The following is a 55,657-nucleotide window of genomic DNA, read 5'->3' on the forward strand; positions in this document are numbered from 1 at the left end:
ACGCCTTTGTGACGTATGACCCTGATAACGCAGAAATTTATAAGGCGAATGCCGAAGCCTACAAACAAGAACTGGTTGCCGCTATTGCACCCTTGCGGGACGCCATTCTTGCGGTGCCGGAAAGTGAACGTTGGCTTGCAACTTGCGAAGGGGCTTTTAGCTATCTGATCCGGGATTTTGAGATGCAGGAGCTTTACCTCTGGCCGATCAATGCAGATCAGACGGGGACACCTCAGCAGGTGCGCAAGGTGATTGACGGTGTGCGAGAGAACAACATTCGCGCAGTATTTTGCGAAAGCACTGTCTCTAGCGACCCGGCAAAACAGGTGGCCCGTGAGACTGGGGCGGCGTTTGGCGGTGTTCTCTATGTTGACTCTCTGACCGAAGCGGACGGACCCGTGCCTAGTTACCTCGATTTGCTTCGTGTAACCTCTGAAACCATAGTTGCAGGTTTGACTGCGAATTCTGAATAGGACATCCCAATGCTGGCGCCGCTTGATTCAGGTATTTTCGCACAAGGCGTAACGGTCACGTATCGCAATGGACTGACGGCGTTGCGAGACGCCAGTTTTGAGATTCCGACAGGAACGATAACAGCGCTTGTAGGGGTGAATGGGGCTGGAAAGTCAACATTATTCAAGGCGATCATGGGGTTTGTGCCGGTAGCAAAGGGTGAAATCTCGATCCTTGGAATGCCGGTAAAAGAGGCGTTGAAGAAAAACATCGTAGCCTATGTGCCGCAGGCCGAAGAAGTCGACTGGTCTTTCCCGGTACTGGTTGAAGATGTGGTTATGATGGGCCGCTATGGCCACATGAACTTTATGCGGATGACACGTGACGAAGACCGGAGCGCGGTGACAGAGGCCTTGGCCCGAGTTGGAATGAGTGAGTTCCGGCACCGCCAGATTGGCGAACTGTCTGGCGGGCAGCGTAAACGGGTTTTTCTTGCACGCGCTTTGGCGCAAGACGGCAAAGTCATCTTGTTGGATGAACCTTTCACAGGTGTCGATGTGCAGACCGAGGATGCTATCATCGCGCTGTTGCGTGATATGCGTGATGAAGGCCGTGTGATGTTGGTGTCGACCCATAACCTTGGGTCTGTTCCTGAATTTTGTGATCGTACAATTCTGGTGAAAGGCACCGTGCTGGCACACGGCCTAACAGAAGAAACCTTTACACAATCGAATCTTGAGGCCGCTTTTGGCGGTGTGTTGCGTCATTTTGTTCTGGGTGGCAAAGACTTGCATGACGATGACGACAGCCGTCAGGTTACGGTTATTACCGATGATGAACGGCCCTTCGTTGTTTACGACGATAAGCCAGAGGGCGAAAGCTGATGGAAATGCTGCTGGAACCTTTCACCTATGGGTTCATGATCAACGCGATGTGGGTCAGCGCACTTGTGGGTGGGGTTTGTGCATTTCTGTCCGCCTATCTGATGCTCAAGGGATGGTCACTGATCGGGGATGCGCTTAGCCATTCTATCGTGCCCGGTGTTGCTGGGGCTTATATGCTGGGATTACCATTTGCCCTTGGTGCCTTTCTGGCAGGGGGGCTGGCGGCCGGGGCGATGTTATTTCTGAACCAGAGATCCGGGCTTAAGGAAGACGCGATAATTGGTCTGATTTTTACTTCGTTTTTCGGGCTCGGGTTGTTCATGGTCTCTATTTCGCCGACTTCTGTTAACATTCAAACGATCACGCTTGGAAACATCCTGGCGATCACACCGGGTGATACACTGCAATTGGCAGTTATCGGGTTTGTCTCGCTCACAATTCTTCTGTTGAAATGGAAAGACCTAATGGTGGCGTTTTTTGACGAAAACCATGCGCGATCGATTGGGTTGAAACCTGATCTTTTGAAAGTGCTGTTTTTCACGCTCTTGTCGGCGTCTTGTGTTGCTGCTTTGCAAACGGTGGGTGCGTTCCTTGTTATCGCAATGGTGGTGACACCGGGGGCGACAGCCTATTTGCTGACGGATCGCTTTCCGCGACTCTTGATGTTGAGCGTGGCGATTGGATCCATCACAAGTTTTGTAGGAGCTTACGCAAGCTATTTTCTGGATGGCGCGACAGGTGGAATTATCATCTGCCTGCAAACATTGATATTCTTAACTGCCTTTTTTCTGGCACCCAAGCATGGATATCTTGCCGCACGCCGCCGTTCCGCAGATGCATTGGAGGGTGGGGCATGATTGAAGAACTGCTCTTGCCATTTCAATTCGAGTTCATGATCCGCGCCTTTATCATCACCACAATTATCGCGGTGCCGACTGCGCTGTTGTCTTGCTATCTGGTCCTGAAGGGATGGTCCCTGATGGGCGATGCAATTAGCCACGCGGTGTTGCCGGGAGTGGTGCTGGCGTATCTGATTAATATTCCGCTCATCATAGGTGCTTTTGGTGCTGGAATGGTCTGTGCGCTGGCCACCGGTTTCCTGAAGGACAATAGCCGCATCAAACAGGATACAGTCATGGGTGTGGTGTTTTCGGGCATGTTCGGTTTCGGATTGGTTATCTACACAAAAATCGAAACTGATGTGCATCTGGATCATATCCTGTTTGGAAACATGTTGGGCGTAAGCTGGGGCGATATCCTGACAACTGGCCTAATCGCGCTTTTCGTTGCTGTGATCGTAGTACTGAAACGTCGCGATTTCCTGTTGCACGCCTTTGATCCAGCGCAAGCGCAGGCAGCTGGATTGAATGTTAAATTGCTGCACTACGGTTTGCTCGCGATTTTGTCGCTGACAATTGTTGCGACGCTGAAAGCGGTTGGGATTATTCTGGCGATCGGTCTTTTGATTGCACCCGGCGCTATCGCGTTTCTTTTGACGCAGCGGTTCGAGCTTATGCTTGTTTTGGCGGTATTATTAACAATGTTCGCGGGTCTCACGGGGGTTTACTTTAGCTTTTTTATCGGAAGCGCCTCTGCGCCAACGATTGTATTGATCTTGAGCGGTATCTTCATCGTCTGTTTTATTTGGAAAACGCAGGTATCTGCCAGAAGGGTCACTTCTGTCTGACAGGCATTTTGTGCGACCGCTAATTTTCTGTGCTAGGTGCGAAAAATCAGATGATCATTTGACAAACGCATGGCCCACGGGTTCTTTTGATAATGTGCGGCAGCGACCGTTAGAAAGTAATGCATCGCTATGCAAACCAGGCCTATTCATTAGGAAAGTGAGCGAATACATGTTCAAAACAAAAAATTTTTCGAAACCGCAACTGTGCGCTTTTTTCGCCTTTATGTTTATGGGTACGGGCGTCCTTGCACAGGATGCAGGCTTCTGTGGTCAGCCCCTCGCCTTGACGCAGGGCAGCTATTCTATCACGGGGGAAGGTGCAGAGCCGATCAATACGTTGATTGATATCGCGCGAGGTGAACCGGCCTATCTGGAACTTACGATTCAGTCCGATACAGGAATTACGGTGGAAACCGCAGCAGGCGAAGCTGACCCGATTATCATATTGTTCGATGACAGTGGCCGGATGGTGCGCTCTGACGATGATGGTGCAGGAGATTTAAACTCGCGGTTAGGGGCTGCGCTTTCGGCAGGTGTCTATTGTGCTCAGATCAGAACGTTGACTGAAGTTCCCCCTGCGGTTGGGGAACTGCCGCAAGGCTTCTTCACGACGATCCCCGTAACAGTAAGTACCGGAATTGTTGCCGGGGCTGGTGGGTGCCATTCTGCCGAGGGGCTCGTAACGCTGGACTCGACGCTGGCTCCGGGGTTTGAGGCGCAGATTCTTCAAGGTCGTAACCCAGGAAATGACAGCTTTGCGTTCAGTCTTGCAGAGCCGATGGCGCTGAGTATTGGTGTGCGCAGCAGTGATTTTGATACACTGCTAACGTTGGAAGACGGTAACGGTTCAGAACTTGGGTCGGATGATGACAGCGGCGGCGGCACTGACAGCTACCTGGGTTTTCAGGATGTATTGCCTGCCGGGGACTACTGCGTTTCGGTTAGCAGTTACGACACCAGCGGCGGAGATTTCAACCTGACGCTGGAAGAATGGTCTGAAGCGGCTGCTTCACGAGGTGCTGGAAGCGGTGCACCGGCCGATCCGTGCGGCGATCCAAATGCAACAACCGATTTGTCGACAAGCCTTAGCTCAGGTTTTGAAGCACAGAATTTTGCCCAGACCCTGAGCAGTGGGCACAAGTTCTATCGGTTTGAAACAACAGAACCGATTGAACTGCGATTGACAGCACGTAGCAATGATTTCGATACGGTCCTTGGTTTGTACAATGCGGAAGGAGCGGAAGTTTCCACCTCGGATGACGGAGAAGGGCTCGGAACGAACAGCCGCATCCAGCCGGATGTCGCTTTGCCAGCCGGTCAATATTGCTTGGCAGTTAGCCCATTTTCTGGGGAAGGTTCAGGTTCTTATTCTGTCACTATCGAGGAAATGACCGCTGAGGCAATGTTGGCCGAGGCTTATGCACTGGGAGAGCTTTTGCCGCCATCAGGTAGCGGTATTGTTTTCACCGATCTGGGTTTGCTTGATCGGACCCTGCGGAGTGACAACGTGGCCGCTGTGGGTACACAGTGGTTTCTGTTCTCGGTCGAAGAAGAAAGTCTTGTTGTCATAGACGCCGTTTCATTAGGCGACTCGTCGAGGCTCGTAATGTTCGACTATGAAGGCACCGGAATGCAGGTTGCTGAAAGCCTTAGCAATCCGGACGCACCTACAACCCGGATGGTGAAGAAGGTCGGCTCTGGCATCTATGCTATTGCAGTTGTTCGGGACCAGATGTCTGAAGGTCGCGAAGTCTCGCTACTTTCTATTCAGCGATATGTCCGTCCGCCACGCCGGTAGCAATCTGAAGGTGACCTCCAACAAATTAAACTGGGCGACCGCGAGGCCGCCCTTTTTTCTTGGCTGTCGATTGGCAGTGGCTTGCACCCCAACTATCAGAACAGAGTCCTGTCCAGAAAGGCTTTTCCCTAGAAATTCACGGTCACGCCCGGTAAATGCAGCGCTTTCATAAGATCGCGAACTTCCTGACGGGCAGCAACGTTTGAAATATTAAGATGCTCAACCCCAACTTCTTTGAGGTCAAGCAACGTTAATCCGCGTGGAAAAAGTTCCCGGAAAATCACACGTTCTCCGAAACCGGGCGCAATACGAAACCCGATGCGTTTAGACAGATTTTCGAGCGCTTCGCCCATCTTCTTTTTGTTGTGCATTTGCTGCGCCGCAAGTCGGTTACGAACAACGATCCAGTCAATTGGTGGAAGCCCGGCCTGTGCGCGTAGCTGACGCGCATTCCATACCATTTCAGAATAAACAGATGGACCCAGGATTTTGCCCGTTTCAGAGTTCAGCCGGGCAAGCAGGTCAAAATCAATGAAGCTGTCGTTTAACGGTGTGATCAATGTGTCAGCCAGCGAATGTGCAACCTGAGACAGTCGTGTATGAGAACCGGGGCAGTCGATCAGGATAAAATCACTATCGGGCTCCAGCGTCGCCACAGCAGCTGACAAGCGATGATCATAGATGTTTTCGCCGGGTTGTAGCGATGACCGGTCAATTTCTGGCAAATCGTGATAATCGGGAACTGGCAGGTCCAATCCTTGCGAATTTAGAAATGCTTTCCGATTTTCGATATACCGGCCAAATGTTTTCTGTCTGAGATCCAGATCCAGCGCGCCAACCTTGTGACCCATCCGCGCAAGTGCAGTTGCCACGTGCATAGACGTCGTCGACTTACCTGATCCGCCCTTTTCATTCCCGACAACGATGATATGCGCCAAGCCAGATATCCCTTCCCAGCAACGTAAAAAAGCGCGCCCTTATGGACATGCTAACTATATGTTGTGTTTTTCATTATGGGAAGCCACAGCAGTGCACAAGGCGGACTTATGTGGTTTTATTGTGAAATTGCATTTATCTGCCACTTTAGGCCGGGGTATTTTCAGGCACCGGAAGTCATTTTTCGGTTCCGAAACAGAGCGTATTACGATTGGTGTTTGCTGTAGATATGGATCAGAAATAACTGGGCAGAGACCAGCGTATCAGGATTTTACAAAATGTCGCTTTGCCATATTTAGACCAAACTTTGTTTCCATACAGGCAACGGGGACAACGTATCTACGTGATTATGAGAGAATCAAAGACGATCAGATGGCACATTCAGAAGGGCTCTGCATGCCATATTTGGAGTGGACGATATGAAGATCCTGGCAGTTGACGATGATGAAATCGCACTGGAGATTCTGAAGTCGGCACTGGTAAATGCGGACTACACCGATATCACAGTCGCAACCTCTGCAGACGAGGCACTGGCGCTTATCAACAATACGCAGGACCCGTTCGATTGCTACCTGCTCGATATTAGAATGCCAGGAAAAGATGGAATCGAGCTGTGCAAAACCATTCGCAGTTTCGAAGAATATACCAACATTCCGGTACTGATGATCACCGCCTTATCCGAGCAATGCTATATAGATCGTGCGTTTGCCGCCGGAGCGACCGATTACATAACCAAACCGTTTCATGGGTTGGAACTTGGCGCTCGTATTCGGGCGGCAGATGGGTTGAGTCATGTGGTCCATCAGGAACGTGAAGCGCGTTTGAATGCGGAAGCGTTGAAAGAACAGCTGGATGGTCTGCATAGCCTAAGGCTTGATGAAAAATTCGACCTCGAAGAGGTGACCGGAGCGGTTGATATCACCGAGTTGGAAAATCGCCTTCTGAAGTTACCCATGGGTAATTATGCGATGGAGATTGTTGCTTTCAAGATTATCGAAATCGAAACGATCCACCAAACACTTCCATCCAGTGATTTTCGAAGTCTGGTCAACAGCGTTGCCGGTTGCATAACCGATGCGATCAACAGCCCGAATTTGCAAATCTCATATGTCGGAGATGGGATTTTCGTTTGTGTCATTCCAAAATCAGGGCGTAAAAAGTCGAGCAACGTTGCAACAAAAGTAAAGAGCGCCGTCGGTGATCTTGAATTTTCCGATACTGAGGGAAACCCGATCACGATAGATGTCGCGATGGGCAAACCTTCACATGCTAATCTTTGGTCAAGTCAGGAAGCTCCGGTCGGCCTTGAAAACGCAATAAAGCGGGCGAATCTGAATGGAATTGACCAGAAGGCACAGTCAAATCTGGCGTCTTTGAAAAACGGCAAGGAAAAAGGCCCCCGACGTCATAGCAGACCACTTTCGATGATTGTTCCGATCTTCAAGTCTCGTCTGCCGCTGATGCAAGCAAATGGGTTTGAGCGCAGGTAGGTGGTGGCATAACAATCTGACCTACAAGCTGCCCAGCCTACAAATTGTAAGCAAAAAACTTTATGAAAATGCAAAACGCCGCCCCGAGAGGAGCGGCGTTCGCAATAAGAGCAGGTATAGGGTGCTTAGAAACCCAGACCTTCGTATTTCTTTTTGAACTTGGAGACGCGACCGCCAGTGTCCATCAGGCGCGTGCCGCCGCCGGTCCATGCAGGGTGTACTGTAGGATCAATATCCAGCGCCAATTGGTCGCCTTCCTTGCCCCAAGTCGATTTCATTTCCATGACCGTGCCGTCAGTCATTTTGACGTTGATCGTGTGATATTCGGGATGGATGTCTTTTCTCATTCTATCCGTCCTTACGCTTTGGCCGACGCGGGCTTGTAATTTGTTTGTTCAGCGATACGTGCAGATTTACCACGACGTTCACGCAGATAGTAAAGTTTCGCACGACGCACGCGACCGCGGCGAACCACGGTGATGCTATCAATGTTGGTGGAGTGCAGCGGGAAGACCCGTTCAACACCTTCACCAAATGAAATCTTGCGGACAGTGAACGCGCCAGCAATGCCGTTGCCGTTTTTACGGCTGATGCATACGCCTTCGTAGTTCTGGACACGCGTGCGCGAGCCCTCTGTCACTTTAAACCCAACGCGGATAGTGTCACCCGCTTTGAAATCTGGAATGTCTTTGCCAAGCGCTGCAATTTGCTCGGCTTCCAGTTGTGCGATTAGATTCATCGCTATGATCCTTTTTTGCTCGTGGTTTTTCCACGAAGGTTTGCGCGCCCCGATAGCTCTTGGTCTTCAACCGGGTCCCTATCGTGTTCTTCACAATAAGCCCGCCAGAGGTCAGGTCGACGTTCCTTAGTTAGCCTTTCGGCCATAACCTGCCGCCAATCGGTTATCTTCGCGTGATGCCCGGAAAGAAGAATTTCCGGTATCTCACGACCCTCCCAAACGGCTGGTTTCGTGTATTGCGGGTGCTCAAGCAATCCAGCCGCGAACGATTCGTCCTCGGTAGATTCCTGATTCCCAAGCACGCGCGGTATAAGCCGGACTGTCGCATCAATCAAGGCCTGTGCTGCAATCTCTCCGCCTGTCAAGACAAAGTCACCAAGCGAGACTTCCGTGATATCGAAATGTTCGATCACGCGTTCGTCCACGCCTTCAAAACGACCGCAAAGCAAAGTCATTCCTTCGGCCTCTGAAAATTCTTGCGCCATTGCCTGTGTAAAGGGCTTGCCGCGAGGTGAAAGATAAACCACTGGCCATTTTGCGCGGTCCACCGGTGTATCCCGTTCAGCGTGTTTCAACGCCTTTGCAACAACATCGGAACGCAGGACCATCCCGGCACCCCCCCCATAGGGCGGGGCGTCAACATTGCGATGCTTGCCTTCGCCAAATGGTCTAAGGTCAATAGTCTCTAGTCGCCACAGCCCCTCCTGCAACGCTTTTCCGGTAAGAGATGCCCCCAGAACACCGGGAAAAACCTCGGGGAATAACGTGACGATCTTGACGGTCCACGCGTCTTTCAGGTGTGGTTTGTCTTGAATAAGTTCGCGAGGCGTTGCCGTCGCAGATATGGAGAGACGGCCATGAGATTTGGATGGGCTATTACTCATCTCGTGAAACTCCAACATGAATGCCGGTAACAGGAAAAAGATGGGTCATTCCGGATAGATCCCCTCGGGGGGATCCGCGATTATGCGACCCCCAGCCAGATCGACCGTTGGGACAATCTCTTTGGTAAAAGGAAGCAGCACCGTATTTTCCAAGACAGAACCTTCAATTTCCAGCAAATCGCCTGCCCCGTAATTCTGCACATTCTTAACGCGGCCAAGAACGTTGCCTCCGGTATCCAAAACCGTCAGGCCAATTAAATCTGCGTGGTAAAATTCATCGTCCGGTAATTCAGGCAGTTGATCGCGATCAGCAAATAGCCTTATACCGCGCAGTTTCTCCGCCTGCTCCTTGTTGGAAACGCCGTTTATTTTAGCGGAAAACCCATTCTTGACGACATGTGTCAGAGTGACGGAGTACCTTTGAGTTCCGTCTTCCGAAAACAGCGGATCAAAGTCAGCAATTGCCTCTGGATCAGCACAAAAGCTTTTCAAGCGAACCTCACCCTTTACTCCATAAGAACCAGCGATGGCGCCTACGCAAATACGGTCTGACATCGGTTATCCCTTAGCCCTAAGCGCGGAGCGCGCGGTTCTGATGCAAGAGGCTTTAAAGCGCTCTAACGGTCTACGATAGGCAAATGACCGCGTCGGTCTTCCCAACCGGCACGTTCCAACTCTGGTGTTTCCATATCATCTTTGGGCCAGCCGACGCAAAGATACGAAACTAATGCCCAGCCTTCCGGAATATCAATATCACGAGCAAGTTGTTCCGGATCGAGGATTGATACCCAGCCAACACCCAACCCTTCAGCACGTGCAGCCAGCCAGAATTGCGTGATGGCCGCGACAACAGAATAGCGGCGCATTTCTGGCATCGTAGCTGCGCCAAGGCCTGCACCCTTTTCGGTTTGCTCATCGCAGAACACACCGAATTGCTCTGGGGCATCGCGCATTCCACTCAGTTTCAACCCGGCATAAATCTCGGATTTTTCACCTGAGTAACCGTTTAGTGCGTCTTGATTGGCAGATTCGAAATTCGATAGTGCTGCGGCTCGCGCCGCTGCCGATCGAAGCCGAACAACACGCCACGGTTCCGACAAACCGACGGAAGGCGCCAGATTGAAGGTTGCAAGACAACGATCAATCAAAGCACTTTCGACAGAGTCTGTGCGAAAGTGGCGGACATCACGGCGCCACCTCATTAACTGGTCAAGCTCTTGTCGGAACTGATCCGAAAATTGCGCCATGACCCAGCCGGCCCCGCTTATTCAGCAGAGGCTTCTTCAGCCACTTCTTCAACCGGCTCCTCGGCTGGAGCTTCTGCAGGAGCGGCAGCTGCTTCGACAGCAGCGGCAGCTTTTGAAGCTTTTTCTTCAGCGCGCTCAGTGGCTTTTTTACCTGGAACAGCTGATTTAGGGTTGTTGCGGGTCTTCTTCTCCAGAACACCAGCAGCTTCCAGCATACGGGACACACGGTCAGTTGGCTTTGCACCTTCGCCAAGCCAGTATTTTACGCGATCAAGCTCCATTTTTACGCGGTCTTCGCTGTCTTTAGCGAGCAGCGGGTTATAGGTGCCCAGTTTTTCGATAAAACGACCATCGCGTGGCATACGGGTGTCCGTAGCAACGATACGATAGAAGGGGCGTTTTTTGCTGCCACCGCGAGCGAGCCTGATTTTCATAGCCATTGTGAGTTCTCCTTAAGATGATTGAGACGGACTAATTGCCGACTGTTATTCCTGATGTTTTTCGTGGTGATGAATGACTTCGCTAATTATGAAGCTCAAAAACTCTTTAGCGAATTCGGGGTTAAGGTCTGCCTCCAGCGCCATACGCTGAAGACGTTCGATCTGTTTTGCTTCGCGCATCGGGTCAGATGGCGGCAAAGAATGTTGTGCCTTCAGTTTACCGACGGCCTGCGTGTGTTTGAAACGCTCGGCAAGTGTGTAAACCAACACAGCGTCAAGCCGGTCAATGCTTTCACGATGTTCCTTCAGCACCTCTTCGGCGCGGGTTGCATCATCTGTCATTGCTCGCCTCCGGTTTTGGGTGACGGTAGACATGGACGAGGCCCATATGTGGGTTGTCGTAGCTTCCATCCAGTTTCGCGCCAAGCCGTTCCGCGAGCGCAATAGAGCGCGCGTTGTCGGGTACGATGTTGCTTGTGAGGGTCGGCCAGTTCAGCGTGCCGAACGTGTAGTCACGAACATGCGCCGCAGCTTCATAAGCAATTCCCTGACCTTCTGCGTTGGCCACCATGGCCCAGCCCAGTTCAGGCTCGCGCCAGCCTTCGGGGTTCCAAAGGCCAACAAGACCACAGAATGTACCGCTGGATTTTTCCTCAACCGACCAATAGCCGTAGCCGCGCAATTGCCAGTGACCAATAGAAGACGCGAGCCAGCGCCAACTGTCTTCGCGGCCGAGCGGCCCTCCGAACCCAGCACAGCGCGCATCATCGGCATAAAACTCTGCCAACGGCTCAAAATCCTCGGCGCGATGTTCGCGCAGGATCAGGCGTTCTGTTTCAAGTGTGGGGACGGATATTTTCATTTCTTTTTACCAAACCCTGACAAACCGGGGGGCAGAGGGCCGCCGCCAAGACCGGGAAGACCCCCCATTTTCTTAGCTGCGGCTTCCAGTGCTTTGGGGTCCATCGCAGATGGGTCCATATCGCCTGGCATTCCAGGCATCCCGCCGCCTTTGCCAAACATGCTGCCAAGCGCACCCTTCAGCATGCCACGTTTGCCCATTTTGCCCATCTTCTTCATCATGTCAGCCATCTGGCGATGCATTTTCAGAAGCTTGTTCAAATCAGAAACCTCAAGGCCAGCGCCTTTCGCGATGCGTTTTTTGCGACTTGCCTGCAGGATCTGTGGATTGGCACGTTCTTTTTTAGTCATCGACTGGATGAGGGCGACCTGACGTTTCAGAACTTTGTCGTTAAAGCCGGCTTCTTCAACCTGCTTGGCCATTTTGCCCATGCCCGGCATCATACCCATGATGCCTTCCATGCCGCCCATTTTCATCATCTGCTCAAGCTGCGCTTTCAGGTCGTTCATGTTGAACAGACCTTTTTGGAAGCGCTTCATCATGCGCTCAGCTTGTTCGGCCTCAATGGTTTCCTGAGCTTTTTCAACAAGCGAAACGATATCGCCCATACCAAGGATACGGCCAGCAACACGTTCCGGGTGGAACTCTTCGATCGCGTCCAGCTTTTCGCCAAGACCAACGTATTTGATTGGCTTGCCCGTGACAGCGCGCATGGAAAGCGCGGCACCACCACGTCCGTCACCGTCCATCCGGGTCAGGACAACACCGCTGATGCCGACTTTGCCGTCAAATTCTTCGGCAACATTTACCGCGTCCTGGCCAGTCAGACCATCGACGACAAGCAGGGTTTCGCGCGGGTTGGCGACATCGCGAACAGCCTGCACCTCATCCATCAGCACCTGATCGATGTGCAAGCGGCCTGCGGTGTCGAGCATGTAGACGTCATAGCCCGCGAGCGTTGCCTGCTGTTTGGCGCGTTTTGCGATATCAACGGCGGACTGACCCTTGATAATCGGCAGTGTATCCACGCCGATTTGTTTGCCAAGGATTGCAAGCTGTTCTTGTGCCGCCGGACGCTGCGTATCGAGCGAGGCCATCAGAACCCGCTTACCGTTCTTTTCTGAAAGGCGTTTGGCGAGCTTTGCTGTGGTTGTCGTTTTACCAGAGCCCTGCAGGCCAACCATCAGGATGGGCGCGGGCGGGTTGTCTACCTTCAGCTCACCCGGTTCGGTTTCATCACCTGCAAGGACATGCACAAGTTCGTCATGGACGATCTTTACGACCTGCTGGCCGGGCGTCACGGATTTGGTAACAGATTGTCCGGCGGCCTTTTCCTGTACCGCCTTAACAAAGTCACGAGTGACAGACAGCGAAACATCGGCTTCCAGCAGGGCAACGCGGACTTCACGCAATGCAGTTGAGACATCAGAATCGCTCAGGGCGCCTTGTTTGGTAAGGCGGTCAAAAACACCAGAGAGGCGTTCGGACAGATTTTCAAACATCGCGACGGCTCCTTTGCCATTTCAAACCCACCCCTCCAGTTAAGAAGGGACGCTCCAATAACCAACGACACCAGTGGGCGCAACGCGCTGACTGATGGCGATCCCTGCGCAATGCAAAGGGACCGGAAGCTTTAAAAGACTTCCGGAGTTCGAGGTCGTTTAGGCCCGAGACGGGAAAGAGTCAAGCCAACAGGCCCTATCCGCGAGAATGGGCCTGTCAGAATTTTTGCGGTGTGTTTTATGCGGCAAGTTTGCCGATCTCGGTCTTTGCAGCCACGATTGACGCGTCGGCATTCTGAGCCAGCTCGGTCGCACCAACAAATTGCACATCTGTTATGCCCAAAAATCCCAGAACGAACTTAAGGTAAGGTGTGAAGTGGTCATAGTCAGAGCCAATCGCGGTGCCGCCAGAGGCTAATGCGACGATAACACGTTTGTCTTTCAACAAACCTTCGGGGCTGTTTTCACCGTATTTAAAGGTGACACCGACGCGGCTGATCTGGTCAATCCAGGCCTTTAGAGAAGAGGGAAGGCTGAAGTTGTAGACAGCCGAGCCGATGACGATGATGTCAGCGGCTTTTATCTCTGCAACCAGTTCGTCAGAGAATGAAAGCGCTTCGGCTTGCTGTGCTGTACGGTTTTCGGGTGGGGTGAAGGTCGCACCGACCCAGGTTTCAGACAGGTGTGGAATACCTTCCGAAAGATCGCGGGTGATAACGGTGGCACCACCGAACCGGGCGACAATGCTGTCGGTGAGGGAACGGGAAACGGAATCTTCTGTGCGGGCAGAGGCGTCGATGCGTAGAATTGATTGTGACATTTGTGAATTCCTCATGTTGATAGACTGAAATTAAGTATTGCAAAAATGAACACAATGCTGATATTCGAACATAATATGTTGGATATTGCACAGGTAGAGTAATGGAAAACTGGGATGAGATACGAACTGCGTTTCAGGTTGCGCGCATGGGCACAGTTAGTGGCGCAGCCGACGTGCTTGGCGTGCATCATGCCACAGTTATCCGCCATATAGATCATTTGGAAAAGCAGCTGGGAACAAAACTGTTTCAGAGGCACGCGCGCGGATACACAGCGACCGAAGCGGGGCAGGATCTGTTGCAGGTTGCCCAGACGACCGCTGAACAGTTCACGCAGCTTGCCGGACGCATACGCGGCCAGGGAGAGTCAGTAACTGGTAACTTGCTGGTCACTTCGCTTGCGAATATGTCGCCCTTACTTGCACCCGTTCTGGTCGAGTTTCAGCAGGAGCATCCGGATGTGAAGGTGCACTATATGACAGGGGAGCGCGTGTTTCGCCTGGAATATGGCGAGGCACATGTCGCAATCCGCGCTGGTAAAACTCCGGATCAGCCAGACAATGTCGTGCAACCGCTGGTGACGCAATGCATCGCACTTTATGGCGCTAAATCCTACATTGATCGTTATGGTCTGCCCGACAGTGAAGAAAATCTTAAACTGCACAGATTTGTTGCAGGGGAAGAACGTCAGAAACGCGCGCCCTTCTACAAATGGCTGGACGAGCATGTTCCGCCAGAGAATGTCGTCTTTCGCGCAGGGGATTTTCAAAGCATTGAACATGCTGTCTGCGCGGGCGGCGGCCTTGGGTTCCTGTCTGATTTCGCTGCGAGCCAGAACGATGATCTGATTCAGGTATTCCCTCCACGTCCCGAATGGGTTTCACCGCTATGGATCGTGACCCATGTCGACCTGCATCGCACAATGAAGGTACAGGCATTTCTGACCTTCTTGAAAGCGAAGGCGAAAGAGTGGGGAACAATATGAGCCCAACACAGGGCGCCCGGATCGATCGCAGCAAGCTAACATCAGAAATGCGCGGACATTTTGCGATGCTAAGCTTCTCAGCGTTGGTCGCGGGTTCTTTTAGCCTGGGTTCAATGGTTGCGAACGAAGTTGAACCAGCCGCGTTTAATGCGATCAGGTTTCTAATTGCGACAACGCTAATGGGTTTCATTGCCGCAGCGACCGGTGGGCTTACCAGACAGGTTGCACGCGCTCCTTGGCGTTTTGTGATCCTGGGCGGCACGATGGCGTTTTATTTTGTTACCATGTTTGAAGGTTTGAAAACGGCACCGCCCGTTTCGGCGGCTGCTGTTTTTACACTTACACCCCTTATGGCAGCAGGCTTTGGGTATTTGATCCTTCGCCAGATAACGACAGTTCGCATGGCTGGGGCATTAATTCTGGGCGGAATTGGCGCGCTTTGGGTGATATTCAAGGCGGATCTCGCGGCGCTGTGGGCCTTTAACATCGGTGTTGGTGAGGCAATTTTCTTTTGGGGCTGCGTGGCGCATGCGTTTTACCCGTCAATCATGCGTCGGCTAAACCGGGGCGAGCCTGCTTTTGGGTTTACATTTGGAATGATGTTCGCGGCTTTCTGGGTGTTTGTAATCTATGGATGCAATGACATCCTGGAAACTGACTGGTTGGCATTGCCGACAATTGTCTGGACAACGATTGTGTATACGGCCGTTTTTGCAAGTGCCGGATCTTTTGCGTTGCTGCAATACGCGAGCCTGCGCCTGCCATCTGCTAAAGTCATGGCGTATACATATCTGGTGCCAAGCTGGGTTATCCTTTGGGAATTAGCGCTGGGCAACGGTGCGCCACGGGGCCTGGTGCTAGCCGGTGTTGCACTAACCGTTGTTGCTTTGCTTATGCTATTAAAGGACGAACACTGAGTGGCGTGTTTTTTGCGTCTGGCTCAGGCGGTGTCATTATCCAGTTCGCGCTCTAAGAACCGCTCAAACGCATCAAGATTCACGGCTTCGAACTGACCAAAGCTTTGCATCCAGATAGAGGCATCCCTTAAAGCGTCGGGTTCCAGCTTGCACCATTTTACGCGCCCACGCTTTTCCTGGCTGATCAATCCCGACCGCGTAAGAATTGTCAGATGCTTTGAAATTGCCGCAAGTGACATTTCGAAAGGCTCTGCCACGTCAGTGACTGCCATGTCGTCTTCCAGCAACATCGTCAGAATATGGCGGCGCGTGGAGTCAGAAAGCGCTGAAAAAACAATATCAAGTTTGGTGTTCATAGGTCTGAGGTAAATCGGGTATTCAGCAATTGGTCAACCATTTGGTTGAATATGGGCTGGCGGGGTGAGGTGACGCATCTACCCTGCAAAGCGTAGTGAACACTTTGTCGTGGCGAAAATTAAATATAGCTGTTTCAAATACTTAACTCTAAATTTCATGTTGTCGATGTTGCTTGACTCATGCGGCTCCGCTTTCTAGTTTGCGACGACTGACTGAGAGGCCGATTTTATGCCTGATGCACCCGACCCCGAGCGCCTGAAAACGCTTGAAGACCGGATCGAAGGCGCGCGAAAAGCGCAGGAACCAGCCCCTCGGAAGGAAGAGCATTATTCTCAGGCACAACATGCCTGGCGAATGGTGATCGAACTGGTCGCGGGTATTGCGATTGGTTTTGGCATCGGGATCGGGTTGGACACGCTGTTTGGGACCAAACCAATCTTTATGGTGCTTTTTATTTTGCTGGGTTTCGTGGCCGGCGTGAGGACAATGCTTCGCACCGCCAAGGAGATCCAAGAGGAACATGTGGCTGAGCAACAAAATGCAGCCACACGAGACAAGAGGGACTAGACGTGTCAGCAGAAGCAGAGGCAGAAACCGGCGGTTTGGTATTTCACCCGATGGATCAGTTCGTTGTTCAGCCTCTTTTTGGCGACGGACCGGTCATGTGGTACACCCCGACGAACGTGACACTTTGGATGGCTTTGACCGTTCTTTCGATCGTTTTGTTGCTGGTCGTTGGAACACGTCGTCGTGCCATTGTGCCAACGCGCACACAATCAGTCGGCGAAATGGCCTATGGTTTTGTCTACAAGATGGTTGAAGATGTGGCTGGCAAAGATGGCCTGCGCTATTTCCCATATATCATGACACTGTTCATGTTTATCGTGTTTGCGAACTTCCTTGGCCTCTTGCCGATGAGCTTTACGACAACGTCACACATCGCTGTTACTGCGGTTCTGGCGATTGCCGTGTTCCTGACAGTTACCATTCTGGGCTTTGTTAAGCACGGATTTGGGTTTCTAAACATTTTCTGGATCTCTCAGGCACCGTTGGTGCTTCGCCCAATTCTGGCGCTGATCGAGATCATTTCCTACTTTGTGCGCCCTGTTAGCCACTCTATTCGTCTTGCAGGGAACATGATGGCTGGTCACGCGGTGATCAAAGTATTCGCAGGCTTTGCGGCGATTCTTGCGATCTCTCCATTCTCTATCCTGGCGATTACTGCGATTTACGCACTTGAGACCCTGGTGTCCTTTATCCAGGCCTATGTTTTTGCAATTCTGACCTGCGTGTATCTGAAAGATGCGCTGCATCCTCATCACTAAGGTCTTGTGAATAATCACGAATTCTAATGCCAATTCCAACGTAAGGAGTAACGACTATGGAAGGCGATATCGTACAAATGGGTGCCTATGTGGGTGCAGGTCTTGCATGTACCGGCATGGGTGGTGCAGCTGTCGGCGTGGGTCACGTTGTTGGTAACTTCCTGTCGGGTGCCCTGCGCAACCCGTCTGCAGCGGCTGGTCAAACCGCAACAATGTTTATCGGCATCGCGTTCGCAGAAGCACTGGGGATCTTCTCGTTCCTCGTCGCTCTTCTGCTTATGTTCGCCGTTTGATCTTCCGGACCATCCTTACGGCCGGGGGGGCGCATGTTGCCCGCCCGGTGTAATCTAAGGTCTTAGGAGGACGACATGGCTACAGAGGTTGAAGAAACCGCAGGTCACGCTGCCGAATCTGCAGGACATGCTGCAGAGGCTGTTGGCATGCCGCAGCTTGATTTCAGCACGTTTTCGAACCAGATTTTCTGGCTCGTCCTGACGCTGCTGGCCATTTATTTCATTCTGTCGCGTATTGCGCTGCCTCGTATTGCTTCGGTTCTGGCTGAACGCCAGGGCACGATTACAAATGACATCGCTGCAGCCGAAGAGCTAAAGCTGAAAGCTGTGGAAGCGGAAGATGCTTATAACAAAGCACTCGCAGAAGCTCGCGCAGAAGCAAACCGTATCATTGCTGAAACAAAAGCCGAGATTCAGGTTGATCTGGACAAGGCAATTGCAAAGGCAGATGCAGAGATCGGCGTAAAAACTGCAGAAGCAGAAAAAGCAATTTCTGCTATTCGCGAAAGCGCTGCGGATAACGTCAAGGAAGTTGCAAAAGAAGCTGCGAAGGAAATCGTTGCAGTTTTGGGTGGTTCTGCTGACGCGCGCTCGATCACCTCAGCGGTTACCGCACGTTTGAAAGGGGCTTCAAGATGAAAAAGCTGATTTTCCTTTTTACCGCTGCGGCAAGTCCGGCCTTTGCTGCGTCGGGTTCGTTTTTCTCGCTTGGAAACACTAACTTTGTTGTGTCGATCGCGTTCCTGCTTTTTATCGGAGTTTTGATTTACTTCAAAGTTCCGGGGATTGTCAGTGGGCACCTCGACAAACGTGCTGACGGAATAAAATCAGATTTGGATGAGGCCCGTGCTCTTCGTGAAGAAGCGCAAACTATCCTCGCATCTTACGAGCGCAAGCAAGAAGAAGTGAAGGATCAGGCGCAACGCATCATCGAAGCCGCCAAGGTTGAGGCTGCGACCGCTGCAGAGATTGCAAAAGAAGATTTGAAGGCAAGTATTGCGCGCAGGCTAGCGGCTGCTGAAGATCAGATTGTTTCTGCACAGTCGTCTGCGGTTAAAGCAGTTCGCGATCGCGCGGTTGTGGTGGCTGTCGCTGCTGCCGGTGATGTGATTGCCAAGCAAATGAGCGCTGCCGAAGGCAACAAGCTGATCGAAGCGGCAATAGCGGACGTGGACGCGAAACTACACTAGCTGCCACTGCACTTAAAAGAAGCTAGAAACCCGGCCTTCGCGGTCGGGTTTTCCTTTACGCAGGCGCGCTTCTAACGTGCCTGCTCGTGCGCTAGCCGTTGTTGCGCAATCGCCTCGTTTTGATCTGTCTTTTGCTGATCCGACATGCATTGCTCAACATAATTGAGATGCTCTTCTACTGCGACACGGGCACCCGCAGCATCACGCGCCTGCAACGCCTTGTTAATTGCGCGGTGCTGATTCAATAGCGTGTCACGGGTTGTGCGTTGTTTAAACATGACCTGACGATTGTAAAAAACACCTTCGCGCAAAAGCTCAAACATGGATCGCATCATGTGAAGCATGACAACGTTGTGGCTTGCCTCGATAATGGCGAGGTGGAACTCCGCATCAAGTTTTGCTTCTTCCGTCGGATTACGCTTGGTGTGAGCCGCTTCCATTTTCTTAAAAACCGTATCGACGACCAAGAGATCAGTATCCGAGCCAAGCCGCGCAGCACGTTCTGCAGCGAGTCCCTCCATATCGCGCCGAAAATCAATGTAGTCAAAGAGGGCTTCATCATGGCTTGCAAAAAGGGCGACCAGGGCAGGGGAAAAAGCAGACCCAAGGACATTGGCCACATAGATACCAGCGCTAGCCTTGCTGTTCAGAAGTCCGCGATCTTGCAGATCAGCCACTGCTTCACGCAGGCTGGGGCGTGACACGCCAAGCTTTTCGGAAAGTTCACGTTCGCTTGGCAGTCGTTCGCCGGGGCGCAATATCCCGCGCAGGATCAAGAGCTCGATCTGGCGTACGACAGAGCTGGATAGTTTTTCGGATTGAACTTTTTGAAATGGCATTGCGGACCCCTTGAAAGTGGTAAGATCATATGACCAGCAACGGAAGACGACAATGAAAAAGGCCGATCCTTTTAGGAATCGGCCTTTCGAATTGGTTTAACAATGATCAGGCAGTTGGGCGGATCACGATTTCAACACGGCGGTTTTGTGACCGGCCTTCGGACGTCAGATTGGAAGCGACAGGTTGGCTTTCACCTCTGCCGAATGCCCTTACACGATAAGAAGGAACGCCCTGCCCAAGCAGAACTGAAGCCACGGCATTTGCTCGCCGCGATGACAGACCTTGATTGTAACCAGCTTCACCGACATTGTCGGTATGGCCTATTACTTCAACTGTTGTGTCTGGGTAATCGAGCAAATTTCCAGCGAGCGCCCGCAAATCACGTTGTAAATCGGAACGGACATTCGCGCTGTCAGTTGCAAACAAGATGTCCTGTTGCATTGTCACAATTAGTTCGTTGCCAGTGTTAACGATACCAATCTCATCGTTGCCTAAATCGCGGCGCAAATCAGCGGCTTGTTTGTCAAGCTGGCTGCCAATAACGGCACCTACGCCGGCACCAATCGCGCCACCAATAACTGCATTCTTAAAGCGATCATTGCCGCTTTCGCGCGTTCCACCAAGAAGTGCGCCAATACCAGCGCCTATCAAGGCCCCGTTTGCAGTGCGATTTGGGTCTCCGTCTGCGGTTCTGATGCCGCCACCCGTGTCTTCACACCCGGCAAGTGCCAAAGCACCTACAGTTGCGGCTATAAGTGGTAACTTAAATCGAATCATAATCTGCCTCATAAACTCTGAGTACTCTGCGTACACTCACTGCTTAATACATTGGGCGATGTTATCGAATAACAAGCCCTTTTTCTTGGCGATAAACCGCCAACAGGAGGTTTTCAGGCCGATTCCGAGCGTGCAGATTCCCAAGCCAGCATGGCGCGTTTGACCGGCAAGCCCCAATGATACCCCCCAAGCCCGCCGGATTTTCTTAGCGCGCGGTGACAGGGAATAAGCCAACTGACAGGGTTACGGCCAACGGCTGTTCCCACTGCCCGCGCAGCGCGTGGCGCACCAACGGCCTGCGCGATTTCGGAATAAGTTGAGACATGACCTGAAGGGATTGAGAGCAATGCCTCCCAGACTTTGATTTGCAGTGGTGCACCTATAAGGACAAGCCTCGTTTCAGTTCCACCAAGCGCACCGTCAATCCAAGGCTGCAGATATTGTGGGGCCTCTATAAATGTCGCCTTTGGCCATCTCGAGGTCATGTCCTCCATTGCATGTTCGCGCCCGCATTCCGAAGTGAACGCCAGCCCGCAGAGGCCTTTGTCCGTTCCCATGGCAAGCATCTCGCCAAAGGGGCCATCGAACCAACCCCAATATATCGTCAGGCCTGTGCCACGCGCCGCGTAGGTTCCGGGGCTCATCGCTTCCCATTTGATAAACAGGTCATGCAACCGACCACCACCAGAGAGACCTGTCGCATGTGCGGTATCAAGCACTGTGAACCTATCCCGCAGCAAGGTTTTTGCGTGACCAAGCGCAAGATATTGCTGGTAGCGTTTTGGCGAAACACCAACCCAACGGCTGAAAACACGCTGAAAATGCGCTGGGCTCATGTTCATGCGCTTGGCAAGATCATCCAGCGATAGCGGTTGATCCGCGCTGTCGATCTCATCCAGTGCGCGGCGGATGAGGTTAAAATGATAGCTGTCTTCGGTCTGCATCTGGTCGCTCCGTCTTTGGTAAACAGGATAGGTTAGGCAGGGGGCCAATGCGACCCGAAAGCTGCGCCATCGACGGGCTGGACGGCAGGTGCGCGCTTGTGCATACCTCTGGCATGGCAAAGCAATTAGACTATCATACGATATATGAAATATTCACCCGGTTTCGGGACGCGGAACCCGAACCAAAAGGTGAATTGGATCATACCAACGCCTATACGTTGGTGGTTGCGGTCGCGCTAAGCGCCCAAGCGACGGATGTGGGTGTGAACAAAGCGACGAAGGAATTGTTCAAGATCGCGGATACGCCGGAAAAAATGCTGGCGTTGGGGATTGATGGCTTAACCGAGCATATAAAAACCATCGGCCTTTTCCGTCAGAAAGCGAAGAATGTCATCAAGCTCAGCCAGATATTGGTTGATGAATATGATGGTGTTGTGCCGTCTTCCCGCGCAGCATTGATTTCGCTTCCGGGCGTAGGGCGTAAAACCGCGAATGTTGTTTTGAACATGTGGTTCAAGCAGCCAGCACAGGCCGTTGATACACATATTTTCCGTATCGGAAACCGGACCGGTATTGCGCCGGGTAAAGATGTTGACGCGGTTGAGCGCGCTATTGAAGACAACATTCCAGCGGAATTTTTGCAGCACGCTCATCATTGGTTGATTCTGCATGGGCGCTATGTTTGTAAGGCTCGCAAACCCATGTGCGGTAATTGCATTCTGCGTGATCTCTGCCCTTTTGAGGAAAAAAATCTATGACGAAAAAGTATCAGGTTGTCGGCATCGGAAACGCGATTGTCGATGTGCTTACACAGTCTGACGATAACTTTCTGGAAAACATGGGCATCCAGAAAGGCATCATGCAACTGGTGGAGCGTGACCGCGCAGAAACCTTGTACGGAGCAATGAACGGTCGGACGCAAGCACCGGGAGGTTCGGTTGCAAATACGCTTGCCGGGCTTGGAAGTCTTGGGCTGACGACGGCCTTTATGGGGCGTGTGCATGATGATGACCTCGGTAAGTTTTATGCGCGTTCAATGGCTGATGAGGGAACGGATTTCGTAAACCCCCCTGTCGCCGGAGGAGAGCTGCCAACGTCACGTAGTATGATCTTTGTGTCCCCAGACGGCGAAAGGTCGATGAACACATACCTAGGCATCTCGGCGGAACTTGGCCCTCAGGACGTTTCGGCGGACGTGGCCGCAGACGCGGAGTTGTTGTTTCTTGAAGGCTATCTTTACGACAAAGACAAAGGCAAAGCTGCTTTTGCCGCTGCTGCGCGCGCTTGTCGGGCGGCAGGTGGCAAGGCTGGGATCGCATTATCCGACCCGTTTTGTGTCAACCGGCACCGGGCAGATTTTCGTCAGCTTGTAAAAGGCGAAATGGACTATGTGATTGGCAATCAGGATGAATGGGTTTCGCTTTACGAAGCCAATGATCTTGAAGACGCACTGGCGCAAGCACGCATCGATTGCGGCACGGTTGTTTGTACACGCAGTGGTGAGCCTGTCGTTCTGATTCGCGGTGATGAACGCGCCGAGGTTCCTGTTGAAACAATCACGCCCGTTGATGCGACAGGGGCGGGTGACCAGTTTGCAGCGGGTTTCCTCTATGGTTTGTCCACCGGACAGTCACTGGAAAACTGTGGACGCATGGGCTGCATTGCGGCATCAGAAGTGATCCGACACATGGGGGCGCGGCCCCAAGCGAACGTCAGAAAAAGCTTTGAAATGAGTGGGCTGATCTGACGGGGAGGTTCTGCGGAAGCAAAGGTTTGCTGCATGTGTGCAAATTATGCTTTTAGGCTTTGAACTGAAAGCGGACGGGTTAAAACGAATGAGTTCGCTGAACTAACGCAGTTTTTAATGAACAGCGCATCTCCGTTTTTGTTTGGCTAACGTTTTTGGCGAAAGGTTTAGCAAGGACAGGAATACCCGACTTGCCAAAGGCCCTACCTATGCATTTAGTGGCTTCATGTTGTCGCGTACGTTATTCTGGCTTTTCTTCGTGTTCTGGGTCGCGTCGGTCATCTATAGGATGGTACTGACTGCGGTTACCTATACCTATTCTTTCGATGTGGCACGTGCCTACTGGGGTATGCGGTTCTTCAACCTTCACCTTTTTTGGAATTTGCAGTATTGGCGGGTTTGGGGTGTATTGTCCATTTCAAGCCGAAAACATGGACAGGGCTAAGATCGCTTATAGAAATAGTCACAATTGTTGTTTTGGTAGGGCTCCATTTCGTGACGCTTCGATTAGAGATTGGTTATCGTGAACGGATAACAATAGCGGATCAAATGCATGTGGTGGACTGGGTCTATAGCCCGTCTGGACGCGGCAACTTTTCCAGCAAGCGTGGACTTCGGATTGAGGTAATCCTGCCAGGCTACCGTCCAATCCACGGCGAAAGGCCTCCTGTCTATTTGCGGCTCAATCTGGCGAAAGGGGACAATCCGTGGCTGATGAACAACCACCTTCTTTCTAAGGAACCGGTGGGACCGGATGAGGCAGTTTGCGTTGAGGACATCGTGAACCGCTACTGCCGTTTTGCAACAGGAGGGGCGTGGTACATCGCCCATCATCAGGTTTCCTCTGGGGTGAAGGAGCATCTTTATCCATCGCTTGACCAACTTCGGTCGGAGGTTTCTGCGCTATTTGATACGTTCATTGAGGTAAACTAGACGGAACCCCCGATTGTCGCCGGAGTTGGGAGAGAAAACTACCAATTCGACTACTAGTAAAGGCGCCTCACGAAGGTTCGGAAAATTCACAAGTAGTCCAATAAAATTTGCTGACTTCGTCACCGCTTTTCTATTCACCTAACTTCGCGTGTACCTCATCCAGGTCAATCTCGCCTTTCGGGAGCTTGTTGCCGGGATTTTCAAAGTCATACTTGAACAGATTGAAATCGCGTTTGTAGATTTCGTAGACCAGATGCTTTGACAGATCGTCAAAGTAGTCTTCGACCGGATGGGCGCGTTTCGGGCCGTGGCCTTCGCTTTCGTTAAACCGCGGCATAGCGCCCAGATCAACTTCGTGCTTCTTCTCGATAGCATCAAGAACCGATTGCATACCTTCGTTGAAGGTTTCGGTGTGGAAGATGTTATCGTAGCGCCCACCGTTCACGATGTAGGTTGAAATATGTCCGGACATGGCGGACCAGTGAATATCGGGTTCCATGGGACGCCGCCAGCGTATGGTATCGCGTGCGAATAGCAGAAAACGGCGAAATGACGCGACCTGATCAAAATCACCCTCAACCTGAATTCCGTATTTCTGTATCAAAAGTGGAACAAGATTTCCGCGATAGCGTTTGCCATTGCGCTGTATCCCGCAGATCTTGTCGAAAAACGAAGAAAGGATGCGCGTGTAAGGGTTTCGCACACAGGTGAAGGCATAACTTTGGTGCTTTGTGACATTTTCTTCAATCAACGACTGGCTGTCTTCAAGCGCCCATTTGTGTATGCCTGAAGTTGCATCATGAATGTCGCCATCAAAGAACGTGCCATGATCTGAATAGTACATCACCTGACCGATTGTGGAGCAGGCGCACTTTGGCACAACGCGGTAAACCACGCTTTCGCTCTCGGTCATCCAGGTTCCAGGAAAACCCATATTTTATTCGCCTCCAGATACCCCACGTTAGTCACGTTATTGTTAGGGGACATTTGTAACTAAAAAAGCAAAGAAATACTGTTTATTCAATGGCTCTTCACGTTATCTATGTAAACAATCGTAAGTTTATGGGATCTTAGTTTCCAAAATGGCAAAAATAGCCTTTATTCTGCTCTGTCATAAAGACCCTGATGCCATCATCAAACAAGCGCAGCGTTTGACTGCGGCTGGTGACTTTATGTCGATCCATTTTGATGCACGCGCCAATCCCGAACATTTCTTTAAAATCAAGGACACGCTTAAGGACAACCCGAACGTCACCTTCGCCAAAAAACGCATTAAATGTGGGTGGGGTGCCTGGTCTCTTGTACAAGCGACACTTCATGCGGTTGAGGCTGCGGTAGAGACATTTCCACGCGCAACGCATTTTTATATGCTGTCTGGTGACTGTATGGCGATCAAATCAGCTGAATACGCGCATGAGTTCCTGGATTCAAACGATGTTGACTACATCGAAAGCTTTGATTTTTTCGAAAGTGACTGGATCAAAACCGGTATGAAGGCAGAGCGCCTGGTCTATCGCCATTTTTTCAACGAACGCACACACCAGAAACTGTTTTATGGCTCGCTGAATTTGCAACGCAAGTTGGGGCTTGTAAGAGAGGTGCCGTCTGACCTTCAAATAATGATCGGTAGTCAATGGTGGTGTTTGCGGCGGCGCACGATTGAATGGATTTTAGATTTTATCAAATCGCGCACTGACGTTATGCGGTTTTTCAAAACGACCTGGATACCGGACGAAACCTTCTTTCAAACTTTGGTAAATCATCTTATTCCCAAAGAAGAGATTGAAAGCAGGACGCTGACATTTCTGGTGTTTTCCGACTATGGAATGCCAGCGACATTTTACAACGATCACTATGATTTATTGCTTAGCCAGAATTTTCTTTTTGCTCGAAAGATTAGTCCCGAAGCGCATGAACTCAAACGACGGTTGGGGGCACTTTACGCAAGTACGGGTGAGACTTTTCAGATTTCAAATGAGGGGCGGAGCCTTTTTAAGTTTCTGACAGGACGCGGTCGTATGGGGCGTCGTTTCACACCGCGGTTCTGGGAAACGGAAAGTACTTTGGGGCGTGAACGGGAACTTATGATCGTCGCGTGCAAGAAATGGCATGTGGCCAAGCGTCTTGTCGATAAGGTGCGTCAGGTGACGAACGTACCCGCAATTGATTATTTGTTCGACGAGGAAAACACCGTGCTGCCTGATCTTGGCGGCATTCAAGCAACGATCAGCAAGCGTACACGTCACAGACGCGCGCTCATGCGGATGTTGTTTGACTATTACGAAACGGATCGGATGCTGATTTGTCTGGATCCTAACAACATTGATCTGTTGCAAGATTTCTATGCAGACAGAAGCAAAACCAAACTGCTCGAAATTGATTGCGATTTTACAGATGAATATCTGATTGGGCACGCAAAAAGGGTTGGATTGGCAGGGGAACGAACGTCGCAAGAAACATTGGATCGCCTTTTGCCAACAATCCGGTTTGATGTCTTGTTCGAAAGTGACGCGCTGCGGGATGCAAATTTCCCCAGGTATTACCGTTTACGAGAGTCTGCATCCGTCGAAGAAAACACTGTTCACCTCGCAGAGTTTTTCGATATTTCCGAAGAAAAAGCGCATGAAATCGCCAATACCACCCATCTGTTCGCTGACTGAGAAACCAAATGAGCTATGTTTACGATGACCAGAATATTTTCGCGAAAATTTTGCTGGGCGAAATTCCAAATGATACGGTTTTGGAAACTGAATATAGTTTGGCGTTTCGCGATATCGCGCCGCAGGCTCCGGACCATGTTCTGATAATTCCGAAGGGTCCTTATGTTTGCTACGATCACTATGCGAACGAAGCCTCCGATCCCGAAATCGTAGATTTTACCCGGACAATTGGCAAAGTCTGTTTAATGCTTGGCATTGATCCCGTCTCAGGTGGTAAGGGCTACAGAGTCATATCCAATACCGGTAAAAACGGCGTGCAAGATGTCCAACATTTACATGTCCATGTACTTGCAGGACGCTCCTTAGGGCCAATGCTTCGGCAGGGTTGATATGTTCACGCAACGCCTTTTTCGGACGTTAGCGCGACGAATACATCTTCAAGGTCCGGTTCTTCCGTGGCTACATCCTGAATGACGATGTTCGCTGCGCGAAGTGCATCCAGTATCTCAGAAGCATTTGTTTGACTCGTGTGGTAAGTGAAGGCAAGCGCGCCATTTCGTCTGTGTGTAAGCGTGACACCTTTTGGCGGCGTAATATCTGCAGCGCCTTGAGGCAGGATAACGAGCGTTTTCTTATCCATCCGTCCGACAAGAGCAGCGGTTTTATCACGTATCAGAATTTCGCCGTGATTAACGATCGCTATTTCGTCGCAGATTTCTTCGGCCTCTTCCAGATAATGTGTCGTCAGAATAATCGTCATACCCTGCTCGTTTAGCTTGCGAATATTTTTCCAAAGCATCTGGCGCAGTTCGATATCGACGCCGGCCGTTGGCTCATCAAGCACCAGAATTTGCGGATGATGTACCAGAGCCTTCCCAAGAAGAAGCCGCCGGCGCATCCCGCCTGAAAGGGTTCGCGCATAGGCCTCTGCCTTGTCGGTCAGGCCGATCATCGCAAGTATTTCGTCGGTTGTGCGTTGCGACTTTGGAACGCCGTACAGCCCGGCCTGCACTTCTAGGGCGGAACGGGGGCTGAAGAACGGGTCCATGTTTAGTTCTTGGGGCATAACACCAATTGCCGCGCGTGATTGGCGGGGGTTCACGTCCTGATCAAACCCCCAAATGCGAACTTTGCCAGATGTCTTGAGCACAAGGCCTGCAAGTATGTTTATCAGGGTCGATTTCCCTGCACCATTTGGGCCGAGTAAGCCAAAAATGCTTCCGGCAGGGATGTTGAGATCAATGCCTTTCAGTGCTTTTTTCCCGGGTTGCTTCCCAGAGGGTGCGTAGGTCTTGGTCAGACCTTCGATTTCGATCGCATTCTGTGACATTCCAACAGTCCTTTTGGCCCGTTCCGGCCTTGCCCGCGCGTGTCATTGCGCTATCATGTCTCTGACTTACGGGCAAAGTCTGCCCTCGACAACCTGAACGGAGCCACCATGACCACTGATGCCCCAGAAACCGTCGTCGTCGACACGTATCGCGTTGCTTGTGATGGGGGTGAAGGCGCGCAGGGCCATCCGCGTGTCTGGTTGCAAATTTCGACAGACAAAGGTTGGGTCGAATGCGGCTATTGCGACAAGAAATTCGTGCATAAAGATCATACCGAAAAATCCAAGTAAGCAGATAATTCGGGTACCCGCCTAAGCGCTGTTCAGCGCAGGTGTGCAATGCGTGTGAATAGGAACTGGGAGGGGTATCATGGCCTTTGGCAAAGGATGCCATTTGCATCTTATAGATGGTTCGGCTTTTATTTTTAGGGCCTATCATGCTCTGCCACCCCTTACGCGTAAATCAGACGGTTTACCAATTGGTGCGGTCGCAGGGTTTTGCAACATGCTGTACAAGCAGGTTGAGGACAACAAAGGGGATGATGCGCCGACACATGTGGCGGTGATCTTTGACCATTCCGGCAAAACGTTTCGAAATGACATTTACGACAAATACAAAGCGAACCGTCCCCCGGCGCCGGAAGATTTGCGACCGCAGTTCCCACTGACACGCGATGCGACGCGAGCGTTCAACATCGCTTGCATCGAGATCGAAAATTTCGAAGCCGATGATATTATCGCAACCCTTGCGAGGCAGGCGCGTGAAGCGGGTGGGCGATGCACAATTATTAGTTCTGACAAGGATCTGATGCAGCTTGTTGGCGGCGGCGTCGAAATGCTCGACGTGATAAAGAACAAGCGGATCGACCGGGAGGGTGTCGAAGAAAAATTTGGCGTCGGGCCAGAGCGTGTTGTCGATGTGCAGGCGCTTGCCGGGGACAGTGTCGACAATATTCCGGGTGCGCCCGGAATTGGTATCAAGACAGCGGCTTTGCTGATCAACGAGTATGGCGATCTGGAAAGCTTACTCTCGCGTGCTGAAGAGATCAAACAACCCAAACGGCGGCAGTCTTTGGTTAAAAATGAAGAGCTGATCCGCTTGTCCCGCCAACTTGTGGAGCTCGATCAGAATATGGAGCTCGATTTCAGCCTGGATACGCTGGAACTGCGAGAACCGATTGCAGAAGATCTAATGGCCTTTCTTGCCGAGATGGAATTTCGCACGCTGACGAAGCGGATTGCAGATCAGATGGGTGTTGAGGCACCCTTGATCGCGGATGCTCCCGTTGCTGTTGAGGTGGGAACACCGAAAGCAATTCCATTCGACGCGGACGCTTACGAATGGGTGAAAGATCGTACAGCTTTGGAGAAATGGATCGCGCAAATCTATGGGCGCGGCTGGGTCGCCGTCGACACAGAAACAACCGGGCTTGATGAAATGCTGGTTGATCTGGTTGGCATATCCTTATGCGTTGAGCCGGGGCAGGCCTGCTATATTCCCCTTATCCATCGCGCCGAAGCCGGAGAGGATTTATTCGCCTCAGACGCACTTGCCGAAGGGCAGATGCCTATAAATGAAGCCCTCGAAGTTCTGAAACCGATGCTTGAGGATCCGTCGATCCTGAAAATTGGTCAGAATATGAAGTATGATGCCAAGATTTTCAAACGATATGGCGTTTCAGTCGCGCCAATTGATGACACGATGCTGATGTCTTACGCGCAGAATGCGGGTCTGCATAACCACGGTATGGATGCGCTTTCGCAGCGCTATCTGAACCATGATCCAATATCTATCAAATCACTGCTCGGAACCGGGAAATCTGCAATCACCTTTGACAAAGTACCCGTTGCAGATGCTGTAAGATACGCGGCGGAAGACGCAGATATCACGCTACGTCTATGGCAGTTCCTGAAACCACAACTGCACCAAAAGCATGTCACGACCGTTTATGAAACGCTGGAACGCCCACTCGTTCCGGTACTTGCCGAAATGGAGATGCACGGCATCAAGGTTGACCGGGATACCCTGAGCAGGATGTCAAATGCCTTTGCGCAGAAAATGGCCGGGCTGGAGGCGGAGTTGTACGAACTGGCAGGGCATAAGTTCAATGTGCAATCCCCCGCTCAGGTTGGTGCAATCTTGTTTGACGAGATGGGCTTGGAAGGCGGAAAAAAAACCAAGACCGGCCAGTGGTCGACCCCGGCAGACGTGCTGGAAGATCTTGCAACCGAGCATGGCTTTCCCGGACGGGTGCTGGATTACCGGCAATTGCAAAAGCTGAAATCGACATACACAGATGCGTTGCAAGAGCATATTCACCCCTACACAGGCCGCGTGCATACGTCCTATATCCAGTCTGGAGCATCGACCGGGCGATTAGCGTCATCTGATCCGAACCTACAAAACATCCCCGTTCGTACCGAAGAGGGGCGCCGTATTCGCGAGGCATTTGTCGCAGAAGAAGGTAAAACACTGATCAGCCTCGATTATAGTCAGATTGAACTGCGTATTTTGGCGCATATCGCCGAAATAGATGCGTTGAAACAGGCGTTTCGTGAAGGGCAGGACATTCATGCGCTGACCGCGTCTGAAATGTTTGGCGTACCGATAGAAGGCATGGACCCCATGGTGCGCAGGCAGGCAAAAGCCATCAATTTTGGCGTTATCTATGGAATTTCGGGTTTTGGACTTGCCCGCAATCTGCGCATTCCCAGGAAGGAAGCACAGGAATTCATTGATCGCTATTTTGAACGTTTTCCGGGAATTCGGGCCTACATGGATAAAACCGTGGAGTTTGCGAAAGAACATGGTTTTGTTCAGACGTTGTTTGGTCGGAAAATCCATACACCCGAAATCAATGCCAAGGGACCGCATGCTGGTTTTGCGCGCCGCGCTGCAATCAATGCCCCAATTCAGGGAACAGCGGCCGACGTCATCCGCCGCGCAATGATACGGATGCCTGCGGCAATTGCCGACCTGCCCGTAAAAATGCTGCTTCAGGTCCATGACGAACTGATTTTTGAGGTCGACGATAGTGCGGTGGAAGAGGCAATCACACGCGCGCGTGACGTCATGGAAGGCGCGGCAATGCCGGCTGTGAAACTGGACGTGCCGCTGACGGTAGATGCCGGAAGAGGGGCGAATTGGGCGGAGGCGCATTAAGAGTATGCGAAACCTAGATCGGCGCTTCAAATCTGACGCCAGCCCGCTCCGGCATCTCTGCGATCAGTTTTGTGAAAATCAGAAAGGGTTTTGCCAGGTTCAGTTCTGAAACTGTCCAGTTCGATCAGCTCTGCAATCCTGTCCGCACGAAACACCCGGAAGCCGTTTCGCAGTTCGCACCATGTGACCAGTGTCCAGACTTTCCCCCAAAACCAAAGTCCGAGGGGGCGAACGGTTCGTGATGTTTGGCTGCCTTCAGCATCACCGTAGATCATTTCTAACCGTGTACGGCTATCGATTGCGTGTTCCAGTAAATCAAGACGCTCACGCAATTCTTCGTTCATGTCTGGCATCGGAATCGCGTGAACCTGAACTGCGTTTGCCCGATCACGTTCAGTGTCTGGCAAAACAGCGCTGATTTTCACCAAGGCTTCCTGAGCGGCCTCGGCCATTGATGCGCCACCCCACGCGCGGATCATCCGGGCCCCCGCCACCAGCGCGACAATTTCATCGCGGTTGAACATAAGTGGAGGCAAATCATAACCGTCGCGCATCAGATAACCGACACCGGCTTCGCCATCTATAGGCACGCCCGAACCGATAAGATCAGCGATATAGCGGTAAATTGTACGTTCTGAAACTTCGAGCCTTTCTGAAAGAACCCGGGCCGTAAGCAACCGACCACCGCGCAGATATTGTACTATCTGAAAAAGGCGGTCGGCCCGGCGCATGGTTATGCAGCCTCAAACATGCCGATGGAGTTCCCGTCAGGGTCCAGCCCGTAGACAAAACGCCCAACCGGAATTGTGACCGGTGGACTGAGCACTTCTCCTCCGGCCTTTTTGAACCTTTCTACCGTTGGTTCCAGCGCATCTGGTACAGCCAGATGCAGGGTTGCCCCGGTCCCGTCAGAGGCAGGTTTCCCGGGATAAAGATGCGCTGCGGTCCCAGTTCCATCTGCGGTCGGCAAAATTGCAATCGGATTTGGACCGGTGTCGTCAATTGTCAGGGTGTAGTTGAAAACAGTTTTGTAAAATTCCATTGCGCTTGGCAGGTTGGTTACTGGAATTTCCGCCCAAACAAGGGCATTTTGGGGTTGGAACGTCATCTTGGTCATCTTTCCTGTGTTAGTGATATAATGACCATCGCACACCCCTGCTGACAACGGGGTGTCAGGAGTGTTCGCGAAATTGTGACAGTCCCGGTTTTCTTTTCCCCCGCAAGGTGAAGGGTCTCTTACTCCGAGATCATATAGAATTTGTGCAGGGTTTTTGTGATCTCCCAGATGCATTTCGTGCCTTTGGCAATGAAAAACGTGTCACCCGCCGTGAAAGTATCTGAAGACCCATCGGCGTTCGTCAGCGTGACAGAGCCCGAAATGACCGTCATCATTTCATCTACCGGATATGCCTCGATCTCTTCACGACACGGGGCGCATTTCCAGACGCCCGATGAGATACCCGTTTCCGAATTGTTGTAGGCTTCGTGAATTAGTTCGGTTTTGTCGGTCTTCGTGAAAAGCTCTGGCGGAACAAGATCTGAAGGTTGAAACCCGGTTTTAGGGTCTCCGTCCGGCAGTAGCCTGATTACGTTCAAAGTCATTTATTCCCCTCCGGATTGAAATTGGTCTTTTGTGCAGACCATCCAATTTACAACATTAGTTAGATCACTTAGTGATGGCCAGTGCTGTAGCCCAAATCATGCTATCCACACTGGATAAAGCAGCAGTTCGCCGCAGCCACATCAATGTCGATTTGTGCCGCAACGCATCACTGTCAGAGATCAGTGCGCCAGACCATTCTTCCTACGTTGCACCCATTTCGCCGCTCAAGAACGGCTCCGGGCTATCCACTTCTTCCAGTTTCTTGCCGTTAATCCACCAAAACCGATTGCCCACATGTCGCAGGAAGCTTCGATCATGGCTCACCAACAGGCAGGAAGCACTATGTGTAATTAGCTCATCTTCCAACGCTTCCTGCCCTTCGATATCCAGATGATTAGTTGGTTCATCAAGCAGGTAGAAATTTGGGTTCTTGAGCCGCATGACCAACATCGCCAATCGGGCTTTTTGTCCACCTGATAATGCACCAATCTTGGTGTCCTGCATCTGAATCGTGACGCCCGCACCCGCTAAAACCCCTCGTGCGCGTTGATCGCCAATATCAAATTGCCCCGTTACCATGCTCATAGGGGTGTCGGTATCGGCAAGCTGGCTCAGGTGTTGGTCAGAATAGGCAGGTACAATTGACGGTGCACATCTCACTATATCATCCGCACCTGTCAACGCCCGCTGTATCATCTTGATCAGCTGTGTTTTGCCAGCGCCATTGGCGCCCAGCAATACGATACGGTCGCCTTGAGAAATCCATTTCTGCCCCGTCTTGTAAAGCAACTGTCCATCGGGCGTTTCAACCGGAACGTCAGCCAATGTGATCAGAGCTTTAGCGTGAGTGCCGCTGTTAACCAGTCTGATGTCGCCCGCGCTTTGCTCTTGGTGGGCAGGCTTGGCGGCCGCCTCCAACTTGGCGGCTCGTTCGGTCAGTTGCTTGGTTTTGGTTAGCAATAGATCAGAACCCGAGTTAACTCCGACATTTTTCAATTTCGCGGCCTGTTTGCGCAGTTGCTGGGCTTTGTTCAGGTCATTGGCAAAGCGGCGCTCATCGGCAGCGTCGGCTTCATCTAATGCGATACGTGCAGCGGTGAAGGGCAGCTGAAATACGCGTGACCGCTCGGGTCGCAAAAACAACGTACGATTGGTTGTTGCGTCCAGAAACGCCCGATCATGCGAAATAATTACGACCGGCACGTCGCAGGGTAAAGCGGCCAACCATTCTTCCAGCAGTCCTATGCGATGCAAATCCAGATGATTGGTCGGTTCATCCAGCAGCAACACATCTGGTTCTGTAATCCAGACCGCCGCCAGCATTGCAGTGCGTTGCCATCCGCCACTGAGTTGGTTCAATGGTTTATGCTGCAATTCATATGGTACCTTTAGATCATTCAGGACGACATCTACACGCCAGTTTTCATATTCGGCCTGTTCAGTGGAGAGCGCAGCCAACACCCAATCATAAAGTGTCATTGCCAACGCGTCATCCGGCACATCCTGTTTCACATAACCAACGCGTAAACCACGCGCGCGCGTGATTTCTCCGGTGGTTTGTTCAAACAGACCTGCCAAACAGCCAAGTAAAGTGGTTTTACCGCGCCCGTTTGCGGCAACCAGTCCTATACGGTCGGCTTTGGATATAGTCAGATTCAGGTCGGAAAAAAGAGTGTCGCTAAGGGTTACACCCAAAGCACTGATATTGATAATTGTCATTTGAAACTCAGGTCAAACAAAGGTGGCCGCAGCACGGCTTGGGGCAGACCGATAGTGAAACTATTCTCGGGCCAGCCCTGCAAACGAGTTTACAGGGCGAAACGGGGACCATGCTGAAGTCGGCGGATGATACGCATGCTCAGCTTGTGCCCTCCCATTGTTGATTGTGACCTTATGAAGCCATTCTAGAAAACATGACTGATCCTGGCAACAGTCTCTTTGTGTGCAGCCATTCGTATTGGTTTCTCCTGTCTCTCAATGTCAGTAACTTTAAAGTAGACGATGGCAACTTCGGGCGCACCGTGACCATTCATACCCAGCGCAGCAAACAGTAATTTGGACTCGAAACGGTAGTTCGCTGCTTGAGTGATTGTCTATTTGGAGCCGAAATTGTAACCGGGTGGCGTAAGACAACGCTAGTTTAGATTCTGGTCATTAGTCCAACAAACCTGCGTACCATGGGCGAGACGATAAGGATCATCACGAATGCAATCGCCTAGGCTGGCTTTCATGCGTTCATCCACAGACTGATATAATCGCTTACAATTCCGATAGTGCGGTATGTTGCGACGGCTGCAACAACGAATGACATCAAGCCGGACCCCAAAAACCCAAACAGAAACAGTGCAAATTTTTTCGGAAGCATAGGAAGTCTTAGAGTCGGGACGAAGTCGCGCGTTATGTTGTGAGTGGTTAGATAGGCGCGTTTCAGCTTTCGCCAAGTTCTGCCGATGCAATAATCGGAAAAAACTTCCCGCCGGACCAGACGCCGAACCAGCTTGTGCCCTCAACATTCTCGTGACAGCCGATGTCGACAAGACGGTAAAAACTTTTCCTGTCAATAAGCGCCTCAAGATTGGCGCGGATCAGAACATAAGGTGATGGCTCGCCCGTTTCGGGGTCACGCGCAACGCGTATCGGATGATCAGGGCCTGCTTCTGCTGTGTCATCGACTTGTGTTGTAAAGGTCAGGGTTTGATCGCTTCCAGTTCCCGAAACCTCAAAATCAACGGCAACGAAAGGGGCATCATCAACGGTAATGCCAACCTTTTCGACAGGTGTGACGAGGAAATAATCATCACCGTCTTTCCGAATGATTGACGAGAAAAGTTTGACCAGCTCTTTGCGGCCCATCGGTGTGCCAAGGTACCACCAGGTTCCATCACGCGCGATGCGCATATCCAGATCGCCGCAGAATGGCGGATTCCATAGATGCACCGGTGGTGGCCCCTTTTTTCCTGCCGCTTTCGCCGCTGATACGAGGTTTTCCGCCGATGGTTTCACAATCTTTTGTCCAGACATCGCTTTTGTCATTTGTTTCTCAGAAGATAACAGCCTTTAATACGCAGATATAGATGTTAAGGGAGTCATGCCATGGCTGAGGCCGAAAATCTTGTTGCAGACATTGAGGCGCTGGGTGAAAAACTTGCGCTGGCAAAGGCCAGTATTACCAAGCGTTTTATCGGACAAGAACGGGTCGTAGACCTTGCATTGACGGCCTTGCTGTGTGGTGGCCATGGTTTGCTGATCGGGTTGCCCGGACTTGGCAAGACGCTTTTGGTCGACACACTGGCAAAAGTGATGGGGCTTGACGGCAATCGCATTCAGTTCACGCCTGATCTGATGCCTGCTGATATCCTCGGCTCAGAAGTGCTGGAAAAGAAAAAGGGCGGAGAGCGGGCATTCCGTTTCATCGAGGGTCCGGTTTTTTGCCAGCTTTTAATGGCGGATGAGATCAACCGTGCAAGCCCAAGAACGCAATCTGCCCTATTGCAGGCAATGCAGGAAAAGGAAGTCACCATTGCGGGTGAGCATCGCGCGCTTGGTGTACCCTTTCATGTTCTTGCAACACAAAACCCGATTGAGCAGGAGGGCACTTATCCTTTGCCAGAGGCGCAGCTTGATCGGTTTCTTGTGCAGATTGATGTTGATTATCCTGATCGCGACACAGAGCGCGACATTTTGTTGGCGACAACCGGGATAGAAGAAGCCGTTTCTGAACAGGTGTTTACTGACAAGGAATTGCTGAAAGCGCAAACTCTATTGCGACGGATGCCTGTCGGGGAAGCAGTGGTCGAGACAATTCTTGATCTTGTCAGGGCATTCCGACCTGAGGAAGCTGGTGTGGCACAGATTGTGCGAGATTCAGTTGCCTGGGGGCCGGGGCCAAGAGCGGCACAGGCTTTGATGCTGACTGTCAGGGCGCAAGCGTTGCTTGAAGGGCGGCTCGTGCCTTCTGCTGAAGATGTTGTGAAAATGGCGCGGCCCGTACTGTCCCATCGGATGGCGCTTACCTTCGCGGCGCGCGCACGGGGCGAAGAGCTAGGTTCATTGATTGAGAGAATTTCCGAAGAGGTAATGAGAATCGAGGCTGCTGCGTGAAGACAGCTCGTCATCTTCGACGCGGCGCGGCAGAGCTCGCCGCACCTTTACCCCCGCTTCTTGCAGAAGCAGAAAAGCTGGCGGCGACGGTTTTGCTGGGTGAGCATAGCCGCAGGCAGGCAGGTGCGGGTGACGAATTCTGGCAGTACCGTCCGGCCGTCGAAGGTGATGAGACCCGACAAATTGATTGGCGGCGTTCTGCCAAATCTGACGTACACTTTATCCGCCAAAGGGAATGGCAAGCTGCACAAAGTGTTCTTCTTTGGCCTGATACCGCAGCATCGATGGATTTTTCATCAGATAAAAACCTGCCAGAAAAGGGCGCACGCGCGAAGGTATTGGCGTTGGCTGCGTCCATTTTATTGGTACGTGCGGGCGAACGCGTTGGTCTGGCAGATAGCGATACCCCGCCCAGATCTGGTGAGGCTCAATTGCTTCGAATGGCGGAAACACTGTCGTTTGAAGAAAGTGACAGGGACTATGGCGCGCCACAGTTGACAGGTTTGCGGCCAAATGTTCGGGCGGTGTTCTTGTCAGATTTTCTGGGTGATTTTGCGCCGGTTGAAGCGGCCCTTACCAAAGCAGCAGACAGAGGCGTGCGTGGGGCATTGCTTCAGATACTTGATCCTCAGGAAGAAGCTTTTCCGTTTGATGGCCGTACCATTTTTGAGAGTATGGCCGGAAAGCTGAGGCATGAAACGCTTAAGGCGAGCGATCTTCGCGGGCGCTATCTTGATCGCTTGGCGGCGCGTAAAGATGCGTTGCGGTCTTTGGCGCGTGCGACCGGCTGGCACTTTGAGTGCCGCCACACAAACCAAGGAGCGCAATCCGCATTGTTATGGCTTTATCGTTCACTGGAACGGAGAAACTGATGGTGATGTTTGGTCCCGTTGGATTTGCGCTGCCGTGGCTGCTTTGGGCTTTGGTCGCGCTCCCTATTCTTTGGTTTATTTTGCGCGCTATTCCCCCGGCCCCAATTCGGCGGCGGTTCCCCGGTGTTGCGCTTTTGCTGGGACTTACTGACGACGAAAGCCTGAGTGATAAAACGCCGTGGTGGTTGTTGCTTTTGCGGATGTTGGCGGTGGCTGCAATCATCATTGGTTTTGCGGGTCCGGTCCTAAACCCGGAATCCGCACGCAGCGGTGACGGGCCACTTATGATTGTTGTTGATGGTACATGGGCCGACGCACGAGATTGGCGCGCTAGGCAAGACCGGATCGCAGGTTTGCTGGCTGAAGCCGGACGTGCTGGACGGCCCGTTGCCGTAATGACCCTGACAGAGCCTGATAAAGGGCCGGTGCTATTTCAAGCGGCCGGCGTCTGGGCAGAGCGTTTGGCGGGTGTTCAGCCACGTCCATGGGAACCTAACTTAGAAGAGCTGGAAAACTGGCTGGCGGAACTGGGAGACGCAGAGTTCGAGACCTTTTGGATATCCGACGGCCTGGAACGTTCTGGCCGCGCAGAATTGTTGGAATCTTTGGAAACGTACGGCGCTGTCACGGTCTTTGAAGGAGAAAATACAGTTCATGCACTTAGGCCGGTTGTCTTCGAAGATGGCGTTGTTAAGGTAGAGGCCATACGCTCTGAAACTGGGGAAGCCAGGGATTTTTCAATTTCGGCAATCGGGCTTGACCCCAGCGGTCAGGAACGTGAGCTGGCACGCGCTGATCTCCGTTTTGGATTGGGTGAGGAAACGGCTGATGTGGCTTTTAGCCTTCCCCCGGAACTTCGAAACAGGATCTCCCGGTTTGCATTAGTTGGCGTGCGTTCAGCCGCAGCAGTGACGCTGGCCGATGACAGTTTGCGCCGTCGTGAGGTTGCCCTAATTGCCGGGCGTGAAGACCGCGAAGGGTTGGAACTGCTTTCACCGCTTCACTACCTCAAGAAGGCCTTGGTACCGACGGCAGATTTGATTGATGGGGTGCTGAGCGATGTCTTGCTGGCAAATCCGGATGTGATTGTCCTCGCGGATGTCGCAACTTTGTCAGAAGGTGAATCGCGCGATGTCGCTGAATGGGTTGCTAAGGGTGGGTTGCTGTTGCGCTTTGCCGGTCCCCGGCTTGCAGCAAGTGATATCAGTCGGGACAGCGAAGATATTCTGATGCCTGTGAGGCTGCGGCGCGGTGGGCGCAGCGTTGGCGGCGCGATGAGTTGGGGATCGCCCAAAGGGCTTTTACCTTTTGCAGAAGACACCGTGTTTTACGGACTTGAAATACCTGATGACGTTCGTGTTAACGCGCAGGTAGTTGCCCAGCCTGACCCGGAACTGGCTGAGCGTGTGATCGCCTCGCTTACGGATGGCACGCCTTTGGTAACACGCAAAGCTTTGGGTGACGGGCAGGTCGTCTTGTTTCACGTTACAGCGAATGCGGAATGGTCAACATTACCTTTGTCCGGGCTGTTCGTAGGTATGCTCGAACGGCTGGCAGTTTCTAGCGGATCTTTTGATCGTGGTGAGGAAGATCTGGCAAGCACGACCTGGGTTGCAGAAAAAGTCTTGGATGCCTTTGGCCAGTTGGATGATGCTGGCGCGATGGCGGGTATCGCTGGCGAGACTTTGGCCGCTGGCAAACCGATGCGAGCGATGCCACCTGGTCTTTACGCAAGCCGCGACAGGCGAATAGCCTTGAATGCAATCGATCAGGAAACGGAACTGAAAACGACCAGCTGGCCTGTTGGTCAGCGTGTTGAAGGGCTTGGTCGCGCGGCTGAAACCGCTTTGAAAAGTATGTTTTTAATGGCGGCACTTCTTTTCTTGCTAGTTGATATATTTGCGTCGCTCGGGCTTGCCGGGCGTCTTCGAGGCCCTCGCGTAAGTAATGCTGCAGCTGTCCTGCTTTGCGTGATGTTAATAGCACCTGAGGCGCGCGCGCAGGATGATTTTGCAATTATTGCAACCTCTGAGGTGGTGCTAGCACATGTTATTACGGGCAATGGCGAAATTGATCGCGTCGCTCGGGCAGGGTTGGTAGGTCTTTCACAAGTGCTGAACAGCCGTACGTCGATTGAACCTGCACCTCCGATCTCGATTGATCTTGAGCGTGATGAGCTTTCGTTCTTTCCCTTCCTTTATTGGCCGGTAACACCAGATCAGCCGCTTCCGTCAGATGAGGCATATGGAAAGTTGAACCGGTATCTACGCAACGGCGGCATGATCCTTTTTGATACAAGAGACAGTGATATTGCTGGTGGGCGTGGCGGAGGCCCGAACGGGCAGAAGTTGCAACAACTGGCCTGGTCACTTGATATTCCCCCGCTCGAACGTGTTCCGGCCGACCATGTTCTGACTCGCACGTTTTACCTGTTGCAAGATTTTCCCGGCCGCTACGCGAGCCGGAATGTCTGGGTCGAAGCTGCACCCCCTGATGCAGAACAGGTCGAGGGAATGCCATTTCGCAACCTAAACGACGGGGTGACGCCGGTTGTGATCGGCGGTAATGACTGGGCCTCTGCCTGGGCGGTCGATGATGGGGGCAATCGGATGTTTCCAATCGGACGTGGGTATGCGGGTGAAAGACAACGTGAGATCGCTAAGCGGTTTGGCGTCAATCTGATCATGCATGTGCTGACTGGAAACTACAAATCGGATCAGGTTCACGTTCCCGCTTTGCTGGATCGGCTGGGGCAATGAACATGGCGAACAGCATTATTTTTGACCCCCTTTTACCCTGGAGTATCTTGGCTTCAGTTTCTGCTGTTATGGTGATCGCGCTTTGCTTTGCGCTTTGGCGTGGATTGGCGGGCTGGCCGTTGCGTGGCTGTGCAGTATTGATTTTAACCGGGGCTCTTTCGAACCCGTCCTGGCAACAAGAAGAACGCGAAGCTTTGTCTGATATTGTGCTGCTCGTGGTCGACAGCACCGCGAGCCAGGGAATTGGCGAACGAAGAGAGCAGAGCGCCGCGGCGCTTGAGCGAATGAAAGAACGCATAGAGGCGCGCGCAGATACAGAGTTGCGTGTTGCTACGCTGCTCGATGGTGAAAGAGACACCGGATCATTGCTGATGGCCGCGTTGTCTGAGGCCCTGGCAGATATACCAAGCGATCGGTTGGCAGGTGTGTTTCTGCTAACGGACGGGCAAATTCACGATGCTGAACTCGCACCTGATTTACCTGCGCCGCTTCACGCATTGTTGTCAGGACGCGCGACAGATTGGGACCGTAGGCTTGTTGTAAAAAACGCGCCCGCCTTTGCCATCCTGGGTGAGCAGCTAACGCTCACGCTTAGGATTGAAGACCAGGGAGCGGTGCCTCTGGGTATACGACAAACCGCTGATCTGCACATTTCAATAGACGGGCAGGACCCGCAGGTATTTGAAATTCCTATTGGGGAAAATCTGGATTTGCCTCTGACCTTGCCCCATGGCGGGATGAATACCTTGCAGTTCAGCACACCCGAAATGCCCGAAGAGCTTACGGACCGGAATAACGCCGCGATCGTTCAGATTAACGGGGTGCGAGACCGTTTGAGGGTTTTATTGGTCTCTGGCGAGCCGCACCCCGGTGAGCGTACATGGCGTAATTTGCTGAAGTCGGACAGTTCAGTTGATCTGGTGCACTTCACGATTTTACGGCCACCTGAAAAGCAGGATGGCGTGCCCGTGAACGAGTTGTCGCTGATTGCGTTTCCAACGCGTGAGCTGTTTTTGGAGAAGATTGACGAGTTCGATCTTATCATTTTCGACCGTTACAAGCGGCGCGGGATATTGCCGGAAATTTATCTGGAAAACGTGCGCCGATACGTTGAACGCGGGGGTGCGGTTCTGGTTGCGGCAGGTGTTGATTTTGCATCGGCTGACAGTCTTTATCATTCGCCGCTAGCGCAAATTTTGCCTGCGCGACCAACGGCACGGGTGATCGAAGAAGGGTTTACACCACAGATTTCGCTAACAGGTCAAAGGCACCCCGTAACCGAAGGGCTCGAGACTTTTGCCCCGGAACGGGAGAACGTCGAACCTGGTACAGGTCCCGGATGGGGAAGGTGGTTCAGGCTCGTTGAGTTGCAGCCGTCCGAAAGCGGACAAACCGTTATGACCGGGACAGAAGATAAACCATTGCTCGTACTTGATCGAGTTGGCGAAGGTCGTGTTGCGCTATTGGCATCGGACCAGTCATGGCTTTGGACACGCGGGTATGAAGGAGGCGGACCACAGCTTGAGCTACTACGCAGGTTAGCGCATTGGATGATGAAAGAACCGGAACTTGAAGAAGAAGCGCTTTGGGCTGAAGCACGCGGTCAATCGATGACTGTTATCCGGCGAACTCTCGAAGATTCTGCTGCTGATGTTGAGATCACAACGCCAGGTGGCGAACTTGTGACTGTGCCCATGGCGCAAACTGCCCCAGGACGCTACCAAGCTGATTTTGATGGACCGGAGATTGGGTTGTACCGTCTTTCGGATGGTACGAAAGACGCAGTCATTGCGCTTGGCCCGGCTGCGCCGCGCGAGTTTGTGCAAACGATTGCAACTGGTGATGTCCTGGCACCAGTCGTTGACGAGACCCGAGGTGGGGTTGTTAAGCTTGAAGAGGGTCTTCCGGGTTTGCGGAATGTACGCTGGGGCCGCCCGGCAGCCGGGCGAGGCTGGGTCGGTCTGACCCCACGCGGCGCTTATCTGACCACAGATGTGACTGTTCATCCCCTATTGCCGGCGTGGCTGTCTTTGCTCTTAGCCGCAGCGTTTATGCTTGGTGCCTGGCTGCGCGAGGGGCGACGGTAACGATTATTGAGGCGCGTTCCGCGCCACATCTTCTGGCACTTCGTGCAGATTTGCGCTCCGCGCGGGGATATTTTTGGAAGAAGAAATTGCTTCTTTCCAAATGATCAGTTGAGCTATGGCAATTTGAACTCTGTCCGTGACTCTGCCCAGCCTTCTACATTGGTGCGCGCACGTATGTAGACTGTTGTTATGTTATCGGGAATCACGATCCCGGACTGGGAGCGCGTAAAGGGCTGCTCTGTAACATGTGGATGCCCCAGTACGCGAATTCCAAGCTCCTCACCGTCAGATGTTTCGATACGCCAACCGTCTGCGTAGTCGTCCCAACCGGTGTCTTTGTGGCGTAGTGTTACTGAAAACGTCCAGCCCAATGCTGTAGGCGTTGCGGTGATCTGCTCAACAGAGGGTGCGTCTGCGAGGGAAGGTGTCGCAACAAGTGACAAGAGCAATGCGAGATATTTCATTCTTTGGACGTGTCCTGTGTATGTGACGGTAAAAGAATTGTGCGTGAATGAGAGGCGAACTCGCGCCGCCACAGCATGATCAGCGTTATCGCGACCGCAACGATGAGTGCCCATGCGCCAAGTAACCAAGCGACGGCCGACAGGGCAAAATAGATAGATCGCATGCCGCGGTTGAAACTGCGCGATGCCGTAATGTTTATTTCTGCAGCCTGTGCTGCCCGAACCGCTGCGTCTGGGTCTGTCGGGTCATTGGGAACAGACGCCATGACGACAGCACAATACCCGAACAGACGGAGCGACCATACAAATTTCAGAAACGCGTTGGCAACGAAAAGTAAGATGACCAATAGTTTAACTTCCCAAACGATTGCCGGAGCCGCCTGAAGGGTCAGGTCGCTGGCGACTCCAAGCAGGCTTTCAGTATTTCCAATCAGAGCAAGCCCACCGCCAATTGCTATCATACAGGCTGACGCAAAAAATGATGCGCCCTGCCGCATAATTGAGAGGATATTTGAATCAAAAATGCGTGGATCGCGTGTTATAAGTTGTTCAAACCATGCGCGCCGATAGTCAGCCATCAATGTAGCGACCGAGGGTCGTTTAGCACCGGGGTTTTCGATAAGAAGATCAATACCCGCCCATGCAATGACAAGAAGGCAAACGGAGAAAACATCAAGCGCATTGAAAAACTGTAGTCGTTCGATAAGTTCCATGTTTGCACTCTAGTCTTAAGGGAATCTACTTGCCAGACGTGAAAATTGGTTATATTTAATTACCAATTATAGTGTTGAGACCAATTATAGTGTTGAGTTGGAGACTGCTGATGGAGATGCCGACCCCTGATCCGGCCATATTGGCTAAGAAGGAAATTATTGTGGCGCGGCTGCGCGAAGTGCTGCCGCATGACGCGGTGATTGACGCTCCGGAAGAGACGCGCGCTTATGAATGCGATGCACTGACGGCTTATAAGTGCCCGCCTCTCTGCGTGGTCTTGCCTGCATCCACAGAAGAGGTGTCAGCGGTTTTAAAGGTTTGTCAGGCCGAAGGGGTCCCCGTGGTTCCACGAGGGTCTGGTACGTCTCTGGCAGGCGGCGCATTGCCAACTGCTGACTGTGTCATTTTGGGTGTGGCACGGCTGAATGAAGTGTTAGACACAGACTACGAAAACAGGACGATACGGGTTCAGAGCGGGCGCACGAACCTGAGTGTTTCCGGGGCGGTCGAAGAAGAAGGTTTCTTTTACGCGCCAGATCCTTCGTCTCAGCTAGCCTGCGCAATTGCAGGTAATATTGCTATGAATTCAGGTGGAGCGCATTGCCTGAAATACGGGGTGACGACAAACAATCTGCTTGGCGTTACACTTGTGCTTATGGACGGCACGGTCGTTGAGATTGGCGGTGCGCATCTTGACGCTGGTGGCTTGGACTTGCTGGGCCTGATCTGTGGGTCCGAAGGTCAGCTTGGTGTTGTAACGGAAGCGACGTTGCGGATATTGCGTAAACCTGAAGGGGCACGGCCTGTCTTGATGGGGTTCGACAGTAACGAAGTTGCGGGGGCCTGCGTCAGTGACATCATTAAGGCAGGTGTTTTACCAGTCGCAATTGAATTTATGGATCGGCCTTGCATACGTGCGTGTGAGGCCTTTGCCGGGGCGGGTTACCCGGATGTCGAAGCCTTACTTATTGTTGAAGTCGAAGGGTCAGGCGCGGAAATTGAACATCAGTTGGGACTGATCATGGAAATTGCCCGCCGCCATAACCCTGTTGAGTTGCGCGAAAGTAAATCTGCCGAGGAAAGCGCAAAAATCTGGCTTGGGCGCAAATCTGCATTTGGCGCGATGGGTCAGATCAACGATTACATGTGTCTGGATGGAACAATTCCGGTGACGAGCCTGCCGTTCGTTCTGCGCAGGATCGGCGAGTTGTCGAAAGAATACGGGCTTGATGTGGCGAATGTTTTCCATGCAGGTGACGGAAACATGCACCCGCTTATTTTGTTTGATGCGAATAAACCCGGAGATTTGGAACTGTGCGAAGAATTCGGCGCAGATATTCTGCGGCTATGCGTTGAGGCAGGGGGGTGTCTGACCGGAGAACATGGGGTTGGTGTGGAAAAGCGTGACCTTATGTACGATCAGTTTACCGCCGAGGACATTGAAGTTCAGCTTCGGGTGAAAGATGTGTTCGATCCGGAATGGTTGTTGAACCCGGCTAAAGTTTTTCCACTGAAGTCGACAGCGTCGCGGAGAGCCGCGTGAGACCTTGTTTAGGCTACAGACGGGGGCTTTCTGCCCCCTCTTGCCCTTACGGGCAATTCACCCCCGAGGATGTATTCGGGAAAAAGAAATTCAAGGAAGTGTGTAATGCGCCCGGATAATGAAGCAAATCTGGCAGAAATGATCTGGGATGTTCAGGAGTCCGTTCGCATTCGGGGTGGTGGAACGCGCGCTGTTGGATTCGTTGCTGAGAGCGATTTACTGGATCTGTCAGGACTGTCTGGTATCACATTATATGAGCCGGGCGCGCTGACAATGGTTGCGCAGGCAGGCACTCCTTTGGCAGAAATCGAGGCAGCACTTTCTGCTGAAGGCCAGCGGTTGGCGTTTGAGCCTATGGATCACCGTGGTTTGTTGAGCACAAAGGGAACGCCCACAATTGGTGGTGTCGTTGCTGCGAATGTTTCCGGCCCGAGGCGTATTCAGGTTGGTGCAGCGCGCGATTTTTTGCTTGGCGTTCGATTTGTGGATGGGCAGGGTACGGTTATCAAAAACGGCGGCCGCGTCATGAAGAATGTGACCGGGTACGATTTGGTTAAGCTCTTGGCTGGTAGCTACGGCACGCTTGGCGCAATGAGCGAGGTTTCATTCAAAGTGCTGCCGAAAGTAGAAAGTACAGGTGTCGTTTTGATAAATGGTCTGAGCGACAGAGACGCGGTGCGCGCACTTTCGCAGGCCTTAGGCTCACCTTATGAAGTTTCCGGCGCAGCTCATGCGCCGAAGGGGATTGATGGGCATCCGGTGACAATGATCCGGCTGGAGGGTTTTGAGAATTCGGTTTCCTATCGTTTAGCTGAAATGCAGAAATTATTGGGTGGTTTTGGTGAAACTGTGGTCGAAAGAGACCCAGAAAGAACCACAGCTGGCTGGAAATGGGTGCGTGATGTTGAAGCATTTCACAATCAGGAAGGGGATGTTTGGCGAATTTCTGTCAAACCTTCCGATGCACCGGAGCTCGCAGCGCGCGCAGAGGCTGATGGGGTTTTGTATGATTGGGGCGGCGGTCTGGTATGGGTCCTTTTGCCAAAAGGGACAGACCTGCGTGCGCGTCTCGGGGAATTTGGTGGCCATGCAACGCTCGTTCGCGCGGACGACAAAACCAAAAAACAGCTTGGAACATTTCATCCGGAACCTACCCCGCTGGCCGCAATCAGCGCAGGATTACGCGCGAAATTTGACCCCAACGGAATTTTCAATCCGGGCTTGATGGGTTGATTGAATTGAAGTGTCCCAACGGGCGTGACGGGTTTTTCTGAGGAACGAAATGCAAACCAACTTTACCCCTGAGCAGATGAAAGACCCGGCGATAGAGCGTGCGAATGAGATTTTGCGCAGTTGCGTACATTGTGGTTTTTGTACCGCGACATGTCCGACATATCAGGTGCTTGGGGATGAGCTTGATTCACCGCGTGGTCGGATTTACCTGATCAAAGAAATGCTGGAAACTGGCCGGCCAGCCGATGAGAAGACGGTTAAACATATTGATCGCTGTCTTTCCTGCCTTGCCTGCATGACGACCTGCCCGTCCGGGGTGCACTACATGCATCTGGTTGATCAGGCGCGTGCCTACATTGAAAAGACGTATAAGCGGCCCTTTTCGGACAGGGCGCTACGGTGGTTGCTTGCGCGCATTCTTCCCTATCCAACGCGGTTTCGTTTGGCCTTGCTTGGCGCAAAGATCGGACGACCTTTCGCTGGTTTGATGCCGGATGCGCGCCTTAAAGCGATGCTCGAGATGGCGCCGAAGAAAATTCCGCCAGTCAGCCGCAATGATGATCCGCAGGTTTTTAAGGCGATCGGGGAGCGTAAGAAACGTGTCGCGCTTATGACGGGCTGTGCACAAAAGGCGCTTAATACCGATATCAACGATGCCACCATCAGGCTGCTACAGCGGTTAGGTTGCGACGTGGTGATTGCGCGCGGAATGGGGTGTTGTGGGGCTTTGGTGCATCACATGGGCAAAGAAGAAGAAAGTCACGAGGCCGCTGCAAAGAACATTTCGGCATGGATGGCAGAGGTGAAAGGTGACGGTCTGGATGCGATTGTCATCAACACCTCCGGATGTGGCACAACCGTCAAAGACTATGGACATATGTTCCGCAATGACCTGTTGGCTGCGGATGCTGCAAAGGTGTCGGAACTGGCGATGGATGTGAGCGAAGTTCTGATGCAACTCGATCTGCCTGAAGGTGCGGACAAAGGTTTACGCGTTGCCTATCATGCAGCTTGTTCATTGCAACATGGCCAGCAGATCAAAACGTATCCCAAAACACTATTGAAACGCGCTGGGTTTACAGTTTTGGAGCCGGCCGATGCGCATCTTTGCTGCGGCTCGGCAGGGACTTACAACCTCATGCAGCCGGAAATTTCCAAAGAACTGAAAGCACGAAAAATAAAAACCCTTGAGGCAAAGACACCGGATATCATCGCAGCTGGAAATATCGGGTGCATGATGCAGATCGGTTCGGGAACAGAAGTTCCGATTGTGCATTCAGTCGAATTGCTGGATTGGGCGACAGGCGGCCCCAAGCCCCCGGCTCTCAGCGAAGAGGGTAAGAAGCACCCCCCGAATGTGCCAATTCTAAGATAGATTTCTGCCGTAATCCTGCCGTAAGCACCCACTAGTGTGGCTTGGTTATAGGAGAGATCATGCGCGTTTTTCTAACAATTTTTGCATTTTTACTGAGCTTTTCGACATCTGCCTTTGCAGAGGACCCAAGCCCATTGCGTCAACTTATGACAGGCGATGACAGTCGCGGTTGGGAAGCCGTCGGAAGATTGAACATTGGAAGAAGTGGCATGTGCACCGGTGCGTTGATTGCGCCAGATCTGGTGCTTACCGCGGCCCATTGCGTTTATGACAAACATACCCACCGCATGGTTGACGCAACTCAGATTGAGTTTTTGGCCGGGCTTCGCAACGGCCGTGCCTCTGCCTATCGCTGGGTGGAAAGCGCAATGGTACACCCCGACTATTTTTACGATCCGGATGGCCGCCCTCAAATGCGTAACGATATTGCACTGCTTCGGCTGGTTCAACCAATTCGAAACGGTTCAATTGTACCTTTTGAAACCTATGATCGCCCTTCAAAGGGTGATGAGGTTGGTGTTGTGTCCTATGCCCATGATCGTATGGAAACACCAGCATTTCAGGAATCCTGCTTTGTCCTCGCGCGGCAGTCAGGTACACTTGTTATGTCTTGTGACGTAGATTTCGGGTCTTCGGGCGCCCCTGTGTTCACAATTGTTGATGGCATCCCAAAGATCGTATCCGTTGTTTCTGCTAAAGCAGAGCTTGATACCAGGCGTGTGGCGATTGGCGCTTCTCTTGATGGTGCACTTCCTGAATTGCTGCTCGCTATGCAAAACGATTTGCGTCCCCCAACGCCGGAAGGTCCGGTTATCCGGCGTATCGGCCAAGGCCGCGCGCAGCAAGGATCAGGCGCAAAATTCGTACGTCCATAGGGGACTTGAAAGCCGATTTTTTCGACATATTTTATGTGTAGCAGGTGCCGAAGGTCGGGCCTGTTACATGCGAATGCCTGTCCAATGTGGAAGGCAGAACTGTTGTTGCTCTAAGGAGGATAACCATGCGAGCTTATGATTTTTCACCACTTCACCGCGCGACTGTCGGTTTTGATCAAATTGCTGATTTGATGGACCGTGTTTTGACAAGCGATGTAAGCCAACCAACCTATCCCCCATATAATATCGAAAAAACAGCTGATGATGCGTATCGTATTTCGTTGGCCGTTGCAGGGTTCACTGACGCAGACCTGAATGTCGAAGTTCGTGACAACGCACTGATCGTTTCAGCCCGCAAAGAGAAGGATGAAACGCAGCGGGCCTTTTTGCACAGGGGTATCGCGACACGTGCGTTTGAGCGGCGATTCCATCTTGCAGACCATATGCGTGTCACAGGTGCGAGCCACGTTGATGGAATGCTTCATATCGATCTGATCCGCGAAGTGCCCGAAGCCCTGAAGCCGCGCCGTATCGAAATTGCGTCGTCAGGTGCAAAAGTGCTCGAAGCAGCTGAGTAATCTAGTGCTTTAAATTGTTGTTAAGGCGCGCCGTTTCGCGGCGCGTCTTTTTTGATGCGTTCCAAGCCCCTGATCTCTGTGGTAAGGAACGAAAAGTTGATCCAATCTGAGAATTTTAATTCCTATGAAGCCTTTTCTGATCCTGCAACTGCGCCCTGAACCGGAAGCCTCTGACAGTGAATTTGCAGCCTTTCTGAAAAAGGGTGAACTAAGCGAAGATCAAGTTCACAGAATTCGACTGGATCAGGAGGATATCCCGCAAAACCTGGACCTTGATTGTTTTTCGGGGATCATCGTTGGCGGTGGGCCCGGATGTGTAAGCGACCCCCTTGAAAAAAAATCCGAAACAGAAGCACGGATAGAGCAAGCAGTTTTAGGCGCAATGCCAAAAATTATTGAGCACGACATTCCCTTTCTTGGATGTTGTTATGGTATTGGTGTGCTCGCTCATCATTTAGGGGCGACAGTCAGCAAAGAAAAATATGGCGAAGAGGTTGGAACCGCTGAATGTTCGGTGACGAACGAAGGTCGTAATGATCCTCTGCTTTCTGATGTACCGGAAAACTTCGGGGCCTTTGTTGGTCATAAAGAAGCGGTGCAGGAATTGCCCAAAGGATGCACTCATCTGCTGTCGTCCCCAACCTGTCCGTTTCAGATGATCCGCTACAAAGAAAATATTTATGCAACCCAGTTTCATCCAGAGGCGGATGGCGCGGAATTTGAAGCGCGTATTCATATTTACAAGCACAGAGGGTACTTTCCACCTGAAGACGCGGATCGGCTAATAAAACTTTGCCGGTCAGCAGATGTTCACGCACCAGAGGCGATTTTGCGGAATTTCGTAAACAGATACGCAGACGTCACCTGATTTCTTTATTCTGAAAATATCCCCGCCGGAGGCAAAATCCTTTGAAAGGATTTTCTGCTCTGCCACCGACGGGTCGCTTTAGATTGCCCTGTATCTACATCATTTCGATGAAAGCGTTTCAGCAAGGCGCATCAGTGTCACCGCTTCGCTGCGATACCCAAAGCTGTCGTCACCACGTGCGTCAGACGCCAGAGCAATCGCATCAGTATAAGTCCAGTCTCCGATGTAAGTACTGTTCCTCAGTAATTGGCCGAAACCGGCGATGGCGCTGGCAAACAAGATGTCTTCAGAAACAATACCAAGATCTTGCTGAATCGGTGTTTCGATCAGGTGGCTCACGTCCTCGCCCGGTGTTTTGTAGCGCAGCTTCAGAAACCCAAGCTCGGCAGAGCCGTTTGTCTCAGGTTCAGGTGCATAGCGCAGCGCATCGGTCAGAACAGCGTCAGAGCCAACAGGCGTTACTTCGTAAATCGCCGTCACTGAATGCCCTGCACCAATCTCACCCGCATCAACGGCATCATTGTTGAAGTCCTCGCGCCGCAAAGCACGGGTTTCATAACCAATCAACCGATATTCGGCAATCTGTGCCGGGTTGAACTCGACCTGAATTTTCACGTCGTTGGCAATTGGGAACAGTGCGCCGGAAAGCTGGTCAACCATCACCTTTTGGGCTTCTGACAAAGTGTCGATATATGCGGCCTGTCCGTTTCCGTTTTGCGCCAGCGCCTGCATGGTTGCATCATCCAGATTTCCGCGACCAAAACCTAAAACCGAAAGATAGGTGCCACTGTCGCGCTTGCCTTCGATATAGGTTTTCAATTCATCTGGGTCGTAAATTCCGACATTAAAATCACCGTCTGTTGCCAGGATTACCCGGCCAATCTCCCCGTCTTTTGACATGCCTTCGGCGACGGCATAAGCCTGCTGCAATCCAGCCTGCCCAGCGGTTGAACCACCGGCGCTGAGGTTGTTAAGCGCTTCCATTATTGTTGCACGCTCAGACGCAGGGGTTGGCTCAAGCACCTGCCCGGCACTGCCTGCATAGGTCACGATAGCAACCTGATCTTCCGGGCGCAGTTCTGTCAGCATCAACCGGAAACTCTGAATCAGTAGTGGCAGCTTGTCGGGCTGATTCATTGACCCGGAGGTGTCGATCAGAAACACCAGATTAAGGGGTGGGCGTTCTTCAGCCTCAGGAAGCTGACCCTGAATGCCGATGTGAACCAATTTGGTGCCTTCGTTCCAAGGGGTCGGCAGTACGGTCACGGTCTGGTTGAACGGAACATCCCCCTCTGGGCCCGCATAGGCATAGGGGAAATAGTTCACCATTTCTTCAACCCGGACAGAATCTGGATCTGGCAAATAACCATTCATCAGCGAAGACCGGACAACGGAGTAAGAGGCCGTGTCGACATCAATCGAAAAGGTCGAGACCGGGTTTTCCGACGTGATTTGAAGCGGGCTGGTTTCCTCGTTCGAAAACGCCTCTGTGTTTTCTTCGGGCTGAGGCGCAATAGCATCGGCAACAAACCCTTCCACCCTACGTTCGCGGGTAGCTAACGGAGCGGCGGCAAAAAGACCGCCCATAGGGGCTGATTCTCGAGCGACGGGTTCCGACATAAAGGGCTCTTCAACAAATATATCGAGCGCTGCGGAATTAGAGGTTGAATCCGAGAGTGATTGGGTCTGTGAGGGGGTACTTGTACTTGAAGGGGCTTGAAGTTCCTTACTCACATCTTCTTCCACAGCAGCAATTTCTTGCTCTACAACGGGCTCAGCTTGCGCCCTTTGCGAGGTGTCCTGATCCGTACTAACAACGGGTTCAAAAGTGGCGGGTGGCGTCAAAAGCCCTTTGTTTTCTGGGGCTAAAACAAGAACGATAAGCCCGATAGCTGCAAGGCTGGTAGTGGCGGTTAGCGCACCCTTCATGGAAATTGATTTAAGCATCGACATTACTCCTCTCATAAACCCCTTGGTTTCAGGGTGATCAGAGGTAAGACGTGCAGCATCGGTGGATTCTTGGGCGCGAGCGAAATTTTCTTTCGCCATCCGCAGGTTTGCCGCTTTTTTAGCGGGGTCAGGCGCGGGCGTCGCAGCACGCAGTGCGGCTTTCAGAGCGTCGAGGTCGTCAAATTTATCTGTCATGACTGAGCCTCCTTTTCATGAATGCGGCGCAGGTATTTTTTAACTTCGGACATGCGCCAGGCAACGGTGCCTTCCGATATGCCCAGCACGTCAGCGGCGTCGGATTGGGACAGCTCTTCACCCAGTATCAGTGCCACGGTGTCGCGCAGGTCAGGTGGCAGGGTTGTCATTGTCTGTGTCAGCCAGTCTATGTCTTGTTGCGTTTCGCGATTTTCCGCGCGACGGTTGACTTCCCAGTTGCCCCAGCCGTCCGCTGCGCGTGCATGGCTCGCCATACGGCGGCGGCGATCATGTGCAGCGTTCACGGTCACCCTGTAAAGCCAGGTGGTAAACCGCGCCGCACCGCGAAACCCATTCAGCTTTGCGGGTAGCGCTGCGCAAATGTCCTGTGTCAGGTCCTCTGCGTCAACGCGACTACCGGTGAGCCGAAAGGCAAAGCCAAACAGCCGGTCATAGTGACGTTCAACAAGCAGCGAGAAGGCAGAAGAATCTCCGCCTGCTGCTGCAATTGCCAAAGCTTCATCACTTGTTTTCATGCGCATCACATTGGGTATGACGCATGGCAAAGGTCAATCCTTGGCAGATTTTTAATTATTTTTGGCAAACAAGCAAAGGGCGCGGCCCAGGGACCGCGCCTTTTCTTACGTTCTGCAGAAATGAACTTGCGTCAGGTCAGCCGATCAGACCGACATGCAGAGATACTTCATCTCCAGATATTCTTCGATGCCGTGGTGTGACCCTTCGCGACCAAGACCGGACTGTTTGACACCGCCGAAAGGCGCAACTTCGGTTGAGATCAGACCGGTATTGATACCAACCATGCCATACTCCAGAGCTTCGGCCACTTTATAAACGCGGCTAAGGTCCTTTGCGTAGAAGTAGGAAGCGAGCCCGAAGATGGTGTCATTGGCCATCTCGATGACCTCTTCCTCTGTTTCAAATTTGAACAGTGGTGCAAGTGGGCCAAAGGTTTCGTCCTGTGCAACCATCATGTCTTGTGTCACGCCGGTTACGATTGTTGGCTCGTAGAATGTACCACCCAGGGTATGTGATTTCCCGCCCGCTGCTAGTTTGGCACCTTTTGATGTAGCGTCTGCAAGGTGCTCTTCGACCTTTGCAACAGCTTCGGTATTGATCAGTGGTCCAGTTGTTGTACCAGCAGTCAGGCCATCGCCGACATTGAGCTTAGCAACCGCTGCTGCCAGCTTCTCTGCAAAGGCATCGTAAACCCCGGCCTGAACGTATATGCGGTTCGCGCAGACGCAGGTCTGGCCGTTGTTGCGGAACTTGCAAATCATTGCACCTTCAACCGCAGCATCAAGATCAGCGTCGTCAAACACGATGAACGGTGCGTTGCCACCCAATTCCATCGAGCATTTCATGACTTGGTCAGCGGCCTGACGCAGCAAGATGCGCCCAACTTCGGTTGAGCCGGTGAATGTCAGTTTGCGCACAGTTGGGTTCTCGCAAAACTCTTTGCCGATCTCGGACGAGCGTGATGAAGGAATGACGGATAAAACGCCTTTTGGTATTCCGGCCCGGTCCGCGAGCACACCAAGCGCCAGCGCTGAAAGCGGCGTTTCCGCAGCTGGCCGCGCAACAAAAGCGCATCCCGCCGCCAAAGCTGGCGCAGCTTTACGTGTGATCATGGCGTTTGGGAAATTCCACGGGGTAATAGAGCCAACAACGCCGATTGGTTGTTTGATTACCGTTATGCGTTTGTCCGGCTGATGGCCCGGAATGGTTTCGCCGTAGGTGCGTTTTGCTTCTTCTGCGAACCATTCGACAAATGAGGCGCCATATATAATTTCGCCTTTGGCTTCGGCATGGGGCTTGCCCATTTCAGCCGTCAGAATTGTTGCAAGATCGTCAGCGTTGGCGATCATCAGGTCAAACCATTTGCGCAGAATGGCGGCACGTTCTTTTGCTGTTTGGGCGGCCCATTTCTTTTGCGCGATGCGCGCAGCTTCGATTGCACCGGCGGTTTGGGCGCGGCTAATGTCGGCAACGGAAACGATCACGTCACCGCGTGCAGGGTTTGACACATCAAAGGTTTCGCCGTTTTCGCCATCTACCCATTCTCCAGCAACATAACCCTTTGTCGCGAGAAGGGCCGGATCGTTAAGCAGATTTGCTAAATTTGTTACGGAATCGAGCATGAATGCCTCCATTTGATCATATTGCGCTGACAAAGCACGACAGGTAAGCCTTGTCCATACCACAAATAGGGGACGCTATAATGACAGATTGGGATGATGCCTATGCAAACAGGGCCTATATTGAAGATGGGGAAAGCTATCCTGACCGCTGGGCAGATGAAGCCAGAGAGTGGCGCGAGGTAGAACATGCGATTGGCCGTGCCCGTTTGAACATTTCGTATGGTGCAGGTGCGCGCGAATTGTTGGATCTATTTTTACCCGCCGGACGACCCGCTGGAATTGTTGTGTTTGTGCACGGTGGCTATTGGCGCGATTTCAACAAATCCTTTTGGTCCCATCTGGCTGCCGGGGCAACAGCACGGGACTGGGCTGTCGCAATGCCGTCTTATACATTGGTGCCCGACGCTCGTATCTCTGAAATCACAGCGGAAATTGCGCGCGCTGTTCATAAAGCCGCTGAACTTGTTGCTGGGCCGATCATTCTGAGTGGCCATTCGGCCGGTGGCCATCTGGTTGCGCGAATGCTGTGCCAGGATATTGTGCTAAGCGAAGACGTGTCACGCCGTTTGCAGCGGGTGGTTCCGATTTCACCTCTGTCCGATTTGCGACCTCTGCTGAAAACAACAATGAACGAAGATTTTCAGATGGATGCTGCTGAGGCTGCGGCTGAAAGCCCGGTGCTGGAAACAAACCCTCGTGATGTTCCTGTGACTGTCTGGGTTGGCGGCGATGAACGCCCGGCCTTTCTGGATCAGGCGCAATGGCTGGCCGACGCATGGCCGCGCGCCGAGGTCGTAGTTGCGCCCGGTCTCCATCATTTCAATGTTATCGAGGGATTGGCAGATTCTGAAAGTTCACTGACAAATGCGCTTTTCGCACTTGCTTAACCTATCTGGGGGAGCTGATTGCGGACCAGCACGGCAGCGTGTCACCGGGCGCGGGAGTTGCGCTGTAAACAGCTCGTGCAATCGCCCGGGCAAGGCAAACTGCCGCCGCATGACCCAGACGCAAAGCGTCAAAGACAGGGTCTGAAAGCGGCTTTTCCCCGGTTGCGGCCGCAAAAACCAGATCACCGTCTAA

60 protein-coding genes (2 of these 60 cut by a window edge) are annotated in these 55,657 nt (G+C 52.2%); 31 read left to right on the plus strand and 29 right to left on the minus strand.

The genetic code is table 11. The features are described from left to right. The 5 genes from J4E70_RS01440 to J4E70_RS01460 form a co-directional block, all read left to right on the plus strand. Positions 1–473 carry the 3' portion of a metal ABC transporter substrate-binding protein gene (locus J4E70_RS01440; protein WP_213887280.1) on the plus strand. The gene continues 430 nt to the left of window position 1, outside the view, so only the last 473 of its 903 coding nucleotides appear in the window; the start codon falls outside the window, past its left edge; the stop codon is at positions 471–473. Positions 474–482: 9 nt separating this feature from the next. Continuing rightward, positions 483–1,337, plus strand: a complete 855-nt coding sequence (locus J4E70_RS01445) for a manganese/iron ABC transporter ATP-binding protein (RefSeq protein ID WP_213887281.1) — start codon at positions 483–485, stop codon at positions 1,335–1,337. Then, a complete protein-coding gene (locus J4E70_RS01450; protein ID WP_213887282.1) occupies positions 1,337–2,194 on the plus strand; it encodes a metal ABC transporter permease in 858 nt (285 codons plus the stop codon). The genes J4E70_RS01445 and J4E70_RS01450 overlap by 1 nt, the downstream gene beginning before the upstream one ends. Further along, positions 2,191–3,024, plus strand: coding sequence for a metal ABC transporter permease (locus J4E70_RS01455; protein ID WP_213887283.1), 834 nt, complete (start codon positions 2,191–2,193; stop codon positions 3,022–3,024). Before J4E70_RS01450 ends, J4E70_RS01455 begins: the two co-directional genes overlap by 4 nt. A gap of 169 nt (positions 3,025–3,193) precedes the next feature. After that, positions 3,194–4,822: a hypothetical protein gene (locus J4E70_RS01460; RefSeq protein ID WP_213887284.1), complete on the plus strand. Its 1,629-nt coding sequence runs from the start codon at positions 3,194–3,196 to the stop codon at positions 4,820–4,822. Positions 4,823–4,950: 128 nt separating this feature from the next. On the opposite strand, the gene J4E70_RS01465 is transcribed toward J4E70_RS01460, so the two are convergent. Beyond that, the gene (locus J4E70_RS01465) at positions 4,951–5,760 is read right to left on the minus strand and encodes a division plane positioning ATPase MipZ (protein WP_246531558.1); all 810 of its coding nucleotides are present in this window, start codon (positions 5,758–5,760) and stop codon (positions 4,951–4,953) included. 417 nt (positions 5,761–6,177) lie between these two features. Between J4E70_RS01465 and J4E70_RS01470 the strand changes: the two genes are divergently transcribed. Further along, on the plus strand, positions 6,178–7,248 hold the full coding sequence (locus J4E70_RS01470; RefSeq protein WP_213887285.1) for a response regulator transcription factor: 1,071 nt from the start codon (positions 6,178–6,180) through the stop codon (positions 7,246–7,248). A 125-nt stretch (positions 7,249–7,373) separates the two neighbouring features. Here the strand turns inward: J4E70_RS01470 and rpmE are convergent, their stop codons facing one another. The 10 genes from rpmE to J4E70_RS01520 all read right to left on the minus strand — a co-directional run bounded on the left by rpmE (position 7,374) and on the right by J4E70_RS01520 (position 13,742). Then, the gene (rpmE, locus tag J4E70_RS01475; RefSeq protein ID WP_213887286.1) at positions 7,374–7,595 is read right to left on the minus strand and encodes a 50S ribosomal protein L31; all 222 of its coding nucleotides are present in this window, start codon (positions 7,593–7,595) and stop codon (positions 7,374–7,376) included. 11 nt (positions 7,596–7,606) lie between these two features. Next, positions 7,607–7,987: a 50S ribosomal protein L19 gene (rplS, locus tag J4E70_RS01480; RefSeq protein WP_213887287.1), complete on the minus strand. Its 381-nt coding sequence runs from the start codon at positions 7,985–7,987 to the stop codon at positions 7,607–7,609. A gap of 2 nt (positions 7,988–7,989) precedes the next feature. After that, positions 7,990–8,871 carry a tRNA (guanosine(37)-N1)-methyltransferase TrmD gene (trmD, locus tag J4E70_RS01485; RefSeq protein ID WP_213887288.1) on the minus strand — a complete coding sequence of 294 codons (882 nt, stop codon included), beginning with the start codon at positions 8,869–8,871 and terminating at the stop codon, positions 7,990–7,992. Between the two features lie 45 nt (positions 8,872–8,916). Next, positions 8,917–9,426 (minus strand): ribosome maturation factor RimM, encoded by a 510-nt coding sequence (gene rimM, locus J4E70_RS01490; protein ID WP_213887289.1) that lies wholly within the window; start codon positions 9,424–9,426, stop codon positions 8,917–8,919. Between the two features lie 62 nt (positions 9,427–9,488). Continuing rightward, the gene (gene bluB, locus J4E70_RS01495; RefSeq protein ID WP_213887290.1) at positions 9,489–10,118 is read right to left on the minus strand and encodes a 5,6-dimethylbenzimidazole synthase; all 630 of its coding nucleotides are present in this window, start codon (positions 10,116–10,118) and stop codon (positions 9,489–9,491) included. Between the two features lie 17 nt (positions 10,119–10,135). Continuing rightward, positions 10,136–10,558 (minus strand): 30S ribosomal protein S16, encoded by a 423-nt coding sequence (rpsP, locus tag J4E70_RS01500; protein WP_213887291.1) that lies wholly within the window; start codon positions 10,556–10,558, stop codon positions 10,136–10,138. 45 nt (positions 10,559–10,603) lie between these two features. Continuing rightward, positions 10,604–10,900 carry a chorismate mutase gene (locus J4E70_RS01505; protein WP_213887292.1) on the minus strand — a complete coding sequence of 99 codons (297 nt, stop codon included), beginning with the start codon at positions 10,898–10,900 and terminating at the stop codon, positions 10,604–10,606. Continuing rightward, entirely contained in the window at positions 10,890–11,420 is a 531-nt protein-coding gene (locus J4E70_RS01510; RefSeq protein ID WP_213887293.1) for a GNAT family N-acetyltransferase, read from the minus strand. The genes J4E70_RS01505 and J4E70_RS01510 overlap by 11 nt, the downstream gene beginning before the upstream one ends. Next, on the minus strand, positions 11,417–12,922 hold the full coding sequence (gene ffh, locus J4E70_RS01515) for a signal recognition particle protein (protein WP_213887294.1): 1,506 nt from the start codon (positions 12,920–12,922) through the stop codon (positions 11,417–11,419). Before ffh ends, J4E70_RS01510 begins: the two co-directional genes overlap by 4 nt. 238 nt (positions 12,923–13,160) lie before the next feature. Beyond that, a complete protein-coding gene (locus J4E70_RS01520) occupies positions 13,161–13,742 on the minus strand; it encodes an FMN-dependent NADH-azoreductase (RefSeq protein ID WP_213887295.1) in 582 nt (193 codons plus the stop codon). A 101-nt stretch (positions 13,743–13,843) separates the two neighbouring features. Here J4E70_RS01520 and J4E70_RS01525 point away from each other — a divergent pair, with 101 nt between their 5' ends. Both J4E70_RS01525 and J4E70_RS01530 read left to right on the plus strand, forming a co-directional pair. After that, on the plus strand, positions 13,844–14,725 hold the full coding sequence (locus J4E70_RS01525) for a LysR family transcriptional regulator (protein WP_213887296.1): 882 nt from the start codon (positions 13,844–13,846) through the stop codon (positions 14,723–14,725). Further along, on the plus strand, positions 14,722–15,642 hold the full coding sequence (locus J4E70_RS01530) for a DMT family transporter (protein ID WP_246531559.1): 921 nt from the start codon (positions 14,722–14,724) through the stop codon (positions 15,640–15,642). Before J4E70_RS01525 ends, J4E70_RS01530 begins: the two co-directional genes overlap by 4 nt. A 23-nt stretch (positions 15,643–15,665) precedes the next feature. On the opposite strand, the gene J4E70_RS01535 is transcribed toward J4E70_RS01530, so the two are convergent. Continuing rightward, positions 15,666–15,998, minus strand: coding sequence for an ArsR/SmtB family transcription factor (locus tag J4E70_RS01535; protein WP_213887297.1), 333 nt, complete (start codon positions 15,996–15,998; stop codon positions 15,666–15,668). A gap of 229 nt (positions 15,999–16,227) precedes the next feature. Between J4E70_RS01535 and J4E70_RS01540 the strand changes: the two genes are divergently transcribed. The 5 genes from J4E70_RS01540 to J4E70_RS01560 all read left to right on the plus strand — a co-directional run bounded on the left by J4E70_RS01540 (position 16,228) and on the right by J4E70_RS01560 (position 18,807). Then, on the plus strand, positions 16,228–16,566 hold the full coding sequence (locus J4E70_RS01540) for an AtpZ/AtpI family protein (RefSeq protein ID WP_213887298.1): 339 nt from the start codon (positions 16,228–16,230) through the stop codon (positions 16,564–16,566). A gap of 50 nt (positions 16,567–16,616) precedes the next feature. Next, positions 16,617–17,324 (plus strand): F0F1 ATP synthase subunit A, encoded by a 708-nt coding sequence (locus J4E70_RS01545; protein ID WP_213887755.1) that lies wholly within the window; start codon positions 16,617–16,619, stop codon positions 17,322–17,324. A 56-nt stretch (positions 17,325–17,380) separates the two neighbouring features. Next, positions 17,381–17,617, plus strand: a complete 237-nt coding sequence (locus J4E70_RS01550) for a F0F1 ATP synthase subunit C (RefSeq protein ID WP_155527283.1) — start codon at positions 17,381–17,383, stop codon at positions 17,615–17,617. A 75-nt stretch (positions 17,618–17,692) separates the two neighbouring features. Next, positions 17,693–18,256: a F0F1 ATP synthase subunit B' gene (locus J4E70_RS01555; protein ID WP_213887299.1), complete on the plus strand. Its 564-nt coding sequence runs from the start codon at positions 17,693–17,695 to the stop codon at positions 18,254–18,256. Then, positions 18,253–18,807 carry a F0F1 ATP synthase subunit B gene (locus J4E70_RS01560; RefSeq protein ID WP_213887300.1) on the plus strand — a complete coding sequence of 185 codons (555 nt, stop codon included), beginning with the start codon at positions 18,253–18,255 and terminating at the stop codon, positions 18,805–18,807. Before J4E70_RS01555 ends, J4E70_RS01560 begins: the two co-directional genes overlap by 4 nt. Before the next feature lie 71 nt (positions 18,808–18,878). On the opposite strand, the gene J4E70_RS01565 is transcribed toward J4E70_RS01560, so the two are convergent. From J4E70_RS01565 to J4E70_RS01575, 3 genes are all read right to left on the minus strand, one after another. Then, positions 18,879–19,646: a FadR/GntR family transcriptional regulator gene (locus tag J4E70_RS01565; RefSeq protein WP_213887301.1), complete on the minus strand. Its 768-nt coding sequence runs from the start codon at positions 19,644–19,646 to the stop codon at positions 18,879–18,881. A 106-nt stretch (positions 19,647–19,752) separates the two neighbouring features. Beyond that, a complete protein-coding gene (locus J4E70_RS01570) occupies positions 19,753–20,424 on the minus strand; it encodes a YiaD family glycine zipper/OmpA-like lipoprotein (protein WP_213887302.1) in 672 nt (223 codons plus the stop codon). Positions 20,425–20,537: 113 nt separating this feature from the next. Continuing rightward, on the minus strand, positions 20,538–21,368 hold the full coding sequence (locus J4E70_RS01575; RefSeq protein WP_213887303.1) for a methylated-DNA--[protein]-cysteine S-methyltransferase: 831 nt from the start codon (positions 21,366–21,368) through the stop codon (positions 20,538–20,540). A 113-nt stretch (positions 21,369–21,481) separates the two neighbouring features. On the opposite strand from J4E70_RS01575, the gene nth reads away from it, so the two are divergent. From nth to J4E70_RS01590, 3 genes are all read left to right on the plus strand, one after another. Next, positions 21,482–22,126 carry an endonuclease III gene (gene nth, locus J4E70_RS01580; RefSeq protein WP_213887756.1) on the plus strand — a complete coding sequence of 215 codons (645 nt, stop codon included), beginning with the start codon at positions 21,482–21,484 and terminating at the stop codon, positions 22,124–22,126. Then, positions 22,123–23,115: an adenosine kinase gene (locus tag J4E70_RS01585; protein WP_213887304.1), complete on the plus strand. Its 993-nt coding sequence runs from the start codon at positions 22,123–22,125 to the stop codon at positions 23,113–23,115. The genes nth and J4E70_RS01585 overlap by 4 nt, the downstream gene beginning before the upstream one ends. Before the next feature lie 495 nt (positions 23,116–23,610). Further along, positions 23,611–24,048: a hypothetical protein gene (locus J4E70_RS01590; RefSeq protein WP_213887305.1), complete on the plus strand. Its 438-nt coding sequence runs from the start codon at positions 23,611–23,613 to the stop codon at positions 24,046–24,048. A 130-nt stretch (positions 24,049–24,178) separates the two neighbouring features. On the opposite strand, the gene J4E70_RS01595 is transcribed toward J4E70_RS01590, so the two are convergent. Then, positions 24,179–24,982, minus strand: coding sequence for a sulfotransferase family protein (locus tag J4E70_RS01595; protein ID WP_213887306.1), 804 nt, complete (start codon positions 24,980–24,982; stop codon positions 24,179–24,181). Positions 24,983–25,130: 148 nt separating this feature from the next. Here J4E70_RS01595 and J4E70_RS01600 point away from each other — a divergent pair, with 148 nt between their 5' ends. Then, complete coding sequence (locus tag J4E70_RS01600) at positions 25,131–26,708, plus strand: DUF5928 domain-containing protein (RefSeq protein ID WP_213887307.1); 1,578 nt, start codon at positions 25,131–25,133, stop codon at positions 26,706–26,708. 8 nt (positions 26,709–26,716) lie between these two features. Continuing rightward, entirely contained in the window at positions 26,717–27,097 is a 381-nt protein-coding gene (locus J4E70_RS01605) for an HIT domain-containing protein (protein WP_213887308.1), read from the plus strand. A 5-nt stretch (positions 27,098–27,102) separates the two neighbouring features. Here the strand turns inward: J4E70_RS01605 and J4E70_RS01610 are convergent, their stop codons facing one another. Next, positions 27,103–28,038 (minus strand): ABC transporter ATP-binding protein, encoded by a 936-nt coding sequence (locus J4E70_RS01610; RefSeq protein WP_213887309.1) that lies wholly within the window; start codon positions 28,036–28,038, stop codon positions 27,103–27,105. A 108-nt stretch (positions 28,039–28,146) separates the two neighbouring features. Between J4E70_RS01610 and J4E70_RS01615 the strand changes: the two genes are divergently transcribed. Then, positions 28,147–28,329 (plus strand): zinc-finger domain-containing protein, encoded by a 183-nt coding sequence (locus J4E70_RS01615; RefSeq protein ID WP_213887310.1) that lies wholly within the window; start codon positions 28,147–28,149, stop codon positions 28,327–28,329. 79 nt (positions 28,330–28,408) lie between these two features. Beyond that, a complete protein-coding gene (gene polA, locus J4E70_RS01620; protein ID WP_213887311.1) occupies positions 28,409–31,201 on the plus strand; it encodes a DNA polymerase I in 2,793 nt (930 codons plus the stop codon). A 26-nt stretch (positions 31,202–31,227) separates the two neighbouring features. Here polA and J4E70_RS01625 read toward each other — a convergent pair whose 3' ends face one another. The 6 genes from J4E70_RS01625 to J4E70_RS01650 form a co-directional block, all read right to left on the minus strand. Beyond that, the gene (locus J4E70_RS01625) at positions 31,228–31,932 is read right to left on the minus strand and encodes a helix-turn-helix transcriptional regulator (RefSeq protein WP_213887312.1); all 705 of its coding nucleotides are present in this window, start codon (positions 31,930–31,932) and stop codon (positions 31,228–31,230) included. Between the two features lie 2 nt (positions 31,933–31,934). Continuing rightward, positions 31,935–32,309 (minus strand): VOC family protein, encoded by a 375-nt coding sequence (locus J4E70_RS01630; protein WP_213887313.1) that lies wholly within the window; start codon positions 32,307–32,309, stop codon positions 31,935–31,937. 128 nt (positions 32,310–32,437) lie between these two features. Then, positions 32,438–32,803 (minus strand): cupin domain-containing protein, encoded by a 366-nt coding sequence (locus J4E70_RS01635; RefSeq protein WP_213887314.1) that lies wholly within the window; start codon positions 32,801–32,803, stop codon positions 32,438–32,440. 202 nt (positions 32,804–33,005) lie between these two features. Next, entirely contained in the window at positions 33,006–34,523 is a 1,518-nt protein-coding gene (locus J4E70_RS01640; RefSeq protein WP_213887315.1) for an ABC-F family ATP-binding cassette domain-containing protein, read from the minus strand. A 508-nt stretch (positions 34,524–35,031) separates the two neighbouring features. After that, positions 35,032–35,169: a DUF2798 domain-containing protein gene (locus J4E70_RS19665; protein ID WP_213887316.1), complete on the minus strand. Its 138-nt coding sequence runs from the start codon at positions 35,167–35,169 to the stop codon at positions 35,032–35,034. Between the two features lie 62 nt (positions 35,170–35,231). After that, positions 35,232–35,825 (minus strand): DUF1285 domain-containing protein, encoded by a 594-nt coding sequence (locus J4E70_RS01650; protein WP_213887757.1) that lies wholly within the window; start codon positions 35,823–35,825, stop codon positions 35,232–35,234. A gap of 72 nt (positions 35,826–35,897) precedes the next feature. Here J4E70_RS01650 and J4E70_RS01655 point away from each other — a divergent pair, with 72 nt between their 5' ends. From J4E70_RS01655 to J4E70_RS01670, 4 genes are read left to right on the plus strand one after another with little or no spacing between them, the layout of a single operon-like run. Then, positions 35,898–36,905, plus strand: a complete 1,008-nt coding sequence (locus J4E70_RS01655) for an AAA family ATPase (protein WP_213887317.1) — start codon at positions 35,898–35,900, stop codon at positions 36,903–36,905. Then, positions 36,902–37,777, plus strand: coding sequence for a DUF58 domain-containing protein (locus J4E70_RS01660; protein WP_213887318.1), 876 nt, complete (start codon positions 36,902–36,904; stop codon positions 37,775–37,777). The genes J4E70_RS01655 and J4E70_RS01660 overlap by 4 nt, the downstream gene beginning before the upstream one ends. Beyond that, the gene (locus tag J4E70_RS01665; protein WP_213887319.1) at positions 37,777–40,536 is read left to right on the plus strand and encodes a DUF4159 domain-containing protein; all 2,760 of its coding nucleotides are present in this window, start codon (positions 37,777–37,779) and stop codon (positions 40,534–40,536) included. The genes J4E70_RS01660 and J4E70_RS01665 overlap by 1 nt, the downstream gene beginning before the upstream one ends. A gap of 2 nt (positions 40,537–40,538) precedes the next feature. Further along, positions 40,539–42,623 (plus strand): hypothetical protein, encoded by a 2,085-nt coding sequence (locus J4E70_RS01670; RefSeq protein WP_213887320.1) that lies wholly within the window; start codon positions 40,539–40,541, stop codon positions 42,621–42,623. 113 nt (positions 42,624–42,736) lie between these two features. On the opposite strand, the gene J4E70_RS01675 is transcribed toward J4E70_RS01670, so the two are convergent. Together J4E70_RS01675 and J4E70_RS01680 are read right to left on the minus strand one after the other, a co-directional pair. Continuing rightward, complete coding sequence (locus J4E70_RS01675; protein ID WP_213887321.1) at positions 42,737–43,087, minus strand: hypothetical protein; 351 nt, start codon at positions 43,085–43,087, stop codon at positions 42,737–42,739. Further along, positions 43,084–43,800: a DUF599 domain-containing protein gene (locus J4E70_RS01680; RefSeq protein ID WP_213887322.1), complete on the minus strand. Its 717-nt coding sequence runs from the start codon at positions 43,798–43,800 to the stop codon at positions 43,084–43,086. The genes J4E70_RS01675 and J4E70_RS01680 overlap by 4 nt, the downstream gene beginning before the upstream one ends. 110 nt (positions 43,801–43,910) lie before the next feature. Between J4E70_RS01680 and J4E70_RS01685 the strand changes: the two genes are divergently transcribed. The 6 genes from J4E70_RS01685 (at position 43,911) to J4E70_RS01710 (ending at position 50,273) form a co-directional block, all read left to right on the plus strand. Beyond that, on the plus strand, positions 43,911–45,344 hold the full coding sequence (locus tag J4E70_RS01685) for an FAD-linked oxidase C-terminal domain-containing protein (protein WP_213887323.1): 1,434 nt from the start codon (positions 43,911–43,913) through the stop codon (positions 45,342–45,344). 105 nt (positions 45,345–45,449) lie between these two features. Next, the gene (locus J4E70_RS01690; protein WP_213887324.1) at positions 45,450–46,577 is read left to right on the plus strand and encodes an FAD-binding protein; all 1,128 of its coding nucleotides are present in this window, start codon (positions 45,450–45,452) and stop codon (positions 46,575–46,577) included. A gap of 49 nt (positions 46,578–46,626) precedes the next feature. Further along, positions 46,627–47,952, plus strand: coding sequence for a glycolate oxidase subunit GlcF (gene glcF / locus J4E70_RS01695; protein ID WP_213887325.1), 1,326 nt, complete (start codon positions 46,627–46,629; stop codon positions 47,950–47,952). Positions 47,953–48,011: 59 nt separating this feature from the next. Further along, entirely contained in the window at positions 48,012–48,827 is an 816-nt protein-coding gene (locus J4E70_RS01700) for a trypsin-like serine peptidase (RefSeq protein WP_213887326.1), read from the plus strand. 125 nt (positions 48,828–48,952) lie between these two features. Next, positions 48,953–49,405 (plus strand): Hsp20 family protein, encoded by a 453-nt coding sequence (locus J4E70_RS01705; protein WP_213887327.1) that lies wholly within the window; start codon positions 48,953–48,955, stop codon positions 49,403–49,405. Positions 49,406–49,529: 124 nt separating this feature from the next. Beyond that, on the plus strand, positions 49,530–50,273 hold the full coding sequence (locus tag J4E70_RS01710; RefSeq protein ID WP_213887328.1) for a glutamine amidotransferase: 744 nt from the start codon (positions 49,530–49,532) through the stop codon (positions 50,271–50,273). A 99-nt stretch (positions 50,274–50,372) separates the two neighbouring features. Here J4E70_RS01710 and J4E70_RS01715 read toward each other — a convergent pair whose 3' ends face one another. The 3 genes from J4E70_RS01715 to J4E70_RS01725 form a co-directional block, all read right to left on the minus strand. Continuing rightward, positions 50,373–52,418 carry a vWA domain-containing protein gene (locus J4E70_RS01715; protein ID WP_213887329.1) on the minus strand — a complete coding sequence of 682 codons (2,046 nt, stop codon included), beginning with the start codon at positions 52,416–52,418 and terminating at the stop codon, positions 50,373–50,375. Then, a complete protein-coding gene (locus tag J4E70_RS01720) occupies positions 52,415–52,954 on the minus strand; it encodes an RNA polymerase sigma factor (RefSeq protein ID WP_213887330.1) in 540 nt (179 codons plus the stop codon). Before J4E70_RS01720 ends, J4E70_RS01715 begins: the two co-directional genes overlap by 4 nt. Positions 52,955–53,098: 144 nt before the next feature. Continuing rightward, positions 53,099–54,577, minus strand: coding sequence for an NAD-dependent succinate-semialdehyde dehydrogenase (locus J4E70_RS01725; protein ID WP_213887331.1), 1,479 nt, complete (start codon positions 54,575–54,577; stop codon positions 53,099–53,101). Positions 54,578–54,657: 80 nt separating this feature from the next. On the opposite strand from J4E70_RS01725, the gene J4E70_RS01730 reads away from it, so the two are divergent. After that, positions 54,658–55,464, plus strand: coding sequence for an alpha/beta hydrolase (locus J4E70_RS01730; RefSeq protein WP_213887332.1), 807 nt, complete (start codon positions 54,658–54,660; stop codon positions 55,462–55,464). Position 55,465: 1 nt separating this feature from the next. Here J4E70_RS01730 and J4E70_RS01735 read toward each other — a convergent pair whose 3' ends face one another. Beyond that, on the minus strand, positions 55,466–55,657 hold the final stretch of the coding sequence (locus J4E70_RS01735) for a P1 family peptidase (protein ID WP_213887758.1). The gene runs 804 nt beyond the window's last position; only the last 192 of its 996 coding nucleotides appear in the window; its start codon lies beyond the right edge, outside the window; the stop codon is at positions 55,466–55,468.

The organism is Pseudohalocynthiibacter aestuariivivens (genome assembly GCF_018457175.1).
Classification (GTDB): Bacteria; Pseudomonadota; Alphaproteobacteria; order Rhodobacterales; family Rhodobacteraceae; genus Pseudohalocynthiibacter; species Pseudohalocynthiibacter aestuariivivens.

Excerpts from the sequence above, each read along its gene's own strand:
- J4E70_RS01445 (WP_213887281.1), top strand. The coding sequence starts at position 483 with ATGCTGGCGCCGCTTGATTCAGGTATTTTCGCACAAGGCGTAACGGTC.
- J4E70_RS01450 (WP_213887282.1), top strand. The coding sequence starts at position 1,337 with ATGGAAATGCTGCTGGAACCTTTCACCTATGGGTTCATGATCAACGCG.
- J4E70_RS01455 (WP_213887283.1), top strand. The coding sequence starts at position 2,191 with ATGATTGAAGAACTGCTCTTGCCATTTCAATTCGAGTTCATGATCCGC.
- J4E70_RS01460 (WP_213887284.1), top strand. The coding sequence starts at position 3,194 with ATGTTCAAAACAAAAAATTTTTCGAAACCGCAACTGTGCGCTTTTTTC.
- J4E70_RS01470 (WP_213887285.1), top strand. The coding sequence starts at position 6,178 with ATGAAGATCCTGGCAGTTGACGATGATGAAATCGCACTGGAGATTCTG.
- rpmE (WP_213887286.1), bottom strand. The coding sequence starts at position 7,595 with ATGAGAAAAGACATCCATCCCGAATATCACACGATCAACGTCAAAATG.
- rplS (WP_213887287.1), bottom strand. The coding sequence starts at position 7,987 with ATGAATCTAATCGCACAACTGGAAGCCGAGCAAATTGCAGCGCTTGGC.
- trmD (WP_213887288.1), bottom strand. The coding sequence starts at position 8,871 with ATGAGTAATAGCCCATCCAAATCTCATGGCCGTCTCTCCATATCTGCG.
- rimM (WP_213887289.1), bottom strand. The coding sequence starts at position 9,426 with ATGTCAGACCGTATTTGCGTAGGCGCCATCGCTGGTTCTTATGGAGTA.
- bluB (WP_213887290.1), bottom strand. The coding sequence starts at position 10,118 with ATGGCGCAATTTTCGGATCAGTTCCGACAAGAGCTTGACCAGTTAATG.
- rpsP (WP_213887291.1), bottom strand. The coding sequence starts at position 10,558 with ATGGCTATGAAAATCAGGCTCGCTCGCGGTGGCAGCAAAAAACGCCCC.
- J4E70_RS01505 (WP_213887292.1), bottom strand. The coding sequence starts at position 10,900 with ATGACAGATGATGCAACCCGCGCCGAAGAGGTGCTGAAGGAACATCGT.
- J4E70_RS01510 (WP_213887293.1), bottom strand. The coding sequence starts at position 11,420 with ATGAAAATATCCGTCCCCACACTTGAAACAGAACGCCTGATCCTGCGC.
- ffh (WP_213887294.1), bottom strand. The coding sequence starts at position 12,922 with ATGTTTGAAAATCTGTCCGAACGCCTCTCTGGTGTTTTTGACCGCCTT.
- J4E70_RS01520 (WP_213887295.1), bottom strand. The coding sequence starts at position 13,742 with ATGTCACAATCAATTCTACGCATCGACGCCTCTGCCCGCACAGAAGAT.
- J4E70_RS01525 (WP_213887296.1), top strand. The coding sequence starts at position 13,844 with ATGGAAAACTGGGATGAGATACGAACTGCGTTTCAGGTTGCGCGCATG.
- J4E70_RS01530 (WP_246531559.1), top strand. The coding sequence starts at position 14,722 with ATGAGCCCAACACAGGGCGCCCGGATCGATCGCAGCAAGCTAACATCA.
- J4E70_RS01535 (WP_213887297.1), bottom strand. The coding sequence starts at position 15,998 with ATGAACACCAAACTTGATATTGTTTTTTCAGCGCTTTCTGACTCCACG.
- J4E70_RS01540 (WP_213887298.1), top strand. The coding sequence starts at position 16,228 with ATGCCTGATGCACCCGACCCCGAGCGCCTGAAAACGCTTGAAGACCGG.
- J4E70_RS01545 (WP_213887755.1), top strand. The coding sequence starts at position 16,617 with ATGGATCAGTTCGTTGTTCAGCCTCTTTTTGGCGACGGACCGGTCATG.
- J4E70_RS01550 (WP_155527283.1), top strand. The coding sequence starts at position 17,381 with ATGGAAGGCGATATCGTACAAATGGGTGCCTATGTGGGTGCAGGTCTT.
- J4E70_RS01555 (WP_213887299.1), top strand. The coding sequence starts at position 17,693 with ATGGCTACAGAGGTTGAAGAAACCGCAGGTCACGCTGCCGAATCTGCA.
- J4E70_RS01560 (WP_213887300.1), top strand. The coding sequence starts at position 18,253 with ATGAAAAAGCTGATTTTCCTTTTTACCGCTGCGGCAAGTCCGGCCTTT.
- J4E70_RS01565 (WP_213887301.1), bottom strand. The coding sequence starts at position 19,646 with ATGCCATTTCAAAAAGTTCAATCCGAAAAACTATCCAGCTCTGTCGTA.
- J4E70_RS01570 (WP_213887302.1), bottom strand. The coding sequence starts at position 20,424 with ATGATTCGATTTAAGTTACCACTTATAGCCGCAACTGTAGGTGCTTTG.
- J4E70_RS01575 (WP_213887303.1), bottom strand. The coding sequence starts at position 21,368 with ATGCAGACCGAAGACAGCTATCATTTTAACCTCATCCGCCGCGCACTG.
- nth (WP_213887756.1), top strand. The coding sequence starts at position 21,482 with ATGGCAAAGCAATTAGACTATCATACGATATATGAAATATTCACCCGG.
- J4E70_RS01585 (WP_213887304.1), top strand. The coding sequence starts at position 22,123 with ATGACGAAAAAGTATCAGGTTGTCGGCATCGGAAACGCGATTGTCGAT.
- J4E70_RS01595 (WP_213887306.1), bottom strand. The coding sequence starts at position 24,982 with ATGGGTTTTCCTGGAACCTGGATGACCGAGAGCGAAAGCGTGGTTTAC.
- J4E70_RS01600 (WP_213887307.1), top strand. The coding sequence starts at position 25,131 with ATGGCAAAAATAGCCTTTATTCTGCTCTGTCATAAAGACCCTGATGCC.
- J4E70_RS01605 (WP_213887308.1), top strand. The coding sequence starts at position 26,717 with ATGAGCTATGTTTACGATGACCAGAATATTTTCGCGAAAATTTTGCTG.
- J4E70_RS01610 (WP_213887309.1), bottom strand. The coding sequence starts at position 28,038 with ATGTCACAGAATGCGATCGAAATCGAAGGTCTGACCAAGACCTACGCA.
- J4E70_RS01615 (WP_213887310.1), top strand. The coding sequence starts at position 28,147 with ATGACCACTGATGCCCCAGAAACCGTCGTCGTCGACACGTATCGCGTT.
- polA (WP_213887311.1), top strand. The coding sequence starts at position 28,409 with ATGGCCTTTGGCAAAGGATGCCATTTGCATCTTATAGATGGTTCGGCT.
- J4E70_RS01625 (WP_213887312.1), bottom strand. The coding sequence starts at position 31,932 with ATGCGCCGGGCCGACCGCCTTTTTCAGATAGTACAATATCTGCGCGGT.
- J4E70_RS01630 (WP_213887313.1), bottom strand. The coding sequence starts at position 32,309 with ATGACGTTCCAACCCCAAAATGCCCTTGTTTGGGCGGAAATTCCAGTA.
- J4E70_RS01635 (WP_213887314.1), bottom strand. The coding sequence starts at position 32,803 with ATGACTTTGAACGTAATCAGGCTACTGCCGGACGGAGACCCTAAAACC.
- J4E70_RS01640 (WP_213887315.1), bottom strand. The coding sequence starts at position 34,523 with ATGACAATTATCAATATCAGTGCTTTGGGTGTAACCCTTAGCGACACT.
- J4E70_RS19665 (WP_213887316.1), bottom strand. The coding sequence starts at position 35,169 with ATGCTTCCGAAAAAATTTGCACTGTTTCTGTTTGGGTTTTTGGGGTCC.
- J4E70_RS01650 (WP_213887757.1), bottom strand. The coding sequence starts at position 35,825 with ATGTCTGGACAAAAGATTGTGAAACCATCGGCGGAAAACCTCGTATCA.
- J4E70_RS01655 (WP_213887317.1), top strand. The coding sequence starts at position 35,898 with ATGGCTGAGGCCGAAAATCTTGTTGCAGACATTGAGGCGCTGGGTGAA.
- J4E70_RS01665 (WP_213887319.1), top strand. The coding sequence starts at position 37,777 with ATGGTGATGTTTGGTCCCGTTGGATTTGCGCTGCCGTGGCTGCTTTGG.
- J4E70_RS01670 (WP_213887320.1), top strand. The coding sequence starts at position 40,539 with ATGGCGAACAGCATTATTTTTGACCCCCTTTTACCCTGGAGTATCTTG.
- J4E70_RS01675 (WP_213887321.1), bottom strand. The coding sequence starts at position 43,087 with ATGAAATATCTCGCATTGCTCTTGTCACTTGTTGCGACACCTTCCCTC.
- J4E70_RS01680 (WP_213887322.1), bottom strand. The coding sequence starts at position 43,800 with ATGGAACTTATCGAACGACTACAGTTTTTCAATGCGCTTGATGTTTTC.
- J4E70_RS01685 (WP_213887323.1), top strand. The coding sequence starts at position 43,911 with ATGGAGATGCCGACCCCTGATCCGGCCATATTGGCTAAGAAGGAAATT.
- J4E70_RS01690 (WP_213887324.1), top strand. The coding sequence starts at position 45,450 with ATGCGCCCGGATAATGAAGCAAATCTGGCAGAAATGATCTGGGATGTT.
- glcF (WP_213887325.1), top strand. The coding sequence starts at position 46,627 with ATGCAAACCAACTTTACCCCTGAGCAGATGAAAGACCCGGCGATAGAG.
- J4E70_RS01700 (WP_213887326.1), top strand. The coding sequence starts at position 48,012 with ATGCGCGTTTTTCTAACAATTTTTGCATTTTTACTGAGCTTTTCGACA.
- J4E70_RS01705 (WP_213887327.1), top strand. The coding sequence starts at position 48,953 with ATGCGAGCTTATGATTTTTCACCACTTCACCGCGCGACTGTCGGTTTT.
- J4E70_RS01710 (WP_213887328.1), top strand. The coding sequence starts at position 49,530 with ATGAAGCCTTTTCTGATCCTGCAACTGCGCCCTGAACCGGAAGCCTCT.
- J4E70_RS01715 (WP_213887329.1), bottom strand. The coding sequence starts at position 52,418 with ATGACAGATAAATTTGACGACCTCGACGCTCTGAAAGCCGCACTGCGT.
- J4E70_RS01720 (WP_213887330.1), bottom strand. The coding sequence starts at position 52,954 with ATGAAAACAAGTGATGAAGCTTTGGCAATTGCAGCAGCAGGCGGAGAT.
- J4E70_RS01725 (WP_213887331.1), bottom strand. The coding sequence starts at position 54,577 with ATGCTCGATTCCGTAACAAATTTAGCAAATCTGCTTAACGATCCGGCC.
- J4E70_RS01730 (WP_213887332.1), top strand. The coding sequence starts at position 54,658 with ATGACAGATTGGGATGATGCCTATGCAAACAGGGCCTATATTGAAGAT.